The organism is Sphingobacterium psychroaquaticum, from assembly GCF_900177625.1.
GTDB lineage: Bacteria > Bacteroidota > Bacteroidia > Sphingobacteriales > Sphingobacteriaceae > Sphingobacterium > Sphingobacterium psychroaquaticum.
Window position 1 is genome coordinate 57,672 of sequence record NZ_FXAU01000009.1, and the last position, 57,671, is coordinate 115,342.

Genomic DNA, 57,671 nt, shown 5'->3' on the forward strand with positions numbered 1-57,671 from the left:
TTAATCATAACATGCATTTTATTCAAGTTCATTATAGATCCAATTTCAATCCCAGGGTGAACGTTTTAGTAAATGGCAAACCATAGCCATCATAAATACCATTGAAATTCACGAGCTCCGGATCATTTCCAGTAAACTTGGTTACGGTAAATAGGTTATTCGCTGTTACGTATAAGTAGGCTCTACGTAGTGTCTTAATAGAATTTTTAATGGAGGTTATACGGCTTAAATCATACCCCATAGATGCCGATCTCAATTTAAGATAAGAGGCATTTTCCAAGAAGAGATCTTGATCTACCCGATATGGGTTCGTACCGCTCCATACATTGTAAATAGGATATTTCTCCAAATCGACATCTTGCTGCCACTGAAAGATCTCCCGAATAGCACCAATAGCATTCTTATCTTCATTGTTCACAAAATCATAGCGATAAGATGCGCGTTGATTCAATGCATCAATTCCCAAAGCGTAGGTGAAAGCCAGGTTTAGATCAAATCCTTTATACGTTAATGTATGGTTAAAACCGCCATAAAACTGAGGCGTATAACGGCCCTTTAAAACCTTATCATCATCATTTATAATATTGTCGTTATTCTGATCTTTCCATCGGGCATCCCCCACTTCAAAAGGAACCCCATTATTGTTTAACCGAACACCGTTAGTATTGGTCGGTATCTCACTTATATTTTCGTAGATTCCAGTATTTTCAAATAACCAAAACTTATCGATAGACTCCCCTACACGAAGTAAACGGTTACCTTCTACCAACTCCGTTAAACCATCTGGGAGGGTTAACAATTCGTTTTTATTCCAATTGAAGTTCAATGATGTAGACCACCCCACTTTATTTTCGTGTACCGGCAGAATCTGTGCATTGATTGTCGCATCGATCCCTCTATTACGTACCGATAAACCATTTCTATATTGGCCTGTATATCCAAATTCCTCCGCTACTGGTGTTAACGTAATCTGATCTTTATCGTCTCTTTGGTAGAGACTGATCAGCGTCGAAATTCTCTTATTAAAAAAGGAATTGTTCAGTGCCAATTCGAACTTATCACTATAAGCCCAACCTAAGTCATAACCAGTCCAGCCATAAGAATATGCTCTAGAAATACCTGAAAAACCAAAATAGGACGACACAGTTGGATCTTCTGACCACCCCATTCTCGAATCATACTGTGGCCCTACTGCGTGACGGCTAGTATAGACTGGTTTACCCACTCTCGAATAAGCAGCCGTAACATCAAAAATATCCTTCCAATCCAGTTGCTTGTTAACATTCCACTTTGCACCAACAGAAGGCGTAAACAACCAACGACTATCCCGCTGAACCGATGAAGAACCATCCCAGCGTAAAACAGAAGTAAGCTCCAATATATCATCGTAATTATAACCTAACTTACCGTATATCGAATGTAAATTAAAAAGCTCCTTGTTTACATATCGTAGTACACGTAAACCACCTCTAGGCTGCAAGTATTCGATTTTTTTACGGTCACCAGAAACCACATTTAATTTGATATAATCATTAGGTCCATCATATGCGCGTGCGAAATTGTAGCGAAATAAATCTTCCGAATAATCAGTCCCAACAACAGCAGAAAAATTGCTTTTATTCAACTGATAATTGTAAGCTAACTTGTTAGAAAAAATAAACCGTTGCGTATAACCATAATATGTAGACATATAATTAATTGTTTCCATCAACTTACCCGGATAGAACAAATCCCGAATACCTTCATTATAATCCAATGAAAATGTACTCGATAACGTAAGGTTAGAAAGAATATCCATGGATAGATTCAAGCTACCATTTACATGGTTTGAAACATTATCATCCACCACATCTCGGTCATACAAAGACCTATACATGCCATATACATTTTTATTCGGTGATAAAGGAGTGGAAAGATCTGGTAAATAAGCCATCTCAGCATAACGATCACGAAGGTTACTGTTTCTGTCTCGCTCCATACGACGTGCATTGATATACGATGAAACCGTTAACCAAGAAAACGGTAACATATTAACATTAAACACGACATTATAACGTTTCAAATTCGCATCATCACTTGATACGGCATTCTTGGTATGGCTACCAAAAAAGCTAAAATTTGCTCGATCCGAACCACCACGAAGACTCACATCCATAGTGTATAAAGAGGCCGTAGCGTAGTAGGCATCCTTCCAGTTAGATGGACCGTAAAAGTTCATGTTTGTAGAGTCCGACAGATAACCTGGATATTTTAGTTTATCATCTGCTGTCGCATATTTATTATAAAAATTACTTCTGAATAAGTTTTCGAACTGTCCATTAACAGGTGTTACGGCAGGTTTGGTGTTCATCCCAAAATAACCATTAACTGAAATTTCCCGAGGACCACTTTTACCCCCTTTTGTTGTAATCCAAACCACTCCATTTACCGCCAAAGGCCCTAATTCAGCCAGTCGAATTGGGTCTTTGATAATTTCAATTGATTCAATAGAAGATAGATCCAAGGAAGCTAAATAATCTGTAGCGGGACCGATCCTGTTGTAGTCATAACGCTGAATATCATACGCGAAACTATTCTCCATCCCGATAGGTACGCCATTGACATAGACCGTCGCTTGATTATTAACCGCATCCCGATTACTAAACTGAACGCCCGACAAACCACGAACTAAAATATTTTGATAGGATCCAGGTTCAGCGGATGGTGTTTGTACATAAACACCCGAGGCCTGACCTGTTACAAAACTTCCTACAGAAATAAAAGGGTTGTTTTTTACCGGTTTTAGATTAATACTATCTCCCGTCAAAGTCAGCTTATTTAATGTGCTGATCTTCGCACGGGTCTGCGCGCTAAGCACCTCCACGGTGTCCTGCTGCATAAACATGCTTGAATTCTTAAGGACATTCCATTCTGAACAATATCCCTCATTTAGGGAAACAAAATAGAATAATAAGAAAACATAATAGTAGACATTTCTTATCATAAAAATATAAGGTATTAGTTAGTAATTCAATAATTCAGTTGGTGTACTTCATAATATTAGTAGAAGCAATGATAAATATAAAATGGAGACTTACAAGGGTGAAGGAGCTCGATGAAGAGGGTAAAAACGAACGAAATCGATTGCATAAAAACACGCATTCGATTGCGTATTTCAATAAAAATGGTTTTAAAATATCCTTGTAACAAATAATGTAACAAGACTATAATATAAATGCATAAAAATTAAAAAAGTATCAATTAATTACATGATACTTTTTCATAACCGAAGCCCATACTGACGCTTTTAAACGAAAAAAACAAGAAGGAACTTTTGCACGGAATACATACTATAAATTAATTTTAAATCAAGCGTGATAAAAATGAGGAGATAAAAACACCGATCTATACAAAAGTTAACTAGACAACAATAACAATTAATACTAATTAGTATTTTTTCTCAAAAACAACAAAAACGGGAAATAAAACATGTTTTAAGAAAAAATAATAGACTATAATCCTGATAAACACAAAAACACAGAACGACAACAAAGCATATAGTTGTAGCAACACCTTTACTTCAAGCACCTGTTTAAAAACAATGAAGCATAAAAAAGGTCGCTATTACTAGCGACCTTTTTTATGCTTGAGGAATATCTTATCCCAAAATTTCTTTTAATCTATTAACCTGATGGTCGACCAATTTCTGCAACGGTCCCGAAGCCATCATTTTCATCATCATATTCAATTCCGCTTCGATTACAAACGTAGCATTCGTAACCTCGGCACCTTGCTCCTCCAACTTCCAACGTAGTGTAATCGCAAAAGGAGCTTCTTCGGAAGGGATACATACAATCTCCTTATTCTCCACGCGATCACTAATCTTTAGCGCCAGCTTCGCCATATTCTTAATGGTAAACCGAGCCTCATCAACGGTCGATGTCCAATTATAAATGTTATCAGGCATCAACTGTTCGTGGTTGTTCAAGTCAGACAAGAACGCATAAACCGCAGCAATGGGTTTATGGATAGCGGTGTTATTTTGGATGATTGTCATATATCAAAGATAATGAAGATTATTCACCTGTCCAATTACTTGGATCACGTCTCCATTGCTCTAACAAATCAACTTCAGACTCCAAGATATAACTATTAGCTACAGCGACTTTAATCAATGAATCGTAATTACAAAGACTCAAGAACGGACATTTAGCGTCAGCAAAATTCTTCACCGCTTCATCAAAACCGTATGTAAAGATCGAGACTAAGCCTACCACATTACATCCAGCCTCACGCAAAGCATCAACCGCCTGTAAGCTACTTTTTCCTGTGGAGACAAGGTCTTCTACCACGACCACCCGTTGGCCACTTACGATCTCCCCTTCAATCAGGTTTTGACGTCCGTGTCCTTTAGCGCTGCTGCGAACATACGTAAAAGGAACGCCTAGATCTTGAGCAACAAGCACCCCTTGCGGAATGCCAGCTGTAGCTACCCCGGAAATCATTTCTACCGAACCAAATTCTTCTTGAATCAACTGAGACAGCTTCTGACGGATATACGTACGGATAGCTGGGTGCGATAAAGTAATACGATTATCACAGTAAATCGGAGACTTCCAACCCGAAGCCCAAGTAAAAGGGTTTTTAGGTTGTAATTTTATTGCTTTAATTTGCAATAAGGATTCAGCAATTTTCTGTTCAACCTCATTTAAATTATTCATGGCGCAAATTTATAAAATTTATATGAACGAATCTCAGCTTATTTTAGCTGATTTCATTCCACGCAAAATACAAAACCCGCAAACAATTGGGTTACAAGATATTGATATTGAAAAACTTTTCAAGTTAGCCAGTACAAAAGGGCAGCCAGCGGTTTCATATTTGTATATCGCAACAAACATTGAAAGTGTATTTAAAACCATTATCCAAAAAGTTAATATTATTAAGGCCGCGGGTGGCCTCGTAAAAAATGGTGAAGGGAATTATCTGTTTATTCATCGTCTTGGTAAATGGGACCTTCCAAAGGGAAAAGTGGAAGAAAGTGAAAAAATGCGAGAAGCAGCTGTGCGAGAAGTCGAAGAAGAATGTGGGATCACGGTCAATTACCTAGGTCGCAAAATCGAAACCACATACCACACCTATATTATGCATGGCAAGTTTATGCTCAAACAAACCAACTGGTACGAGATGGGCGTTAATAAAGTACCCAAACTTGTACCACAGCTGGAGGAAGATATCACAGAAGCACGCTGGATCGGTAAAGACGAATTAAACCTAGTCAAGGAAAACACCTATCCGATGATTGCCGAAATTATAAAAAAAATCAAGTAAGCAGCAAAGTTGTGTAAAAGGACGGAACCCCGTCCTTTTACACATTTATCCCATCTTCTCTTCGAGTAATTCTACATCCAAGGCATTCTCATATTTTGCAACAACCAAGGTCGCCGCGGCATTGCCTATAATATTGGTCAAGGCCCGTGCCTCACTCATAAACCGGTCTATACCGAGAATCAACGCCACAGATTCCACGGGCACATGCCCTACCACAGGCAACGTTGCAGCCAATGTAATAAAACCACTTCCCGTTACCCCAGCTGCTCCTTTGGAAGTCAACAATAACACCAGCAGCAATGAAATCTCCTGTTCCAAAGAAAGATGCATATTCAGTGCCTGCGAAATAAAAACAGCGGCCATGGTCAAATAGATACATGTACCGTCAAGGTTAAAGGAATAACCGGTCGGAATCACCAATCCCACCACAGGCTTAGCACATCCTGCATCTTCTAATTTTTGCATAATCCCCGGCAGCGCAGACTCCGAGGAAGAGGTTCCCAAAACAATTAACAGTTCCTCTTTAATATACCGTAGCAACTTAAATACACTTATACCCACATAAAAATGCAACACCCCTCCGATGACAAAAAGGATAAACACGACACAGGTCAAATAGAAACTCAACATCAGTAATCCCAACGAAGAAAGCGCCTCTACCCCATATTTTCCAATCGTAAAACCCATGGCGCCCATTGCGCCCAATGGCGCCAAATACATAATCATCTTGATAACCGCAAACAAGCCATTTAAAAAGCTTTGTAAGACATCAATCACTGGTTGAGAAGCCCGTGTACCGATCTTCGTCATTCCAATCCCAAAAAGGACCGCAAAGACCAATACCTGCAATAAATTATCCGATGCAACAGCCGCCACTACATTCTCTGGAATGATCCCTAAAATGAAATCAATCGTACTGGTATGTTCGGCCTCTTGTATGTAATGCTGCACAGCCGATCCATCGAGCGTCTTTGGATCAATATTCATCCCCGTTCCGGGTTGAATCCAATTAATAAACACCAACCCTAGGATCAGTGCTACCGTTGTCATAATCTCAAAATAAATAATGGATGTTGCACCGATCTTCCCAACCTTCTTCACATCTTGCATGCCTGCAATACCGATAACAATAGAACTGAAGATTAAAGGTGCTATAAGCATCTTGATCAGCTTGATAAAACCATCCCCCAAGGGCTTCAATTTAACAGCAAACTCCGGGTAATAGACCCCACAGAGGATCCCCAGCAGGATCCCCACTATAACCTGAAAATACAGGCTTTTAACTATTTTATTCATTCTTAATTTAGGTTAGTTGAAATTGGTTATGCTTTTATCTTTCCACGAGTTCTTTGACCGATTCCCCGTAATAATCGCGGTGGTCGGCATCCATCTTCAAGAGTTCATACCAGCGCTTAAATGCACCGATGAAAACGATTAACATCAAGAGCATAGCTAAAACGGCCAGCGATGCTAACAAATATTGTTCTTGCGGCAAATAAACATCCATTACCTGCATATAGCCTGCCCAAAAGGTAATGACAGCCATAAAAACACCTGGAATAGCCGCACACAGCGCATACTTACCACGATTCATGCGGATCAACATGGTGGTACAAACAATCAGTCCACAGGCTGCTAGCAGCTGGTTGCTAATACCGAATAACGGCCAGATACTGCTTACATTTCCGGTATAAACCAAATAGCCCCACGAGAAAGTAAATAGAAAACTGCTTATAATAACCCCTGGCAACCAGTTTTTATTCCGAAAAGCAGGAATAACCGTACCTGCCATTTCCTGTAAGAAAAAGCGCCCTACACGTGTACCTGCATCAATAGCCGTCAAGATAAATACAGCTTCGAACATAATGGCAAAATTATACCAGTATGCCATCACATCATCCATAAACGGTATTTTATCGAAAATATGCGCCATCCCTACAGCCAACGACACCGCACCACCGGTACGTCCGTGTAAATCCACCCCAATTCGATCGATAAAGTGTTGTAAGTCTACCGCATGTAAATGCGGATTTGCGGCAATAAAGCTTTCATAGGCTGCCGCGGGTGTATTAATAGCAAAGTAATCTCCAGGCATCAACGTACATGCTGCAATAAGCGCCATTAATGCGACAAAACCTTCGACCAACATCGCGCCGTAACCGACAAATAAAATCTCATTTTCATTGGCCAACATTTTAGGTGTCGTCCCGGTTGCAATAACGGCATGAAAACCAGAAATAGCACCACATGCAATAACAATAAAAATAAAGGGTAATACAGGTCCGCCAATAATAGGCCCACCACCGTGAATAAATGGCGTCAAGGCCGGCATTTCCAAGGTTGGATGTACAAATACAATACCCACCGCCAACATCAATATCGTTCCTATCTTCAAATAGGTTGAAAGATAATCCCGCGGAACCAGCAGCAACCAAATAGGCAGCACCGACGCAAAGAAACCGTACACTGCTATGGCGATCGAAATGGTTTTCACATCCCAGTGAAAAAGATTATTGATATACTCGTACTGCATCAGGTTGTGCCCACCGATAATACCGGCTACCAAAAGCACACCGCCCAAAATACTGGCGAGTGTTACTGAGTTTTGGCGATAGCGCATAATCAAGCCCATTATGATAGCAATCGGCATGGTGATGATAACCGTAAAAAGAGACCAAGAGGCTTCATGCATCGCACTGATGCAGGCTAACGATAAACCGGCTAAAGTCAATATCAAGATAAACAAGACCGCAACTCCGGCAATAGCCCCTGTTGTTGGACCAATTTCTTTGCGCGCGATACTGGCCAGGCTTTCTCCTTTATGCCGTACCGAAGCAAAGAGCACCACCATATCATGCACCCCACCGGCTAGCACGCAGCCAATAAGAATCCATAACGTGCCGGGCAAATAACCGAATTGCGCAGCCAATACAGGACCAACCAAAGGTCCCGCCGCCGCTATCGCGGCAAAATGGTGCCCAAAGAGTACTCCTTTATTGGTCGAGACATAATCTTGTCCGTCTGCAAACTCGACTGCCGGAGTCTGATTGGCGGCATTTAGGCGCAACACTTTAAGTGCCATAAAGACACCATAGATCCGATAAGCAATAGCGAAAATCAACAAGGCTGCAAACACCAAGGTTAATGCATTAATTCCGTTCAAATATTCCATATAAAAAACTGATTTAAACTGGTTAGACATACACTACGCACAGAAAATCATAGGTAAAGCATATCTAGGTTATAACAGCAACAATATTAATAAATAATTTTAATAATTGAATTTGTTTTATAAAATAATTTTATAATTCTTAGGTTTTGTGTATTAATTATACAAATTTCAGGAGATAAAATCATATTTTATTGATACTTTAGTTGCGTCTGAACCGGACACCATTTCTAAGCAAAGATTATCAACCAAGCCACATGCAATCACTATGTCTATAAAATCTTTTTTTACACTATTATTTTTTAGTTCGTTAATTACTGTTGTGACGGCACAGAACAAACGCCCCAACATTATCTTAATTATGGCTGATGACCTCGGCATCGGTGATCTAGGCGCCTATGGTCAAACCAAGATCGCGACCCCTAATATTGATGCACTTGCAAAAAAAGGGATTCGATTCGAGAACTTTTATTCGGGCACATCAGTTTGTGCGCCTTCTCGGTCTTCGCTCATGACGGGGCAACATACGGGGCATACACACATTCGAGGCAATAAAGAAATTGAACCGGAGGGACAGGAACCGTTAGCGGACTCGGTGACGACCTTTGCGATGTATCTCCAGCAGGCGGGTTATGCGACGGGCGCCTTTGGAAAATGGGGACTGGGCATGATCGGGACGTCGGGCGACCCCACCCGTAAAGGTTTTGACGAATTCTATGGCTACATTTGCCAGCGACAGTCGCACCGCTATTACCCGACACACCTGTGGCACAATAGCACCAAGGTAATCCTCCCGGGCAATGATCTCACAACAAAAGCAGTCTACGCACCAGAAAGCATACAAGAGAAAGCTTTAGATTTTATGGATCAGCATCGAGACAAGCCTTTTTTCTTATTTGTACCAACAGTTTTGCCACACGCTGAACTCGCGGTTCCAGTCGATGCTTTTTACGAAAAGTATGCGAATGCATTCCCTGAGACGATGCATAAAGGCAATGACTATGGACCGAAAGCTACCGTCCCAGGCTATGCTTCTGTGGAGAAACCACGCGCAACCTACGCCGCCATGGTGAGCCGGATGGATGCCTACGTGGGTGAGATCCTGAAGAAAGTAGAAGCCTTGGGCATCGCGGATAACACCATTATTATGTTCACCAGTGATAACGGTGCGCACCGTGAAGGTGGGGCGGATCCTGCATTTTTCAACAGCACGGCCGGCCTGCGCGGCTTTAAGCGTGATCTATACGAAGGTGGAATCCGAACGCCTTTTATTGTTTCGTGGCCACAACAAATTAAACCGAATCAGAACAGCAAGCATGTGGCTGCTTTTTGGGACATTATGCCTACCCTACTGGATGTTGCACAGATTAAACTGACGACTTATAGCGATGGTATTTCTTTTGCGCCGACTTTAGTCCAAAAGGGCAAACAGCAGAAGCATGATTATCTGTATTGGGAATTTCATGAGGATGGTGGGCGACAAGCTGTCTTGTATAAAAACTGGAAGTTGATAAAACAGAAAGCAAAATCTGCGGAGTCGGCGTACATGGAGCTTTTTGACCTTAAGAAGGATCCCCGTGAAACAACGAATCTTGCGGCGCAACATCCTAAAGTCGTGCAGCAATTATTGGCTTTGATCGATGAAGCGCATACAGAGAATGCGATTTTTCCTTTTGTAAAAAAGTAAGGGGAAGTTAAGGAGGGGAGTCAATGACTTTATGCTATGGCCTCTATGACGGTCGGGCATCTTTAGTAGTTCATAGTTGGTCGTGAGTAGTTGATAGTTTGTAGTTTGTAGCTGATAGTTTGTAGTGGGTGATAAGTATCTAAAAGCGGATAAGCTCAACGCAACGATGAACATACTACGTCATCTCGACCTCAGGAGAGATCTACAGACGCGGCACGGCTACGCACCTTATGGACTTAAATCAATGATTTTATGCTATGGCCTCTATGACGGCCGGGCATGTTACTTTTTGCCGAAAAAGTAACCAAAACTCGTCGCTAGGAATATTTGCAAGGAGTAGCCTGTGCAGGGGCAAGTTGCTACAAGCTGCAAATATTCCTCAGGCGACATAGGGTGGTTAAGGAAGCTAGAAGCTATATAGGTAGTGGGTGGTTTGTAGTGAGTCGTTCATAGTTGGTAGCGAGTAGTTGATAGTTTGTAGTGGGTGATAAGTATCTAAAAGCGGATAAGCTCAACGTTACGATGAACATACTACGTCATCTCGACCTCAGGAGAGATCTACAGGCACGGCTACGCACCTTATGGACTTAAATCAATGACTTTATGCTATGGCCTCTATGACGGCCGGGCATGTTACTTTTTGCCGAAAAAGTAACCAAAACTCGTCGCTAGGAATGTTTGCAAGGAGTAGCCTGTGCAGGGGCAAGTTGCTACAAGCTGCAAATATTCCTCAGGCGACATAGGGTGGTTAAGGAAGCTAGAAGCTATATAGGTAGTGGGTGGTTTGTAGTGAGTCGTTCATAGTTGGTAGCGAGTAGTTGATAGTTTGTAGTGGGTGATAAGTATCTAAAAGCGGATAAGCTCAACGTAACGATGAACATACTACGTCATCTCGACCTCAGGAGAGATCTACAGACGCGGCACGGCTACGTACCTCATGGACTTAAGTCAATGACTTTATGCTATGGCCTCTATGCCGGCCGGGCATGTTACTTTTTGCCGAAAAAGTAACCAAAACTCGTCGCTAGGAATATTTGCAAGGAGTAGCCTATGCAGGAGCAAGTTGCTACAAGCTGCAAATATTCCTCAGGCAACCTTGGGTGATTAAGGAAGCTAGAAGCGATATAGGTAGTGAGTGGTTCATAGTGGGTAGTTCATAGTTGGTAGATGGTCGTGCGTAGTTGGTCTTAGGGTAATTAAGGAGTTAAGAGGTCAAGTCCGTAGCGACTACCCCTCTCCATCATTGCGAGGAGCGCAACGACGTAGCAATCTCACCGTTAAACAAAAACCACCGTTGTATATTCCGGAAATAAAACCGTAAATTAGAACAACTTAACACCCCATGTTATGAAAAAGTTGTTTATTTCCATCCTTTCGTTATTTTTTGTCGTAAGCAGTTTTGCCCAAGAAGAAGTAGAAGCCACTTCGAGCGGCAGCTCCTGGATCTGGGGACCTTCGGTCGGATACCAATATCAACGTGGCAGTTTTGTTAAAATATCCGGCTGGGGTTTATTTGCACCCAACCTGAGTCAATATATGAAGATTGATGCTGGTGCGAACTTCACCTGGATGGGTAGCGGTACCACCGTCATTCCGGAGCTGGGATTTACCTACTACCTCAGTAACCGAGGAATTTGGCCTTTCATCAAAGCAGAAGCAACACCTTACACAATCACACCAAAAGTAGGTATTAGTCTATTGTCCTTCGTGGACATTGGTCTTGGCTATGGCATTGATATCAATCAGAAGAGTGGATTCAAAAAGCTAGACGGTTTTACCGGATCCATTAATCTTAACCTCCCACTAAACTTTTTCATTCGATAGGAAAAATCACCGCTATCCCCCTTATCGTTGCACCTATAAAAGCGTAAAATGATTTTACACACAGCTTTTCAGTAAAAAAGGTTGCAGTCTAAGACCACAACCTTCTGTTGAATATGACAACCTAAAATCCCCTAAAGGACAAATAAAAGCGACTTAAACTATTCTGTAATCGGTTCCGCTTTGAATCCCTTTTTCGTAATGATATCGACTACTGCCTCTTCCGTAAGTCCTGTCGCTGTAATCGTCAACACTTTATCTGCATTGGTTGTATCGACATCCCATTCGCAAATTCCGTCTATATTATCCAAGTCTCCCTGTACCTTAGACACACACCCACCACAATTAAGGTTTGTTTTAAACTGAAGTTTTTTATTTTCCATGATTTTATCCTTTTACTATTTATTTTATGTTACAAATATCCGTTGATTTTCAGTCAGGCTCTTTACAACTTTTATGGTTTAATTTATAATATTTACTGATTTCAACCTTCGTACTTGCTTCGGCACACCTTTATCTTAAACCGGATTCTTACACCCTATTTTTTCCATTTCAACCGCAGGCTATTACTCACCACGCTCACACTACTCAATGCCATTGCTGCTCCTGCAATCATAGGGTTTAAAAGAAAACCACTGATCGGATACAACACACCGGCCGCCACTGGAATACCGATTAAGTTATAGATAAAGGCCCAAAATAGATTTTGCTTAATAGTCGCTACCGTACGTTTCGATAGCCGGATAGCTTGTGGTATTTTAGTCAGGTCTGATGAAATAATAGTCATCTTAGCCACATCCATTGCGATATCACTGCCCCTCCCCATGGCAATACTCACATCAGCTGTCGCCAGCGCCGTACTATCGTTAATACCATCACCCACCATCGCCACTATTTTTCCTTGTCGCTGCAATTCCGTCACAAAATCAGCCTTATGTTGCGGCAATACCTCCGCTTTATAGTGTCTGATACCGGTCTGCTGTGCAATTGACTTTGCGGTCGACTCATTATCTCCCGTAAGCATATAAAGATCGATCCCCATGCCCTGCATTTCCTGGATTGCTTGAACAGAAGTAGCCTTGATCTTATCCGAAATAGCGATCACCGAAAGTGCTTGCTGCTGATCGGCGAACCATATAACTGTTTTAGACTGACTGCCCCACACCTGCGCGAAGCGCTCTAATTCGTCCGATATCGTAATATTATTCTCCTGCAAAAGCTTCCTATTGCCGACATAGTAAGTCGTCCCGTCAGAAGCCGCCTTTACCCCTTTACCCGTTATACTATCAAACATAGACAAGGTGGTCGGCGGCACACCATCCATATGTTTGACCACGGCCTCCGCCAAGGGATGTTCAGAAAGTTTTTCCATGCTGAACAAAATACTAGCCGACGTATTATCCTCGTTCAACCACTTCATATCCGACACTTGTGGCCTTCCTTCGGTAATTGTTCCCGTTTTATCCAGAACAACCACATTGACTTTCTTCGCTAATTCAAGACTTTCAGCATCTTTAATCAAAATCCCCTGTTCGGCCCCCTTCCCCACACCGACCATAATAGCCGTTGGAGTGGCCAAGCCAAGGGCACAAGGACAAGCGATCACCAAAACTGTCACCGCTGCGAGCAACCCTTGCACCAAGCCATTATTGCCACCAAAAATAGCCCACAACGCAAAGGTAATGATCGCAATACCGATCACCACGGGAACAAAAATACCGGCAATCTTATCCACCAATTTCTGTACCGGTGCTTTACTGCCTTGTGCATCTTGAACCATCTTAATAATCTGTGCCAGCATCGTTTCTTTCCCGACCTTGATGGCCTTAAATTGGAAGCTTCCCTTTTGATTGATTGTACCCGCAAATACTTTCTCGTTTTCCTGTTTTAGTACAGGCACAGGTTCACCACTTAGCATACTCTCATCCACATATGATGTTCCCGAAACGACCATACCGTCGACCGCAATTTTCTCCCCTGGTTTCACCAGGATGATATCCCCTGGGCTAACTTCTTCGATCGCTTTTTCATGCTCCAATCCATCCGACCCTACCACGATAACCGTTTTTGGCTGTAACCCCATCAGCTTTTTTATAGCTGTAGAGGTATTGCCTTTCGCTTTTTCTTCCAATAATTTACCCAGCAAGATAAATGCAATAATAACTGCAGCAGCTTCAAAATACACATGGGTATCTAAGCCACGATGACGCAAAAAATCAGTAAAAAGCATACTGAATACACTGAAAATATAAGCTATACCGGTACTCAGGGCGACCAGTGTATCCATGTTCGCCGATCGAAATTTAGCTTGCTTCCAGGCGTTGATAAAAAAATCTTTGCCCAACCAGAACACAACCGGCGTAGAGAAGGCCCACATTATCTCATTTCCGTAAGGCATATCCATAAAGAACATCCCAATAATAACCACCGGTAAGGATAGTATAATCGCCCAGATAGTCTTGCTTTTTAACGCCTGATATTTCTTTTCATGAATGGCTTCGAGGGTTTCTTGTTGCGTGCTTTCCTCTTCGATCAGGAGATCAAAACCAACAGATTGCACTGTTTTTTGTAGAATATATGGGTCTGTCACCGCAGGCGAAAACTCTACGGTGAGATTTCCTGTGGCAAAGTTTACTGCCGCCTGGAGAACACCAGGGGCTTGCGCGACAATACTTTCAGCACTCCCTGCGCAAGAGGCACAGGTCATCCCTAGTACAGGAAATGTCTTTTTGACCGACGTTGTGTCATGGTTGAAGTTACGAGGCTCACTTGCTGCATCTTCCAAGGAGATCTCAGCTATTTCTTTATTGTTATGGGTTGCCATTTTTCGATTGTTTTAAATTAACAATACAAAATTGGCTACAATATTTTGGTTGGTTGTTACGTAATTATGGAATTGATTTATAAGATTTACTGATCCATCCTATTTGAAACAACCAATAAATCGGTTTTCAACTATTAGATCGCCTAAAGGTAAAATACTTCTGCATCAAAAAACTATATATAGTTATTATTGCCGTACAAATAATTTGAGATGGAGTAGGATAGAAATGTAAAATCTCAACCAAAACCTTCAGCAACAAATAATTCATCACTAGCGAACCCATGTTCGACACAAAGTACCGCCATAATCGCTTACCTAAGTCATGGTTTCCGTTGGCATGGAACACCATGAAATAGTTGAAAAAAAATCCAGTAAAAAACGTAATGGCGAATGAAAATAGTAAGGAAAAAATGTGTGGACTGATGGTCACCAATCCAAGCACATTGATATTTTGTTTTTGTGTAATAAAATGAAAAGAAACAAAATATAACGCCCAACTTAACAGCACATTGAAACTACCCCAAAACAAATATTTGGATCGCTGGTCTCGTAGAATAACATATAATTTTTCCGGTAAAGGAACGAACTTACTGAACACAAAAAACTTTATTAGACTTAATTTCACAACGCCTTTCTTCGACATCGATAAAGATGCGAAAGTAGAGAAATATTATTAAAAGATTGCCCTCTGTCTCCTACAACGCCTTTCGCATAAATCGTAACCAGTTACCATGCGCAATTTGAGCAATATCGTTCTCACTATAGCCACGCGATCGTAGGATTGGAAACACCTTCTGTATATCCGCGATAGTTTCAAGATCATACGGACATTGCTCCCTACCGAAAGCACCATCCAGGTCACTTCCTACAGCTACGTGTGCGGTATTACCCGCAAGCTGGCATATATGATCGATATTATTTGCCATAATCTCCATATTACACTGCGTACCGAGTGGTGTAGATGTCCCACGGACCCAATTAGGCACCATCATCCAGGCATCCAGTGCCACCCCGATCACCGCATCTCGCTCAAGCAGTGCGCGGATCATGTCATCACTAAATTGACGGTTGTGATCCACAAAAGTCCGACAATTATTATGACTCGCCCACACCGGACCTTTGTATCGGCCGAGGGCATCCCAAAAAGCATCATCATTCAAATGCGTGGCATCAAGAATCATCTGAAGCCGATCCATCTCCGCCAAAAGCGCCACGCCATCGGCGTTCAACTTGCCACGCGCATCCGTACCATTGGCATAACGCCCCGGACCATAATGCGCCGGACCAATTGCCCGAAGGCCATCGTTATATGCTTTCTCGACATAGCTGATATTCACCATCGAATCGGCTCCTTCCAGGCTAAGGATAAAGCCAATTGGTTTATCATTATTATCAGTACCATCCGTCCACTGCGCCACATGCTGATCCAAATCCACCCGATTACGAATCATCCGCAATTGGCCATCCGCCTCCATGGCCTGGTACCAAGCAAGCTGCCCTTGCGTTTGCGCCCATGCCTGCTCTGGCGAAAGCCAACCCGGGAGCGTACTTCCCGGTTTTACATAACGGGCAATCTGCGTCGCCACCACCAAACCAATATTTCCACGTCGTAGCTCCCCAAAGGTCACCGTAGCAAGGCCACGATCCGGCTTATCACGCATCCCCTCTTCGCGCGCATTCAACTCCGAAATAGAAACCCGTAGATCCCTATTCCATTCCATGGCATTCATACTCAGATCAAGATGACCATCTATCAAAAAAGGTTGTTCATTCATGCGCTTAAAAATTTAGCATTCTATTTCTAGCCATCACCGGCCAGGTCGTTACTTGTTGTTCATCCTCGATCACCTGTACCCGATCATAAAGAGCAACCGTCGGGCAGATATGTGTAGGTACCGCATACAATGTCGTGCCAAGCGGGTATACCTGACTATCGTTGACCGTGAGCACCAGGTGTTCCTCACTCTGGAAAGCAGGAACTGCATCCGGTGCATTCAGCATTAGCACTCGTGGTAACGGGGGATCCGAAGCCACAGCTTTATAGCCTAGATCCACACACACATGCGTTTCATCGATTACCGAGATAACCCGTGTTAAAAGTACTGCAGCATAATCAAACTTCTGTTCTGCAATGCGTTGGCGATACCCCCAGTCCCAAAAAACAAAAGTCCCCGGGCTACAGATTACATGGTCTCGTTGCGCGTGGCTCGTAAAGGAAGGAGATCCGCCAATGACCAGTTTTAAAGGATATTCACATACGGGTTGAAGCAGGTTATAAGCTTCCAACAGCATCGCGTAGCTCGCATCCGATTCCATTTTACGAACAGCAGGATCCGCATCATGGATGTGCCCATCATACGCATGTAAACCTTCCAACCTGAGGTCGTCCTGCAACTGAAGCTCCTCCCACAGGCTCAAAACACGCTTAAGCGGTGCGCCCGTACGCCCCATCCCAACATCAAGATCCAAGTAGACCGACAATTTTTTATGTTTTATTTGAGCCGTTGCGCCCAATGCTTTAATCACATTCACATGATCCACCAGGCATGAAAAATGAGTCTCCGGATACGCGGCTATTAAGTCTACCCACCGTGCTACTTTAGGACCAACCGGTTGATAGGCCATCAACACATCGGGTGCACCACTTAACGCAAGCATTTCCGCTTCGGCAATGGTCGAACACTTAAATTGCTGAATACCTTCTGCCAGCATCATCTGTGATACCTCCAGCATCTTATGGGTCTTTACATGCGGACGAAGGCGAGCCGTATTCCCCGATACCATTTCCTTCAACAAGCGGATGTTCGCTCGCATACGTTCGGGATATACCAAAAGAGCCGGAGAATCTACGCGGGACACATCCGCTACCTTATACCAATCTGTCATCCGCTAGCCCTCGTGCAGTTCAAATAGTGCTTCTATTTCTACTGGAATATTGTCCGGTAAAGAGCCAAATCCGACAGCACTGCGTGTACCAATCCCATTTTCCTCTCCCCACACTGCTGCAAAAAGCTCACTACAGCCATTGATAATATAGGGATGCCGTTCAAAATCAGGACTACAGTTCACCATGCCCAATACTTTGATAACGCGTTTAATTTTATTCAAGGAACCCAGGTTGGTTTGGATGGTCGATAACATGGTCAACCCCACTTGTCTAGCCGATAGTTTGCCTGCCTCAGCATCCATATCCACACCAATTCGGCCAATAATTAAAGTCGCATCATCTTGAACAGGCCCATGTCCCGACAAGTACAAGTACTTCCCATCGATTACATAAGGCTTGTACACCCCTTTTGGAGCTGGAGCTGGCGGTAACGTTAATCCCAATTTCTCAAACTGTTCGTCTGCATTATACATCATCTTTATATTTTTTAAGTTAAATTCATTTACACTATCATGGACAAGAGCAGCACCGCCAATAGGCCTACAATAGAAACAAGTGCCTCCATCACGGACCATGACCGCAGCGTATCTTTCACGGTTAAGCCAAAATATTCTTTAAACATCCAGAAACCCGCATCGTTAACATGCGAAAACATCAGGCTCCCCGCACCAATTGCCAATACCATTAAATTCGGGTTTACCCCCGAAGATTGCATTAAAGGCAGCAACACGCTCGCTGCGGTCAGAGCGGCCACTGTTGCCGACCCCACACAACCTCGAATGATCGCTGTAATAGTCCACGCTAAAATCAGCGGGTGGATGGGTAAAGTCTGAAGGCTCTGTGCCAGTAAAACGCTTACCCCACTCTCTTCCATTACCTGCTTAAAGACACCCGACCCGGCAATGATCAACAAGATCATGGCAATATCTTTGACGGCCTCTGTATAGATTCCCATAATATTTTTCATGGAACGTCCGCGATAAATACCTAAGGAAAAGGTAGCATAGATAATGGCAATCAGCATCACGATAGCGGGTGAACCAAAGAAAGTAATAAGCTCGTGTGCGAATGCGTTGGATGTTGGAATAAGATAAGGAAGTATCGTCAGCAATACCAATAAAAATACAGGTAATAAAGCGGTAATAAAACTATTCCAGGCAGTCGGCCGACTATAGCTCTCGTATTGTGCATTATTTTCCTGTGGTTGAAACACCTCCGATTCACCGGTTTTTATCCGACCCAGCGTTTTTCCAAAAATAGGCCCTCCAATAATTATCGCAGGAATAGCCACGATAAGGCCGTAAATTAATGTCATCCCCATATCGGCACCAAAGAGCACCACTAGTGCAACAGGTGAAGGATGCGGTGGTATGAAACCGTGGGTAACAGACAACGCGGCCAGCATCGGTAAACCGATATAAACCGCGGATAGTTTATACTTGTAAACAATCGAAAAAATCAAAGGAACTAAGAGTACAAAACCAACGCCATAAAACAAAGGTATTCCCACCACAAATCCCGTAAAAGCCATCCCCCACTGGAGGTGCTTGACACCGAACAGCCGCACCATTACGGTTGCAATATTTTCCGCAGCGCCGCTCTCCGCGATAATCTTACCGAGCATTGCCCCCAGCACAATAATAAGCGTAAGCCCACCCATAATGGCCGCAATTCCTTTCTCGACGGTACCCGGTATTTTTATCAATGGAATGCCCAAAGCAACAGCTGTAAGCATAGACACGATGAGAAAAGAAAGAAAGGCATTGACCTTGAAATAGGTGATGCTCACAATGAGCAACAACAGGCTTAGGAGTACAATGATAAATACCATCAACGTTTATAATATAGGTTTAGCGATACAGCACTCTCCTCGTGAAAAACGCTGGTTACTTCCTCTAATATAGCAATATATAAGCGAACACAATATAATTATTAAAATAAATTCAAAATATGTCAGGGCCTCTCTCCTTGACCTGGCCCTCCCCAAAAAAACAGACCGGACGCACTCTTTTTTCACTTTTTATTCCGTACAAACAAGCATACTTTAGGTATCTTTGTTCCAAATTCGAAACACATTGTTTCGGGTTCTTTTACCTACACCTATTCTGCAAATGAAAAAAATAGTACCGCTCTTGTTCCTGGCTTTTTTTGGTCATACAAGACTTACGGCAACACCAGCCGAATCCCCCGTTAAGAAACACGTTATCATGGGAACCGTTTTTTTAGATGCCAACAAAAATGGTATACGCGAAAAATCAGAACGTACCTTAAAAAATATTTCTGTATCGAACGGCACCACGATTGTAACCTCCAACAAAAAGGGTGTATTTACCCTACACAGTTATACCGGACAAACCATATTCCCCATTCTCCCGACCGGTTATATATCGAGCCATTCCAGCAGTAAAATCGAGAACACAAAATTTCGATACATAGACCCGGCTCAAATGAATCCGGATACAATTATAGTGGACATTCCGCTTGTCAAGGAAGTACAGCCTTCCATCTTCCGAATTGGCGCCATCGGAGATGTCCAGGTTGATACAGAAGAAGAGCTGTCCTACGCCTCTAAAAGCATCTTTACAGAGTTAACGCAGCGTGAAGATCTACAATTCAACTTGATACTAGGTGATTTGGTCAACGACAAGATGCCGCTTATGCCTGCAGTACGTGCAGTAATGGATAAAACAAACGCTCGGTACTGGACGGTACTAGGTAACCATGACAGAAATAGCGAAAGCACTCACCTCAATGATGTTTTCACCCGTAACATGGGTGCCGACACCTACGCGTTTAACTACGGAGGGGTACATTTTATTGTCCTGAACAATGTCTTTGCGACAGGCAATAGGTCTTACGAAGGCCGAGTCACTGCTGATCAACTTACCTTTTTAGCCGCAGACCTCAAGCGTGTATCTAAGCATACCACGATCGTTCTGAGTCAACATATCCCTATGGCATTTACACACAACCAAAAGGAAGTCCTTGCCCTGTTGGAGGGGTATCAGAAGGTATTGATCCTAACCGGCCATACACATAACGTGAACCGCTACTTTTTTGACAACGAGCATATCCACGAACTGGGAGCTGGAGCAACCTGCGGCAACTGGTGGCGTGGCGAAAAAGACCGCGACGGTGTTCCCGATGCTTTAATGCAATGCGGTACACCTAGAGGCTATTTCACTATTGATTTCGACAAAAACGATTATCATATACGATTTAAAGGGGTTGGTCTTGATGCACAACATCAAATGCGATTGATGATGGATAGTACCCACTTAATTTTAAATGTTTTTGGTGGCAGCAAGTATACCGATGTACAAGTACAGATCGATTCCTCGGCATGGATGCCTATGCAGAAAACAAGCCGCGTAGATCCTTTAGTTGGGGACACCCGGAACAAAAACCAATCAAAAGTATATCCGACAGCAGGAAATACAAGAAATCCACTAGGGACTAAAGAGTCTAGCCATATCTGGCAAATGGAAACCCCGACAGCCTACAAATCAAAAATTTGTCGCATCCGAGTTCATGCTAAAGACCGTTTTGGCTTTGCTGCGGAACAGGAGTTTATGATGCATATGCCTTAGAACTTTAGGGCTATAGCATAAAACAAAAAGGAGGTGTACTAGACTTTAGTACACCTCCTTTTTTTTCACCATACTGTTTTGTTATGGAATATCGTAACGATATATCTTAACTTTACCATCAACTACTGTCGCTAAGAATGGAATGCCATCCTCTGCAATGCGCAGTGTCAGCTTATCACCATTTACGGTACTGATGGTTTTCGCTGGGGTCCAGTTTTGTGTCAGGGGATCAAATGTCGTTACCTTGATACCATTCGCATCACTATGTGCAAAATAGAGTATGCCGTTCGGGTGAATAGCCAAAGCGATATTATCACGCGTGGAATTACCCGACGCATTATGACTAATTTCTGAACCAATCTGTCTCCAGGTAGCACCGTCATATTTCATGACATAAGATTTTTTATCTGCGTTGGCCTGTGACTGGAATACCACGTATACCTCACCTGCTTCGGACGCCTCAACATCCATCAGGTTCGCGCCATATACCGTCGGACTTGGTGTTATCATCGCCGTTCCTACACGCTCCCACATCAAACTATTGTCGTTAAGACGATAGATCGTTGGTCTACGGGTTGTACTGATACCATCCATCACGGCATAATAAACCTTGTTGTCTCTTCCTTTACGTACGCGTGTGTAAAGCGTTGCTGGTGCGGCATCGATCATGCGCGTTGACCAAGCCCCGTTTGTAAAGAATGCAGATACCGTTGAACGGTTGGCAGCTCCAGCCTCTGCACGTGCAGCAGAATACCCCAAAACAGGTATATTGGATGCATTGGTTGCGATATGCAGATAATTCACCCGATGGACCGTTCCTTGTGGCTTATTCAGATACTTCCAACTATTATTTTCATATTTCTGGATCGAAGCATACTGTACCGAATCATTTTGCGTTTCATAATCCTTGTACGAAGCATAAATAATCCCATTATCATCGATAGCGATACCAGGAGCATCGGTACGTCCCGCCGAAATACCATCTTGTGTGCCCAATAATTTCCATGTTGCACCATCAAATTGTGCGGCTACGGCTTTACGTGTTTTATCGCCATCAGAGGCACTCCGCGTGAAAAGGATTGCAGGTTGATTCGTCAACGGATTCAGCGCCATACTAACTTCACCCACCGTAAAATCACCTACAGGGCCCAATGGCATTTCGAGCCATTCTGGTGCTGTTAACCGCCCCATTTTGACTACAAATTTTTCAGGTGTGATTGTTTCGGCATCCGTTACTTCATAAATCACTTCTTGGTTGAAATCGTTTGCTGATTTCTGGCTCGTCTGTACGGTACCATTCACCTTGACGACAGCATTCTCTGTCGTTTTGTATCGTGCGACCAGTTTTGTTACATCGGCATCAATGGGTAAATCCACCGCAATATGCAATCCATCAAATTTAGCAACGTAATCTCGGAACAAAACATTTTCATTGTCCGCTGCATAAAAACCGAAGGATACAATGGCCGCATTGCGCAATGCAATAACCTGTACAAAGCCCATATCATTAGGGCTGGCGATTCGATAATTGAGCGTATCGCTCATATTCACCACACTAACACCGCTTTCCTGTACTTTATTATCGAGATACACAATCGCTTGTTCACTACTGCTTTGGAAACTCGGTTTGGCTTGGTTAATGTTCACCGAGTTTGGTACACGTATATAGACGGTATTGCCATCCATCGTTCCATTAACGGGGGCGGCCAACCCTGGATGTGCAGTTGGCTCTAAACTATAACTGGTAAAGCGCACCTCACCATCATAGCCAATTTCATACTTTTTACACCCCAGGACACTGAGTGCAAGTACGGATAAGAGAAATAGATAGTTCCTTAATTTCATAATTTATTTCTTTGCTTCTGTTTGAATAGAATGAGGAACAAGAACCGCACGAACGGTTTTGCCCTCTAAAATTAACTGTTTCACGGCTTGACTAATGTCTTGTTCCTGAATCCCTTCCACCATTTCGGCGTAACGGGTAAAGTAAGACCAATCTTCATAACCGTTATAAAGATGATTGCGAAGTTCTGCGCTCCAAAAGGTTTCTTTATCCTTCTGTTTATCATAAGTCAGTATAAGTTGCTTTTTGATATTGTCCAACTCCGCTTTAAAATAACTTGGCTGGTTAGCGATCTGCTGAATTTCCTGCTCTACCTGCTGTACGAGAAAATCACTTCGTTGTGGGGAACAGGTAAAGCTGATCCGTGCACGAAACAAAGGTGAGGGAATCGCTGTCGAGCTAATATTCACCGAGACACCATATACACCAGAATGTTTCTCCCGCAGATTTTCACGGAGTTTAATTTTAAGTACTTCCTGCAACATCTCGTAAACGAGAATAGCGGGATACTGTTGTTGCATTTTGGTCTGCTGAAAAATAATATTTACCATCGCTTTGTCGGTATCGCCTCCTACCATCTGTATCGATGCATTCTCACCATCGGATAGTTTTTTTGGAGCAATATCCTGTGCCAATGGAGCCTGATCCGGGAGTCCCCCCAAGTAGTTTAAGACATACGGTGCAATACTATCAGGCTGAAAATCTCCGACGATGACAAAATCGAAACCAGCTGCGGATGCAAAACGTTTCTTAAACACGGGCAGCAAGTCATCGTATTGCAGCTCCTGCATCAGGCGGTTCTCATCAAAACTTTCTTCCTCACTATCGGCAGCAATCTTTTGAGCAATCCACTTATTGTATTCACCACTCGTGCTGTTATTTTGTTTCTTCAGATTAGCAAGTGCCTTTCTCTTTTGCATAGCAAAGACGTCACGATCCACACGTGGTTGTGTCCATTTCAGATACAAAAGCTCAAACATGGTCTTTAGATCCTTGGTATTCGCATTAGCGGCTACACCCTCGCGATATTTAGACCAAACTAACATAGCCGTTGCACTGTTTCCCGCCAGATATTTGGATAAAGCACGTCGTGAAAAGTCACCTGCTCCACTCGCCGCAATAATATCTTTACTGAATAACGCATTGATGTAATCGGCACTATCAAGCACACTAAATCCACCACGCCTAAACCCGGTTAACTGGACATGGTTTTTTCTATTGTTACTGGATTTGAGGTACACATTCGTTTGATTGGAAAGTGTCCACTGGTGCACGTCAATTTCCGGGATATATTTTTGCGCTACAATGTGCGCTGCTGTAGGCACATGAGACAACAAGTGTTCGGGCACATTAACCTCGTCTACCCATGGAGCAATATCCAACCGTGCTATACTATCAGACCAAGTCCTGAGCTGTTTTTCCGTAGGCAGGAGATTCTTTACACGATCCGGACCGGTCAACATCACCACCGTATTGCCCTTAACCGCCTGCGACTCTATATAATTACGGACAGCCGCCGAATCAATATTCTGCTGTAGTCGATACAACATATCGCTGCGTAGGTTGCGGTCCATTAAGATATTACCTTCATAAAAATCTTCTTTCATACCGTTTAGCACAGTAATCGGAGCCGAGCCATTGGAGTTGAGCTGATTTCGTCGATATTGCGCCACATACTCCTGCCGGTAATCCGAAATTTCTATCGCTGTAAACCCATGTTGGCGGATACGCGCTTGTTCATACAGGTATTCCTGGATTCCGGTATGTATTGCATCTTCGTATAAAGCAGCACCGCCAAGAGACACACCGATCTCAGGCATAAGGTTTGTACTGGTCATAGATCCAGATCGATATGTACTGTTTTGCTGTTGCAGTCGTTCAAATCTTTTCTTGGCCAGGCCATTCACAAAACTTTGCAGCAGTTGCTCATACAGCGCTGCTTCGCGATTAATACGCATGAGGGCAGGCGTCTTTGTAATGTAAGCAAAGTCAATATCATTTTCTTCTTTGTCCGTCGCAATGCTATATAGGGTATCCACGTGCGCCGGCAAGGTATAAACCTCCCGATTCGGTACATTCTTTCGTTGTTTTGCACGTCCAAACTGCTGCTTGATATATTTCTCAACCTGTCGAACGTCTTGATTAGATACCACAGCAATAGCCAACAAGTCAGGTCGATACCAATCTTGATAAAAACGTTTGATTACAGGATGTGCAAAGTTTTGGAGCACCTCCATTGTTCCGATCGGCTGACGCTGTGCATAGCGAGAATTATAAAAGACCAGCGGTAAATATTGTTCCGATAGCCGGGCCGCAGCGCCTTGCTTTGTCCGCCATTCTTCAATAATCACCCCGCGCTCCTTTTCGATCTCCAGACTATCAAAGCTCAGCTCAAAGGCCCAGTCTGCCACAATATCAATCGCTTTCTGCAATTGTTCGGGTTGCTCCGTATTGACATCAATCTTATATACGGTTTGATCATAGCTGGTATAGGCATTGAGGTCAGCACCGAACTTCACCCCCAAAGATTCTAAATAGGTGATCACCTCATTTTTAGGGTAATTTTTACTCCCATTGAATGCCATGTGCTCCACAAAGTGAGCCAATCCCCGCTGCGACTCTTCTTCTTGCAAGGACCCTGCCTTCACAAAAAGCTGAATAGCGCTTTGCTTTGTCCCGGACTCATTCGGGTATATATAATAGGTAAACCCATTTTTTAAACGTCCTTTCACCAGTTTCGGATCTTGTTTAAGCTGCTGCCCAAAAAGAACAGTGCTTTGAAACAAGCCTAATAGCAGTAAAAGGACGGTACGTGTATAACGCATAGATTAGAATTTTATAAAACGTAGGGATGCCTGTACTTTGTTGGGTCCCGGCAATCCTAGAATATAACCTTTGTTATTACTACTCAATTTGATCGTCACCGAATTATCTTTTTCGGGATCAATCGCATGTGGTATCCAACGGATCTTAATCGGCATCTCAACAATGCCAGGTGCAAACGTTAAACTATATTCCGCGGTAACAACTTCAAAATCTCTTCCTTCTTGCAATCCATTGCCTACAATTACCTCATACGTTAAGGTCATCGGGTCGAATTGTCGTTTACCACTAAAGTATACCAAGTAGTTTAATGTTTCATTGCGATTGGATGCAATACGTATTTCACTACTGTTATTCTCGTGAATATAAAAGAAGGGATTGTCGTATGGTACAGCTTCATCTTTGTTGCAGCCTGTTAAAAACAGACCGACCAACAACATAGCGCATATATAAAGTGCTTTCATTTTTATTTTCATTTTAGTAGCCAGGATTTTGTTGCATATCAGGATTTGGATCAGTTTCCATCTGCGGAATAGGCAAAACAAATTTGTCGTTCGGATAATTTAGCTGACAGGTTGCTGCGTTACAATCGGTACGATTTAAATTCTCCTTATAGCGCATAATATCATAGATACGTTGGTTTTCAAAGCACAACTCTTTGCGGCGTTCCAATTTAATTTGTGCCAGTAATTGTTGCGGATCTGTAAAGGCAACTTCTATGTCTTTCACTGGGGTATTATAAGCACGCGCACGAACAATTTTAATCTGCTCCGCTGCTGCCTGATACTGCTGCTTATGGAAATATGCCTCCGCTAAGTTGAGATAAAGCTCGGCCGAACGAAACATTTTATAATTAACCGGCCATTCATTTTCTAAGCTCCCCGGTGGTAAAGCATACTTCAGGTTATAGTAAACCCCGGCTTGTTCGGTGGATTGAAACTGTATTCCTCGCCAATCGGAAGATTCAAACAGCGCCATAAAATCTTTATTGGGGTAAGCCATAAAATTGGCTCTATCAGAAAACAATAAGGTTAAGAAACTCGAAGAATTAGTACTGAGATTAAGCTGCCAAATCACTTCAGGATGAATGGTATTAAAAGAAAGGCGCTGCCCCGGCTCGATAAACATATTCAGGTAATCTTTCGCGGCGGTCAACGGATATTTGTTACTCGTAACCAAAGGGGTTGCCTGATCGATGACACCTTGCCAATCTTCCATATATAGGTACACCCGCGATAGCAACGCTTTAGCCGCTTCACTAGAGGCGTAAATTTTACTCCGAGTGCTTGTACCAGCCAATAGCTTATCAGCCTCCGTCAAGTCCGCGACAATCTGCTGATATGTTTCTTTTATAGTTGCACGTTTCACAGCGGTACCAGGATATGGCGTTGTCAGTAGAATGGGTGTTCCCAAATGACTACCATCAGCTGTATAGGTATAATGTTGACTAAAGACATTGCTTAAATCAAAATGACACATGGCACGAAGAACCAATGCTTGCCCATAGGTGGCATTAATCAGGTCTTTTTGGTTCGGAAAATCCTTTAGAAGTTGATCCTTCGCTTCAATGATATTATTTACATTGTTTAGCGTTTCAAAAATGGACCGCCATATACCCGCTCCCATGCCCAATGCATTTTCTGCGGCACTCGCATAGTTATACTCTTCGAGGACGGAGGCAGCAAGATTTTCACGGATTAAGATATTATCACTTCGGATCTCACCATAGAGGCCATACTGTCCCAAATGGTATTTTGCGAAAAGACTGTATGCACCGGCCAAGCTGGACTGGTACCCTTCTACATCGCTGAATAGCTTATCCCCCGTTAAACTCCCAACAGGGTCGATTTCCAGGAACGATTTACCGCAGCCCACCACCAGCAAGGAGCAAGCAAGTATTATATAGAGTATTCGTTTCATTTTATTTAAATTAAAAAGTAAGATTTACGCCTACCGCAAAGGAAATCTGATTCGGTACCCCCGCGTTTGTTGTCGCATAATTGTTTATCCGTATCGTTTGGTAGTTGCCCTGACCTGTATTAAGCTCTTTTTTATTGCGATATGGTGTCCAAACCGCAATATTATCGGCTTGCGCATAGATAGAAGCCCCCTTTAAGAAAAACTTTTTAAGGTTTTCTTGTGGAATACTGTACTCCAAACTGATATTCTTAAACTGAATATTCGTTTGGTCTTGCAGATAGCGTGTCGAGATACGGTTTGAATTGTTCGCCTCGGTCGTTAGTTTCGGGTTTACGGAAAGGTCTCCCGGATAGCGCCAGTGGTCCAAAAGATTAGTTGACGGATTATCACTTAGGATATTACGACCATCGTGCTCTGTTTGTAAGCGTACACGGTTTAAAGCTTGCCCTCCTTTGCTGTAGATCATCAAAAAGGAGAGATTAAAGTTTTTATAGGAGAACGTATTCGTAAAGCCACCAAAGAAATCAGCGTTGGGGCTTCCGATAATCACACGGTTATCTGCACTAAACACTTTTGTGATATCGCCATTGATATCGTACCACATCGGCATGCCCGTGCTTGGATCCACCCCAGCCCAACGCACCAAATACAACGCTCGACTATCGTATCCCTCCTTCATAATGGTTGTTTCCGACGAACGTTCAAAACCCTCTCTTAATTCCAGTACTTTATTTCGGTTCATCGCGATGTTGAAGTTTGTCGACCACTGAAAATCTCGGGTGTTGATATTCGTAGATTTGATGATAGCCTCTACCCCCCGATTTCGCAGCTTTCCAACATTCTGGTAGATATTGCGCTGTCCTGATGTTAAAGATACCGGCGTGTTATTCACCAAATCTTTGGTAATATCGTTATAGTATTCTAACCCAACATCAATACGGTTGAAAAGTCTAAAATCTATACCTGTATTGAATTTATATGTCGTCTCCCACTTGATCTTTTCGTTCCGACCTCTCGACATTGTCGCTCCAATCACTCCACCGTAGCTGTCCGTTTCGCTAAAGCTATAGATACCTTTAGCATAGTTGCTGTTGAAGCGACCATTTCCCGTGGAACCATAAGACATTTTGATTTTCAAAAAGTCAATCGCTTCAGATTGCCAAAACTCCTCTTTGGACACCGTCCATGCGGCCCCGGCAGAGTAAAAAGCACTCCATTTTACATCTTTACCAAAATTGGAGTTTCCATCGCGACGAAGACTAAAGCTGGCATTATACTTTTCTTTCCATAGATAACCCAAACGTCCGAGATAAGATAGTACGGCATTACTTCCTCGGGATCCCGAGCTTCTCCGATTATCTGCAGGGCTCATACTGATCTCCCGTACATAGTCATTTGGAAAACCATAGGCTGAAGCCCCCACGTAGGATGAATTTGTTTTATTGGCCTCCATACCGACCATCGCCGTAAGATTGCCATCGTAAATGTTTTTCGAGTAACTCAACATATTGGTCGTTATCCAATTGTGCATCTGCACCTGATTTTTATAGAGGTATCCATTAGAAGCCGCTCCTGTCAGGTTATATTTTGAGTTATAGCGCAGCTCCTCCACCGAAGAGAAGTCAATACCATTCCGTGAAGAAAACTCAAGACCATCCATAATTCGGAATGTCGCTTGCATTTGTCCAAAGGACTGAAAAGTATTTTGGCGATTTTCGTTTTGGATAGTTTCCGCCAAAGAATTCGAAATCCGGACACCATTGTAATCACGTATTGCATAATTACCTGTGCGATCATACAGCGATATAACAGGGAGATTGGTAAAATAAGAGTTTCCGACACGATACATATCGTTCTTACTATAAGACCCCCCAAATACAAAATTCAGCGATAGTCGTTTACCAATATCGGTGTTAATCTGAGAACGCAACGTGTAACGCTTGATGTCATTGGCGACCGTCGTCATTTTTTGATCATAGATACCAGCGGAAATATAATAATTGGTATTCTCATTCGATCCAGAAGCCGATAAATTGTGTTGCATGGTATTTCCGGTTTCATAATAGGCATCCAACCAATTGGTGGATCCATTCTCGTACACATCGATCTTAGAGGTCAATCCCATTTCATCGACCATAGCACGATACTGTTCTGTCGTCAGGACATTAAACACATTGTGTTTGGCAATACGGTCAGTAGTTGCCCGAAAGCCATACCGAACACGCGGTACACCTTGTCCTTTTTTTGTCTTGATGATCACGACACCATTCGACGCATTAGCCCCATAGATTGCCGCCGCACTCGCATCTTTCAGAACGGTGATCGATTCGATATCTTCTGGGTTGAAATAGGTCAGCGGACTAATACTTGTTTCTACTCCAGCAATCATATTGGTTGTCCCTCCTGTATTTAGGGGCACACCATCGACGATCCATAGCGGTTCGTTAGACATCGTCCCTCCTGGAGAGGAGGCATCTCCTCGAATACGAGTACTAAAACGTGGACGTGCCGATGAGTTTGTTTCATCTTGCGAACTAAACTGTACGCCCGGAACAATACCCTGCAACAAAGCGTCCAAGCGCAAGGCAGGTCGTTTTTCTAAATCCTTCGCTGTAATAGTATAAGCCGATCCGATTTGGTTTTCACGGGACTCCTTACTACCGTAGGCTGTGACTATAACCTCCTTCAGCGCTCCCTCAGATTGCTGAAGTTCTACTTGTACATACGCCGATTTACTATCTATAGCCACTTCCTGTTTATCATATCCCATATAGGAAATAATCAACGTGCTTGGCACAGGAACCGAAAGAGAAAATTCCCCTCTAAAGTCTGTTGTGGTCCCTTTATTTGAACCTTTCACGGTAATGGTAACGCCATTTGTAGACACCGGGATTTCATTATTAGCTTCCCTCAATTTAACCAATCCGGTTATTATTTTTTCTTGTTGTGCCTTAACTTTCTTCGGGTAAAGCGTAACGGTCTTATCGACAATCTTATAATCCACATTGATCTTTGCCGAAAGCAAATCGAGCGCATCTTTGAACGATAGGTTCTGGATGTTAAGATCTAAATTTTGATTCTTCTCCAATAACGCATTATCGTAAAGGAAATAATAATTGGATTGCTGCTCCAATAGATTCAGAATCGTTTTTAATGATTTGTTCTGTACCTTGACATCGATTTTCTGCTGATAGCTGGCATGCGCCGTAAGGGGCTGCCAACAACCAAGCGATAGAAAAAGCGAAGCGAATTTAACGGTTCGGTTGATTCTAGACTTCATTATATTTATTTAATAAACGGTATTTTACTTTACTAGGATTTGATTGTTTTCGAGGACCACCTTCTGTTGGGAGACGAGGCTCAGCATGTTTAACACCTCATCGAGCATAGCCTTCGGATGTATCTTACCACTATAACGATGGGTTGATGCAGGAGGCGGAGCTACCGATACATTGTACCAACGTGATACTTTATCTAAGATTTCTGGAAGACTTTCGTTTTCAAAAGCAAAGATCTGTTCTCTCCACAGGAGGTTATTTTCGTGAAGATTGCTTTTAATCAGTTTTCCTTTTTCTACTTCAGCCGCTTCTCCGGGAGTCAGCACAATGCTTTGGTGTTGTTTATCGGTAATACGGACACTTCCTTCTACCAGTGACAACACTTCTTTTTGATTTGCATAAGACTTAAGATTAAATTTAGTTCCCAAAACGGTCACCGTTTGCTGTGCGGTATGAATCACAAAAGGTCGATTTGGATCTTTACTAACTTCAAAATAAGCTTCACCATTTAAGTGCACATAACGTTGCTTTCCATCGAAGGTTATCTTTTCCAAAACCGACCCGGCATTAAGCCATACCTGCGTACCGTCCTCGAGTACGAGCTGATACAACTTGGCTTTTGGGGTTTTGACCGATTTAATCTGTGCATTCACAATCTGAACGTCGGCAGGGTTGACAGCTTGATGTAACGGCATATCCTTATCGATTGCCGTCCATTCCGGAGCAACAGTTACAATATCTGTTGTGGGCTTCTCTTGTAAATAAAGGTATCCCGTAACAAAGCTGACGATCAGGATCGCTGCGGCCACACTATACTTAAAATAAGATATCCGTGGCTGCGCCTGTGGTTGATACACTTTTTCAAAAATACGTTGTTTGACCTTTTGTCGATCTTCATCAACAGTTGTCGTGTCGGAATCAAGGTTCGTATACCATTGATCGATCGTGTTTTTGTCTTCGGGGAGTGCTTGCCCCTCAAAGACGCGCTTAATCGCTCTGATTACTCTTTCGGTTAACTTCATGTACTGGTTGTATATAGATATAGTACAACAAGTCGTCGTTAACGCACGGGACTAGAAGAAAAAAAATAAAATAGTTCTAAAAAGATACTTGCGCAGCGTTTTCATGGCGAGCGAAAGCTGATTTTCAACGGTGCGCTTAGAAATATTCATCTTCTCGGCAATCTCTTCGTTAGAAAGGTGTTCCTGACGAGAGGATTTAAAAATGAGACGGCAGCGGTCCGGAAGTTGCTCCACCTGATCGAAAATATATTCTTGTAACATTTTCTCTTCCAGCGCATCCTCCACGGATAACTTATCAAAGTAATTGCCCTCGGGGTATTCCTCCACATATTGGATACGCTGATGTTTGTAAATCGCTCGGATAATGGCGAATTTTACCGCTTTAGCAAGATAAGCTTCAAGGTTTTCAATCTTAGTCGGGTCTTTATGGTGAAGCAGGCTCATAAAAACATCTTGAACACAGTCTTCCGCCATCGATAAATCATTACACTTGCGTAACGCTATACCCAATAACTTTTCCCAATAGCGATCGTAAATTTTTTGGAACGCATAATCTTGGACTTTTAGATGGGTTAAAAGTTCTCTTTCATTATATAACTGTCTTTCATTCACCTTAAAACTGACTCGAACACAAATATATTGGTTTTTTATATGAACGGTATTATATTATCATTTTCTTAATATTTAACTTATTTATTTAGGATATATTTAATAAAAAATCTATAAACAAGAAAATCTAATCAAATTGCATTCTCAAATTTTTATGGAAACTTAGTTTTTCAGTAAGAACAATCCACAAAAAAAAACTCCCCAAACAATTTCGCTTGGGGAGTTTTATATGCATAAAATGAAAATAAACTATAATATCTTTTTCAGTAAATTGCTCAACGCATCACCATGGAGGTTTTTGGCGACAATCTTCCCTTGCGGATCGATTAGGATATTCTGTGGAATAGCCTGAATACCATAGATCCCTGCCACTTCATTTTTCCAACCCGTTAAATCGCTGACATGGTGCCAAGGCAAACCATCCTTTTCAATCGCTTTAAGCCAGTCTTCTTTCTTTCCGGGACGATCCAACGACAAACCCAATATCGTAAACTTCTTGTCCTTAAAAGCATCATAAGCTTTAACCAAATTAGGATTATCAGCGCGACACGGGCCACACCAAGAGGCCCAAAAATCCAACAACACATACTGCCCTCTGAAATCCGATAGTTTGACTGGCTTACCATCGATATCCGGCTGCGTAAAATCCGGTGCTTCCTGACCAATCGCCAAACGCTTGGCAATATCCAATGCCTTGGCCAGCTCCTTACCTTCTTTCAACGACTTTAAACGAGGATCCAGCCCATCAAAAAGAGGCTCCACACGTGCAACATCGATACTATAACCCGCCAAGTCTTTCAAGGCCAATAAACTAAAATAGGACTTCGGATTTGCGCGTAGATATTCCGCTTTCGCTTTATCCTTTTTTTCCTCCAACGCGCGAATTTGCTGCATCACCCCTTTTAACTCCTCTTGTCCGGCTTCTTTCTGTTGATACAACGCCGAACGCTGCTTATTCAAGGCATCCAACGGCTGGTCATAGGCCTTCATAAAAGTCGCATAATGCGCAAAAGCCGCCTGCATGGCACTCCCTTTTATAGAAGCTTCTGCCATACGATCTGTAAACTTAACGGTTGTTTCCCCTTTATCAACATATAAATCCACCTTGTCCCATTGGCGAACACGATTCCGATTAAAGAAAGAATACCCATCCGGAGAATAGTATAGATTCACCATCGTTGGTACCGAGACCGTCCCCTTATACAGACCTTTCTTACCGTTTAAAAGGATCGAATCTAACACCAACTGGTTATCCTTGAAATAACGAACAAACACTTTTGCGTCTTTATTAATTGCTTTTTGCGATACAACCTGAATCTGAAACGGTTGCTCTTCTTGTGCCTGCAGCGCACCGAAGGTTAAGCTTGCTAGAGCAAGCACTATAGTTTGCTTGATGGTCATACTAAATATTCTTTGCCCTTTCGAGTAATGCATCGGCTAGTTTAATAATTTTGGACGTCTCATTTTCTGCTAATGCACGCGCTGCCTGTGCCGCTTTTACGGCCTCTTTCTTTTTCTTGAGTAAGATACAGACATCGGCAAATGTGCCTTGGTTGGAATACGAGTTTTCATCCAGTTGCACCGCCTGTTTGGCGAGTTCATAACATTGATTCAAGAGCTCCTTAGAAGGTTCTTTATCTTTTCCATACTTACCCGAGTTTCGGCGCGCAATAAAGCTTAACTTTTCCGCCTGATCTTTCAGAATCCCTTTGCGTAGCTTATTGGTCAGCTGCACAAATTCCTTATCCGTACCATGTTCTGATACCCATTCCACGCGATACATAGCACCATCCACCTTGTTGTCTATATCATCACTTCCTTCAAAATACGCCAAACCTTTTTCAAACTCCGCGACATCTTTGTTCCGGATATAGCCGTACATCGCATAACGCAACAAATGTTGCTCTTTCGCTAAGAACTCATCTTGCGGCACAGTGGATTTAAAATAAGCCTTATTCGCCAAAAAGAACTTGCCGTACTTATCATTTCCATTCTGTCCCAGTTGCTTTATCGCCTGCCATCCAGTTGGCGTTTTCAGGAAATTATCGTCAGCCAACTTATCTAATGCCTGACGCGCCGCCTGCTCTTGCTTTGGATCCACACTATTCATCACCGCAATATAACGCAGTAAAAAAGCGGGGTCATGCTCTCCTGCAGCAAAACGTGCTTGCAACACAGGAATATGAAATTCCTTATTTGTCGCTTGCTGACCTTCCTTCAAAAAAGCCTGTACCTCCATCCGAGATTGCGTACGATAAACTAAGGTTCCTTCTGCATCTAAAAACAAATACGTGGGAAAGCTGCGAATACCATATTTTTTGGCCAAATCAATACCTTCTCCGACCTCACAATCATACTTCGTATTGATAAAATTAGTGTTGTAAAAATCGGCTACTTCCTTTTGATTAAACACGTTTCCTTCCATCCATTTGCAGGGAGCGCACCAAGAGGTGTATCCATCCAAAAAGATAAGTTTTCCCGTTTCCTTAGCCTGCTTTTTAGCTTCCTCAAAACTGATTTTTTGAAAAGAGATATGAGCAGGAGCTTGTGCTCGCAGGGACACAATCCCTGCAAGCATAAACATTGTTATTATAATTTTCTTCATGTTGTTTTACGTAAAAAAACGTGTTAAATATTTTGTACTACTTTTTGCTCACCTTCTTCACCGGCCGCGTTGCAATAGCTGCTGCGGTATTGTCGGTCGCATTCGCATTCACCGCATAATAGCCATGTAAACTAGCGCTGGTATTAAAATCAAAGGTGTAAAACTGTTTCGCCTTGGCGCCTTGCACCGTGGTAGACGACAGGTAATACGAACCTGTTGAAGAGGTAACCTCTAAGGCTGTACCATTGATCTTTAACGCGTTATTTACAACGGCTAGATTCGCATCCAAAGCCTTAAGCTCGTCCACTGCTGGTAAATACCAACCTAATGTATTTCCCGGTGTTGTCAGGTATTCGTACGCATAAACAAAAGCACTCTTAGCCGAGGTTAGCTTCACCGACTGCGTATTGTTACGCTCGATTAAGGCAAGCGTATTGTTATACCCATCCGTGTAACTTGGCGTAAGGAAAGCAGCACCTACCGAACCAAACGGCCGCGTTACATGTGTCAACGCGATAATCTTTGCTTCCTTAATATTGGATGGGTTTACCCAGAACACGACGCCCGTCGGTTGATACTGCGCGTCATATACCAAATCTCCGACTTCGTAAAAACTCTTAGGTGCTGCCAACGAATACGGCAGTGAAATTTCCGCTGTAGAGCCATTGCCACTAACCCGTAATTTAATCTCCCCTTTTCTATTTAGCGTCGTCGCGGCAAAGAAATCCGTTGGCGCCTTAACTTTCAAGGTATTATTTGCATACGTTACCGTCCAATCCGACGGTGCTGATACAACACTCACCGTAGCTCCCGCTGCATACCGAATCTCTGAAGTAAAGGATTGTCCCTCCACTGCGTCGAACCGCTTGAGCTCGGAGGAAATATAAATCCCCGAAGAGCCCACATTTTTAGGGTGACTATTCATAAACTCCCACATCAGTGGCATAATATAGTACCAACTCACGCCATGCCCTTCATCTTCCACCATAAACAACTCGATATCAGCCTTCCCTCCACTCCATCTCTTCGTCATATAGGGTTTATAATTATCAATCTGTAACGTATCACTATCCACCGCATCAGCCGGGAAATAACCCGCTACTTTATTCGCCCAAGCATTGATATTACTAACCACGGCCGAAGCAATAACGATATCGTCTTTCTTACCATTAAAGGCACGAATAGGCACAACTCGATTAGGCATTACGGCATTATCTGAAAGCTTCATCTGCCCAGAGACAGGCACGGCGGCGGCAAAAACATCCGAACGGTAGAATGCCAATACGTAAGAGAAAATGGCACCGCTGGAGTGGCCGGAAGTATAAATACGATTTACATCGATTAGTGGCGTTTGCTTTTTGAAGAAATCAATCATCGCATCGACAAACGGAAAATGATATTCCGAATTCTGCCAGTTTACAGCCGCTCCTGTATCTTCCCCCGCGGGAATAGCAATAATACAATTCTGCTTAATAGCGAGCTGCAACAAAGGTTGCGACATGGATACCCCTGCAATAGGATCTACCCCGGGACCATAGCTTCCGTGAAAGTCGAAAATCAACGAAATAGGCTTGCTCTTATCGATAGAAACAGGCATAAAATACTTAAACCTACGCTTAGAAACTTTGCCCTCGTGCTCTACATCTAAGGTGACCAAGTTTATCCCCGGCAGCAATGTTCCTTCTGTTCCACCTGGCCCCGTACCGTCTGTATTATAATTATCTATATCGACCTGCTTTTTGTCCTGCGCCATGTATACACTTGCATCTTTGACACAGGCGGTAAAAGTTAACAGGGATAGTAGTAAGAGTGAAATATATATTTTCATGGTCTTCATCTTTTTAAATATTATCCAATTCTGTTACGCCACCGTTCGACTTGCCATCGCGCCAGTGTGTTTGGTACTTGATTTTCACATCTACAGGAATCCCCGAGACCCCTTCATACTTCTTCTTTAACACCAAGTTCAGACTGGTTTTATCTAAGTTAAACAGTAAGATATCGCCTTTATTCTCTTCGCCGCTTCCCTCTTTATCACTGCCGTAGCGGGATACGCCCAGGATCAATGTCTTCTCCGAGCGAGATACCGTCATGCTCGTGATAACCGCATCTTCCGAATACCCCAAGGAAGTAAGCGAAAGGCTGGCATGTGCCTCGCTTGGCACCACGTTGGATGTCACGTCCAGGATATTGTACTTGTACAGTTTGTTCCCCGCAGTGAAAAACACATAAGGTGAGGTTTTCATGGTGTAGAACTTACTTTGACCATTGGTCACACCTCCACTAACCTCACCCACCAGACTGTATTTATTAACATTTTTACCCAATAGCAAAAACCGCAACACATTTGTTGACGCTTTCAGCACCGCGAAAGATGATCCCGACTGGCTGGTATGCGAACCGTAATACAGCTCGTGTCCCGGAAACGCCTTTACATCTGTGACAGGAATATTGTAACTGGTTCCGGAGGATGAATAAGCAAAGCGTCCCACTGTGCGGTCGAACACCATAAAATTCCCTAAATTATAACCATGCTGAAAGAGCGTTCCGTCGGGTGTTGGCGTCATCATATCGTAATAGCCGAAAGGGGAGAAATAATTGTTCTCACCATACACGCTCTTGCGGTTGTATACAAACGTAGGTGTCCAAATAGCTGGTGCCAACGATGCATGATACAATGCTCCACCCGAAATAAGATTGAACTGTATTGTTTGGTGGAAGTTACTACCGTAAGGATTGTTCCGCCACATGGATACCGCTTGCGCCATAAACTCCGGTTTATAACCGGTAATATCCGCTGCCGGGTACGAGGCGTTACGCGTAAAGGCTTCTCCATCCAGATAAGGTACCGCGTTGGGTTCCAAGCTTCCTTTATCAAGCAAAGCGACCTGATTATCGACCAAAACAAGGACTCTACCAAACCGGTTGGCAAAAGGAGCGTTGCTGGCAAGCGCTGCATCAGAAGTAGGTTCCACCAACAGGAAATCGAGTTGTTGCGGGTTCACGCCCAGTGGCGCCCCAAAACGAGATTCGTAGTAGTTGACAGCCCAGTTAGCCGGTTTATCCAACCGCAGGTAAGAAAGCTCTGCTTTTCCACGGGATTTACTCAACACCATAATTAAATTACCGGCCGTCGAGGAAGACACGTTCAGGTCAAAGCGGAAATACTTTTTAACGCCGGTCTCCTTATCTTGCACGACAAAACGCGATATCTTATTCCCCGGTAATAAACCTACCTTGATTTTCAGGTTCAAACTTGTCGATACAATGGTACTCGCGATATCCCACGCATAGCTGAACTTCGTGGTGTCACTATACATAGTACCGACCAACTTAGGCGTTATCTTTAAACTGTCGTCCATATCGACAGCATATTGTCTATCGATACCTTCAATGGTTAATTCATTGATTTCACGATAATCCTCAGGCCCTGTTCCGAGGTCTTTATAGCATCCGCTTAAGGTCCCGATACTGGCTAAGATTAGCGCGATTTTATTATAAAATTTCATAATACGTATACGCTTTAATAATTAGTTTTGAACCTCAATTCGGTCCATATAAATCCGTCCTCCCGTCTCCTCATCAAAAGTAGGCACGCCATTTAGGTACCTGGATAGTCCGTCAAAATACGCACGTCCTTCATTGTTAAAATCGAAAATGCAACGGAGTGGGTCTGCAAACTTAGGGTTGAAAGAAATTAAGATCTTCCATTTTTTGGGGTGGTAAAACCGCAGGTTACTGCGCAACGGATCTTTCCACCAGACCGGTTCAGATAAGTAATTGTTAATGTATAGGTATGTTCTCGTTCCGTTTTTCATTCCCAGATTAAAATCCGAGCTGGTCTCCATATCGAGCGCTATCCTGCGGTTTTCAGGGTTGGTAAAGCTGGTGCTTAGATTCGAGCGTAAAACCACAATCTTAAGCGTATCCTTATGCCTACCCGCCCGGAAAGTCTGTGTCGCAGAAAATGGTTCAAAATGTACACCCTCCACGGCAGTCGTCGAATCGGCACCGATACGTACTGTATAGGTACGATCTTTATCCGAAGCGGACCCTAAGTACTCGACCACCACGCGAGCCGTATCTTTTACCACCGCATCGGCGGCCATCCCAAAAGAGAAAGTGGTCCGGTCAAAATACGTCCGTGTAATCACCCGGTTACTCCCTGTATCTTCCTTGAAGTATTTAAATTGGATTCGTGCTTTTTCTGTATACAGATTGTCTATCGATTGGTCGCAAGAGGAGAAGTACACCAATGCAACAAAAAAAGATAGCACGATTAATATATATCTACGTTTCATTTCTGTTCTTTTTTAGTTACGATTACCTGTTTCCATTTCTTTCAATGGAATTGGGAACACAAAAACTTGCTCACTCGGTGGAACAGTTCCTATAATTCCGTTGCTGGTTGGAATCCCTAGATTCAACCTTTTGTAAGCATACCACAATTGCCCTTCGCCCACAAACTCACGTCTCATTTCCTGCATAATGTAGTCCATCGTCAGGTAAGACCAATGTGAATTATTGCGGATGCGGTGGTCACGTAATGTATTGATATAGTGGTATGCCTTTTGGTCATCACTTCCCAAGTGACATTCCGCCAGGATAAGATACATCTCGGACAGTTTTATCATAGGCATCTTCGGGAAGAACTTATCTTTGTTATCTATATTAAACTTCACGAAAGAACGATTCGTTGTCGAAAACCATTTGATGTAACGGATGTCGTCGTTGTTGTTTTCATAGATCTGCGATAAATTGGCAAAGGGAAGTTTCGCTGGCGTAGTTCCTCCCCGTTCATCGACCAACTGATAGTGCAAACTGATGCTGTAGTCGGAGAGGGGCTTTTTCCGAAGGGAAAAGATATGCTCATCAGAAAATAGCATGTCCACCTCCTTATCTGATTTATCTATACTCGCAAAATCCAACAACTTAAAAGCACCGGATTCCACCACTTCCGTAGCATATTTCACCGCGCTCACTTTATCCCCACGCATCAAGCTGACGCGAGCCAACAAAGCTTTAACGCCATAGTAGTTCAACCGTGCAACGTACTTATCGGCTTCATTTTTATTCGCCATTAAATAAGGTTTAACGGTTGTAATGGGGTCTTTAGCTAAAAATTTCTCCGCATCTCTGAGATCGTTCACCACCAGCTGGACCGCCTCTTCAACGGTATACATCGGTGGTAGGGCTACGCCAAAATGTAAATTGTATGGAATACCAGTAGCTTTTGGTAATCGCTTTACATCAGGACAAAACAGACGAATCAGATCTAAATGTAGATAACCACGCATGGCATAAGCTTCACCCAACACCTGATCTTTGAGATCGGGAGACAACACTTTTGTGTCTTTGGTCGCCCAGGCAATAATATTATTTGCACCAGCGATCGCGGCATAAAGGTTTTTCCACGATTCCAAAATACGCGTCTGCGAGCGTGCTTCGGGATAATTGTAGTTTTTAAAATTCTCGTAATTAGTGGACACACCGTCGTAGCTATAGTATTGCGCTAAAAGATCTGTTTCTTCCATCGTCAATTTGGCCCCGTACATCGCAGAGTCAGCCATCGCACTATACACACCCGCCAATGCTTCCTGATAGCCCTGTGCCGTGCTAAATAGTTTTTCATCCGTTACCTTATCGGCAAGATCCACATCAAGCCATTTATTACAGCCGCTCAGGAAAAAGGTACAACTAATGAGTATTAATAATATTTTTTTCATATCCATAGATTTAGAAAGTCAAGTTAAGGGCCAATGAAAAGGTCTGAGCATATGGATACATAGTCCCTCTTTCCATCTTCACAGTAGAGAAGCGAAACAGGTCGTTGCTGGTCAACATAATCCGGGCACGCTCAAGCCTTAAACTTTCCAGACTTTTAGCTGGAAGATCGTAGGTCAACGTTAAGGTCTGTAGCCTCAAGAAATCATTGTCCTGTACCAATCTCGTTGTTTGATATGGTGGGGTTTTATCATCAATCCGCTTGTACAAAGCAATATCCCCTGGCTTTCTCCATCGCTCATAAAGCACCCTCCTATCGGCATTGTAGCGTGGGTCAGACCCTTCCACTTTCTGCGCCAAGGTGGAGTTGTATATCTTAGCCCCATGTTCGAATGCTAGAATAAAGTACAGGTTGAAATTTTTGTATAAGATGTTCGACTGGAAAGTACCCATCCATTTCGGATTCATATCGCCTACAATAATCTTATCCTTCGGATCATAGGTAAAGGTAAGATCGCCATTCAGTTTGCGATAGATTTCATTACCGGTCATTGGATCGATACCCAACGATTCTACGACCATCAAAGCGCTCTGTGAGCGTCCTGCCTGGTAAGCACGCAACGGCTTTGGTCCTTTAACATTATCCTCTTTACTCGCTTCCAGATTCATGGCTTCCAGGGCGTTGGATAATTTTTTAATTTTATTCTGGTTGGTTGCTAGCCCGAGCGAGAAGTTCCAATGAACCGGGTTTTTACCGCGCAATACATTAAACCGTAAACGCATGTCCATCCCTTTGTTCTCCATCGACCCTAGGTTTTCGATATAACGCGAAAAACCTGTTGAGGGCGCCACATCGATCGGCAGCAATAGATTTTGGGTTTCCTTAATGTAGGCATCGATGTTCAAGACCACAAGGTTTTGCCACATGGTCAAGTCGGCACCGATGTTATTCTGAATGGTATTCTGCCACTTTAACGAGGAGTTACCATATCCCATCAACTGCGCACCATAGAAACCATTGTACTCGTAATCGGATCTATATTCGTATTTCGTCAATGCTTGGTCGGCCGAGAAATTAACAGACCCTGTACTACCAACGGACGCTCTTACTTTTAGGGTTGCATCACTTTTCCACCATTTTTCGCGGTTCACATTCCATGCACCACCCACAGACCAAAACGGAGCAAATCGCGAGTTTTTCCCAAAGCGACTAGAGCCATCTGTACGGAACGAAAGATCGATAAAGTATCTATTTTCGTAGCCCACGTTGGCATTCGCAAAAAAGCCAATCATCTTAGATTTATCCAGATAACCTCTTGGCTTAGAGTTTTCTTTAAACTGCTGGGCATACTGGATAAAATTCATATTATCACTCAAAAAGCCCGTAGCGGTATATCCTTCACCAACGCCAGAGGTTGTAACGGCATTCGCCCCCACCCCGATGTTGGTCGATATTTTATCCATGAACATCTGGTTGTACGAGGCCGTGAATGTACCATCAAAGTTGAGGTCATCCTGATCATAGATCTCGTAACTACCTTTCTTCTCGGCTTTCGTTTCCTTATCAAAGGAAGAAGAGAATGGGGATAGATATTTCTCTTGCTTGGACAACTTCTTACTTAAAGAAGCACGCCCCGTCACACGGAAATTTGGATTAATACGCCAATCGATATTAAAGTTATCTTGGATCTCGGTATAACGGTTATAGTCCAAATTTGGCAAAGAGGCATCCACCATAGGGTTCATCGTCGTATTAAATTCGTAATGACGAATTAATTCACCTGTTTCGGGGTCATAGATACGCTCGATAGGATTCTGTTGTGCATACTTAGAAAAAGAACCGTAAGGCGAATTATAGCCTTTCACGTTATTGACAGTAACATCATTTCGGATCAGAAAATCTTTGTTCGGATAATAGTTAAAGCTCACATTGATGCCATAACGATCTCTCCCTGATTCTTTCATGACGCCCTTATCTTTATCGTAATTCAGGTTCATGCCGTAACGGAAACTACGATCTCCACCTTCGACGAAGGCATTGTAACGCTGATTCACGCTTGTTCTTAGCGGTTTAGACAGCCAATAGGTATCCACCCCCCGAGCAACTTCTGACAAGCGTTGATTATACTGTTCATCCAGCCTTACCTGCTCTTCCAAACCAAAACCAGAATATAAACCGCCAAGACGTTCATACTCCAACTTTTCACGTGAATTCATCAGATTATAGTCCCGCAGATCCGGTACGGATACATTTGCTGTACTATTAAAGGTAACCCGAACATCTCCTGCTTTCGGTGGAATGGTCGTAATGAGTATTACCCCATTGGCACCGCGTGACCCATAGAGTGAGGTCGCAGAAGCATCACGTAGAATAACAAACGATTCAATCCGGTTCATATCCAAATCATAGATACGCGTTGCGGTCACTTCGATACCATCCAGTAAGTATAAAGGGGAATTGGGGTTACTCCGGGAGTCGTCTGCACTTGACCGTAGATCAAACCCATTTTCTCCACGCACCGTAATTTCAGGCACACGGTTCGGATCGGAACCAAAGTCTAAATTAGGCGCTACGCGAACAGAAGGGTCAAAAGCATTCAAGGCTTGCATCATGTTCAGGGATCCTACTTTACGTAGATCTTCGCCTGAAACAATCACTTGTGAACCCGTCACACTCTGCTTGGTCCGGTTAAAGTAGCCCGTAGAGACGGTCACCTCTTCGATATTTCCGGAAGAGACCAAAATAACGGACATATTTGCCTTGGCTTTTACTTCTTTCTTTTCATAACCGACAAAAGAAAACACCAAATCAACGCCCTCTTTCGGGACTTTCAATTCAAACTCACCATTGGCATCCGACTTGGTACCGGCTTGCTGTCCCTTCAAAAACACGGAAGCTCCAGCCAACGGATTTCCCTTATCATCTGTTATTTTACCTTTAATGACAATACTCTTTTGCAATACAGCTGCCGGTGTCATTACCTTCCGGTCGCTACGTGGCAACAATACGATAGTCTTCTCTTCGATCTTATAGCTTAATCCTTTGAAAGCTAATATTTCTTCCATCGCTTTGGATAAAGGTGCCTTGTTCAAATCGATAGCAATGTGACTTTCGACATCTAGCATATTGGAATTGTAAAGAAAGCCATAGCCCGTTTGTCGCGTAATAGTCCGCAAAGCGTCCTTAATTTTTACATGCTGGCCCTTAAGTGTCACCTGTTGTGAAAACACCGAGGCGCTGAGGTGCAAAAGGGGCACAAGAGTCAAAACTCCAGTTAGTTTCATAATTCTCCAGACTTTTTGTGTCCTCGATTGGTTCGTATCCGATATATCAATCGGAGAGGACAAATAATTACGGCAAAGCCACCTTGCGAAAGGTGCTTTTTTATCCGAATAGATTTGCATACTTTTGGTTAAGAGTTAGTTAATAAACAGTCTAAAAATGGATAGAGACCAGCTCTAAATTTAGTCCCGATGGCCGTCGGGACTTTTTTTTGAAAATACTTTTTGAAGCGCATGAAACACGCTCAAAAAGCTTCACACTCCATAAGTGTAAACCTTACAAGAGCACTTTAATTTTAGTAAACATATCTTCACATAGGCAGTTTTTCATTTTAGGTTAATTATATTTTTTGTTGCTAGTTTTCTATTACGATTGGGGCTGTGAAACCACTATTTTATTTCCCATTATTTCAAAGCTCAATTGCTGGGAGGCGCCTAAGATTTTTAAGACTTGGTTTATGCTTTCTTTTTTTGAAATCATACCGTCGAAAACACAATTGCTATAGTCCCCCTCTTCAAACACAAACTCCACATTATACCACCGTGCAAGCACGAGCATAATTTCTTTGATATTACTGTTATCGAAATAGAACATCCCGTCTTTCCAAGCCAGTAGATTTTCCATATCTGGAATTGTTTCTACATTTAATCCACCACCATCTTGATTCCACAAAGACATCTGTCCCGGATACAAGCGTACTTTCTTTCCTCCCGCAAGAACGGCAACGCTACCTTCCAACAAACTCGTTTGCACCACCTTACGTTCCCGGTACGCATTGACGTTAAAGTGCGTTCCCAACACCTGGATCGTCTGCTGTCGTGTATGCACCAAAAAAGGTTTGGACTGATCTTTAGCCACCTCAAAATAAACCTCACCCGTGATTTCTACGGATCGCTTACTTTGGTCAAATTGTGTCGGAAAGGTAATAGAAGACTCCGCGTTCAGCCATACCTTGCTACCATCCGCCAGCAAGATGGCAAACTGTCCGCCCTTCGGGGTTTGTACGGTTCGACTTTGTCCTTTTTCCGGAGCGGGCAAACACGCACTACTAAAGGTCATCATCCCGCCGGAATCTGCAAAAACGAATTTTTCCTTTCCTTCTATGTTGGTGTTACTGTCGAGCACAATAACACGACCATCTTCTAAAACCAAGGTGGCTTTGTCCGCTCCTGGAACAATGGCTACTTCTTCGGTCGAGTTCAAGATCGATGGACCGCTACTCATCCACTTATAGCCTATCCAAAGTCCTGTCATGAGCAAGACCGCAGCAGCACTCCAACCGATATACAGTTTCCTCATCAACGCTTTGCGGCGGTGGATATTTTGGTGTAACACAACCGATACCCGATCTAAAATCGCATGCTGGTGTGTTGTTAATGATAGCTGTTCTTCATTTTCCAATTCTTCCAAAATCAGCGCGCGCAATAAAACAGAGTCTTCTTCTTGTTGGAATAAATCCAACAAATAGGAAAGCTCATCAGCGGAGGCTTTGCCCGCTACGTACCTGGAGAATAACTCTTTAAGATTTACTTCTGATTTCAAGTGATTAGGTCCTTTAATAGTTACTACGAATCCTAGACAAAAAGTACCTAACAAAAAATTAAAAAAAATTTAATGTTTTAGTAATCGCGCCATAATAGGGCCAATGAAATGGCAACCCAATGGCATAGGAAAGGAAATTCTTTTTTCAATATACTATTGGCTTTCGTCAGATGATTGTTAATGGTAGATTTGCTAATCCCCATCAAAGCACTGATTTCCAAATAGCTTTTACCTTCAATTTTAAAAAGGATATATACTTGTTGGCATTGTGGGGGTAGTTGATAGATAGACTGCATCAAACGTTCTTGGGTCTGCTTGAAAACGACATCTTCTTCGACATGTTCATAGAGCTCTGAGTAACTCTTGATAAACTCCTGCCGGTGATGTTCACTAACACTTTGCTTTCTAAAATAATCGTACGCTAAATTCCTAGCGATAGTAAACAAATATCCTTTAAAAGACTGATTCGCATCAATCTGTGACCTTTTCTCCCAGACTCGAAAAAAAAGCTCCTGTAAAAGTTCTTCTGCAACCTCCTCGCTTCCAAGCAAACGAATCAACCGCCCAAGGACACGAGCGCTATAGGTTCTATACAGTGTATCAAATGCGGCATAGTTTCCTTTCCGCAGCAATAGTAATTGCTCCTTATCCTCCATTTCGCTACTAAAACTATCCCGTTTGAACATCTGTATTACATGCTTTTCTCCGTAGCTAAAATATTACATTATCTACTATCGCGCTTCAAATATAGATTATATTCAAAAACAAGACAAATACAATATTACCCATTGTATACGCTTTATAGTGGTATTAAACAACAATAGCATCAAAAATTAGGTTTCTAATAATCAAAGCGTTCAAGATCAAATCTTATTTCGATTGATACTCGATAAATAAATATAGCGGTTATGCCCCCGCATTCTTTATCCCATACCAAAACTTGTCAAATGACAAGTTCTCCTTTCCCCGTATCCATTATATTTGAGCATAGAAAAAAAGACATGGCAAATATTGAACTGGTTAATTACATAAAAGCTCCTGTCGGCATGGTATATAGTACCCTTACCGAGGAAGCTGGATTGGGCGCCGTATGGACCGATAAATTGACTGTAAAACCTGAAGTTGGCTTCATGAATGAATTTGATTTCGATGAAGGTTATATCACGAAAATGAAAATCATTGCTTTGGAACAAGACAAGAAAATTATTTGGTCGTGTATAGAATCCGATAAGGAATGGGTGGGAACCACCATATCTTTTGAGCTTTCCGAAAAAAATAATCGCACCACTGTTATTCTGAAACATGCCGGGTGGCGGGAAGTCACAGAGTTTTATCAGTGGTGCAATTACAATTGGGCGATGTTTCTCCTCCGACTCAAAAGATATTGTGAGGGTACCGCTAAGCCGTAGCTTGACTGCTTGGCTTTTTACTTGAGATTTTGCTTAAAAAAACTTTCTAATTTATTTACAGCCTTTGATACATATTCCATCTTCCAATATGTTTCTATATGCGTGGCGCCGGGGATCACGAAGAGCTCCTTGTTCTTTGCATTAACAGCTTTTGGAAAAGCTTCATCGGTCATATACTTTGTATCCGCCTTCTCCCCCGCTATCATAAGCAAGGGTTGATCAATTAATTCAATCTGGTCTGTCGCGTCCCAGGTCATCAAATCCAATAAGCTCTTTGTGGTATACAGGAAGGTCGAATTGGGGTGTGCATGCGTTCTGTAATAATAGATAAATCCTTCACGATACAAATCAGTCGGCGTGTTGGCGATCTCTTCATCCGTTACACGAGCCACTCCTGAATATATAATTTCCCCGTCCACAAGTTCTTTTGCTCGAGCATCCGAAGCGAGTTTTAGACGTTCTTGAATCGTGCCTATTTGTGAATTTTGAAAACCATTACGACGAACTTCTCCGGAGTTAAACATGCTCAACGTTGCTACGGCTTTAATCCTTTTATCAGACTGCGCAGCTTTCAGCGTATAGCCACCACCACCACAGATGCCCAAAGCACCGATACGGTGAACATCGACACCGGTATATCTACTGATATAATCGACCATACCTCGAATATCTTCGGTACGAAAGGCTGGATTGTCCGTATGCCGCGGCTCACCACCACTTGCGCCTTGATACGCCGCATCGGCAGCAATTGTAACGTAACCCGACGCGGCTAAACGTTGTGCATATAGCCCCGCAGTCTGCTCTTTAATTCCCCCATTCGGATGAGCCACAACGACTGCCGGGTAACTCTTTGTTTCATCATAATTAGCGGGTGTATACACATTGGCAGCGATGTCGATACCATTCAGCCTATAAGTGACCGGATGGATATGCACTTTTCCTGGTTCATTCCCCGTAATGGCGCCATCATAAACCAAAGTATACGGATTTTTCTCCTGCGTTGTTGTCCTCGACTGGGCACTGACGACAGCCGTTTCTGCCATAGACATAGCAAACGCGACTACTAACGATATTTTCTTCATTTCTAAAATACTTTATTTATTATTTCTGCTTGCTAACACTTCTTCCAATACAACGTGAGCAATCTTTGCTTCGTTCTTACCTATTGCGGTTTTAATAACTTCAACAAACTGTTGTAACTGCGCGGGAGTTAGCCCGACGTTTAAGCTCAAATTTAAATGAGACCGCAGCATGGGCTCTACACCACCAATCCCAGTAAGGATTGATATGGTCACTAATTCTCTTTCCTGATATGTCAGTACATCCCGTTCAAATATATCCGCAAAAAGATGCTCCTTCAAAAACACTTCAATGGTAGGTGCAAACGCAGCATACCCGGTTTTAGGTTCTTTTTCCGGGACCCCGCTCAATGTTTCTAACACGGCTTTTCCGCGTGTATACTTTGTTCTTTCATCTTTAATTTCAGATGCTTCGGCTCCTATCACATCCGTTATACCCTTTTCCTTCCGATCATCCAAAACCGTGATAAACGTCTGTAACCCGCGAAGGCTACGCGAAAAGCCGGCATACGCATAAACATGAATGAGTACTTCTTTGATCTCGTTCACCGTGAGTCCGGCTTCAAGCCCTTTCTCCAGCTCGCGCGTTAAGACGGTCAGGTTGCCTTGGGCGGTTAGGCCGGCAATTCTTATAATCGATTCCTGTCGGAGATCCAGACTTTTTTGTTGCTCTGTTTGCGCTTCAGCCGTCGTTGCAAGAACGACAGTGAGCACAAGCAATACGGACTTTATTTTTTGTATCATGCACTTACCTTTGATTTAATATATACAAAGGTCTCTACCAATCTTTAGGTTTTTGGTATACGTATTACGGTTTTCACAACCAATATTACTTATTAGGCTGCTGTCCATATGATTTACCAAGGTTAAACATATTTTTTAGTGGAATGAGTGTTCATAAAAAAACCGCCCTTTAAGGCGGTTCTCTCTCATAGAGACGAGGAATTGTCTCTATTTTCTATTGCTTAGTTTATAGTAATTTATCGAACAAAATTCTTATGCATACCTGATATAATAGCGCTGCATATAGCTTGGTTATGTAGTTTTATCAGCCCAATTATTCTTTTCATTAAAAAGCATTAAAAGGTTAAGCCAACGAAAATAGTTACAAAAGCACCGCAAAAAAAACGGGAAACCGTAAGGCGAGTAGAATAGCACAAATTGTTGCACTAATAAAGCGAAAACTATAACCACAAGAAACCCCGACTACTATTATAGAATCGGGGTTGGGGGTTGAGGAAAATGTTACTACCCATTCGTAACGCTTTCTTCAATACAAAAATACAATGGAAGATTTAATATAATTTACGGGAACCCGTAAGAGAGAACAATATTATCAAAAAGACTACGAGAAAAATATATGGAAAGCCTGATGAGTAAAAACTCGAATCTAAAATTATTGTTACGCGATACAGGCTTTCTCTTAAAGACTTAACTTTGGCAGCAAAACAAACCAAAATAAATCACAAATATTTACCCAACAAAATAATGAAAAAGAACAAGTTAGCTTCAATCCTTCTGGTGGCTTTGTGTTTAGCGAGTACCGTTAAGTCATACGCGCAGACGACAAAAAAATGGGAAGGTTTTAGTGACCAGCAGGAAATCACGCAAAGCTTCGAACTAAAAACAGAAGAACTACTAAAGAATAGTAAGTTTATAACCATTGAACAAGCTGCGGTAGACTTAGTAGCAGTGGAGGGCAAGAAAGTTGATATGTCCGCCGTAAAGCTTCGTAAAAAGGCACTTGACGCGGCCGAAATTGCAGCCTTGATCCAACCTTCATTTGTCGCGTTTGCTACGGCTTACGACTGTGGTAACTGCCACCGGACGCACCTGAATACGGCCTCTGGCTATATCATCAGTGAAGACGGCCTTATAGCGACGAATCACCATGTTATCGAAGGGTTTATTGAAAGCAAAAACGGTAAAAACCTAGCAATGTCTATCCGTACCCATGATGGCGATGTGTTCTTGGTCAGCGAAATTATTTCCGCATTTAAAGATGCAGATTTAGCCATCGTTAAAATAGATACAAAAGGAAAAAAATTAATTCCCCTTCCGTTAGGGAACACGGCGCAGGTGGGCGATAATGTATTTGTAATGAGCAACCCGGCTCCAATGATCAACTATTTCAGCACCGGAAAAGTAGCACGCAATTACCTATCACCTGTATCGAAGACAGAGAAACTGCCTCAAACAGATATTACGGCAGATTATGCGGCTGGATCTAGCGGTGCTCCCATTGTAGATCAATATGGTAATCTTATTAGCACTGTATCTTCGACACGCTCTATCTATTATGATATGAAAGAGCAGAAGAACCTTCAAATGGTTGTTAAAAACACAAAACCTGTGGTATTGCTTAAAGAGCTTATCAAAAGTATTTAAGGTATAAATTGCAAAGGCTATAAGTAGAAGGGGAATTCTTGAATAAGGAACTCCCCTTCTACTTATAAAACCGATAACAGCAAATTAGAATGGTGTGCTGAACATCCCCGTCCTTTCATTCATAAAACAAGTAGGCCTAAAGCCGAGGGTAACAGTATTGTCGAGGTTCTAAGAACACAGAATTTAAAAGGTCAAGGCACAAAAAAAGCCTCACTTTTCAGTGAAGCTTTATCCAGTAGCGGGGAGCAGGATCGAACTGCCGACCTCAGGGTTATGAATCCTGCGCTCTAACCATCTGAGCTACCCCGCCGTTTTTCGTGATGCAAATATAGCAAATACATGGAACATCCAAAGGAAAAATTATTTTTTCGTTGCAACAAAATATCTCCAAAACCCCAATCAACTCATTTTTAAGGCGATAATTTTCATAAAAAATATTTATTCCTATTCTATTTTGATTAACAAAATAAAATTGTATTATTACAAATATCAAGGACTGTGTGTTTTATGTGTTAACCAAAACAAACTATATGGAAGAAAAAGTACAAATACACTTAGAATACATTATAAACTCATCTCCACGGATTTTGTATCCCTTTATCCAGGAGCCTAATGCCCTATCGCAATGGTTCGCCGATGACGTCAATTTTAAGGAAGGTATCTACGAGTTTATCTGGGAAGATGAAGTCAATAAAGCCAAATTGGTTACAAATAAGGAAAACAAGTTAGTTCGTTTTAAATGGATAGACGATGACCCTTACTATTTCGAAATTGAAATTATACAAGACGAGCTGACCAATGATGTTGCTTTGGTTATCACAGATCATGTAAAACAAGATAATCTGGAAGACAGAAAAAAAATCTGGGATAATTCTATTGGCTATTTACAAAGTGTTATTGGCGCCTAAGCGCTAATTTCAGCATAGCAAAAACACTATTGCAAAGAGGCACGACGGTGCTAATCTAAAGACATAAAGATCCTTACCTAAAGATCGCTATGCCGCTAAGATTACCACACCATCGTGCCTCTCGTCTACTAATAACCTACCACCGCCGCCCTAGCAAACCACAAGGACTATCCTCGAATAATGATTCCCACTTTCCTGTAAAATATCCCCCCTTCTTTCTATTGCAGACCATAAACACTTAGGGAAAAATAAGTATCTTTGCACCACAATCTTAGTTAAGATGCATTGCTAGTTCAGGCATTTATATGAAAAAGATACACGTATTAATTTTACAGGCTTTCATAAAACCATTCATGATATGTTTCTTTATCGTGATGTTTGTCCTGTTAATGCTTTTTTTATTTAAATACATTGATGACCTGATCGGTAAAGGCTTCGAGTGGTACGTACTCCTCGAACTGATCGCCTACCAGTGTGCCGTACAGTTGACCATGGCACTACCACTATCCATGCTTCTTTCCTCCATTATGACCTTTGGAAACTTGGGCGAGAGCTACGAATTGGTTGCGATTAAGGCCGCAGGATATTCCTTGCGTAAAGCGATGATGCCATTGGTTGTCTTAGTGACTTTGTTTGCTGGAGGGTCTTTTTTATTCTCCGATTACATCCTGCCTGTGGTCAACCTTAAAATGGGGTCGCTCCTCTGGGATGTGCGCAACAAAAAAGCAGATTTCCTGATTAAAGCCGGTATCTTTAATAACACCATCCCCGGATATTCCATCCGCGCAAAAGGGAAAAGTAAAGACGGAACCATTCTCTATGATTTAATGATTTACGATCACCGATCTGGGAATGCGGCAAATAATGTATTATTAGCCAAAGAAGGCTTTATGCACAACTCGGCCGACAATAATTACATGATCCTCAAACTAAAAGATGGGGTGCGGTACGAAGAGTCTCGTGTAAAAAATGCCAAACGGTACGATCCGCGACAACAATTTACCCGTTTCCGTTTTAAAGAAACGGAGCAAAAATTTGATATGGAAGCCTTTCAGATGAAAAGAACGGATGAAAATCTTTTCAAGGCACACCATTCCATGCTCAACCTGAAACAGCTGAAACTATATACCGATTCCAATCGCGTGCAGATGGATAGCATTTCTCGTGGCGTGTTTACCGAAACGAAAAACTACATCTCTTATATGGCGCCATACTATCACGATAGTACAACAAGGCCCGTAAAGACAAAACCATTTAAAGATTTTCTACACGATTATGTACCCAAAGATCAACAGCGCAATGCGATCAGCAATGCCTTGGGACAGGTACAACAGCTTAATAGCATCTTCCAGATGAAAGAACCGGAGTATAAAGCCTATACAGACAAAGAAATCCGATACAATATTGAGTTTCATCGTAAGTTCACATTAGCTGTATCTTGTCTTTTACTTTTTGCGATTGGAGCCCCATTAGGAGCAATTATCCGTAAAGGAGGACTGGGACTGCCTGTTGTGGTGGCGATCATTTTCTTTTTGATTTATCACATCATTTCTACCATGGCCGAGAAGGCAGCTAAAGATGGAAGTCTAGATCCCATATTGGGGATGTGGATGGCCGTTATTGTGCTCTCCCCGCTTGCTGCATTCTTAACGTATAAATCCACAACGGACTCGTCCCTATTTGATATTGAGCAGTACAAGCTCAAGTTAGAAGCGTTTTGGAAAACAATCAATGGAAAATTCAACAAAAAGCTCCCTAGTTAAGTCGTTAGCACATTTTTGACAAGCTTATTATATAAAAACAACGTAGATAGCCTACCTTTGTACACAGAAAGATTTTTTTAGAAGATGGAAATAAAACTAAACACGATCGAAGAAGCGATTGAAGATATAAAAGCAGGAAAAGTCATCATCGTTGTCGATGATGAAGATCGTGAAAATGAGGGTGATTTTGTTACCGCAGCACGTAATGCGACACCCGAGATTATCAACTTTATGGCAACCCACGGTCGTGGACTAGTATGTGCACCACTCACACAAGAGCGTTGTACAGAATTAAACCTCGAGTTGATGGTCGGTCAAAATACGGCTGTTTATGAAACCAATTTCACCGTATCTGTAGACCTACAAGGCTATGGATGTACAACAGGTATTTCAGCTTCCGATAGATCCAAAACGATCAAAGCACTTATTGATCCCAATATCAAACCAGAAGAGTTAGGTCGTCCAGGCCACATCTTCCCTTTGATTGCCAAAGATGGTGGTGTTTTGCGTCGTACCGGACATACGGAAGCAACGGTAGATTTAGCTCGACTTGCTGGCTTTGAACCTGCCGGAGTGTTAGTGGAAATCTTGAAAGAAGATGGAGAAATGGCGCGCCTACCCGATCTAATGGAAGTTGCGAAACGTTTTGACCTAAAAATAATCAGTATCGAAGATCTTATCGAATACCGCTTAAAGCATGATTCACTGATCGACGAAGAGGAAAGCGTAAAAATGCCAACGCAATGGGGCGATTTTAACCTGAAGGCATTCACACAGAAAAACACAGGTGAACAACACCTTGCACTGTACAAAGGAGAATGGCAAGAAGATGAACCGGTCCTCGTACGTGTACACAGCTCTTGTATCACAGGTGATATCTTTGGATCATGCCGTTGCGACTGTGGACCACAATTACACAAAGCAATGGAGAAAATCCAAGAAGAAGGAAAAGGGGTAATTGTTTACATGAACCAAGAAGGTCGTGGCATTGGTCTATTGAACAAACTACATGCTTATAAACTGCAAGAACAAGGTTTGGATACAGTGGATGCAAACTTACAGCTCGGATTTAAAGCAGACCTAAGAGACTATGGTGTTGGTGCACAGATCCTCAGACACATGGGCGTTACAAAAATGCGCTTAATGTCTAACAACCCAACGAAGAGAGCGGGTCTTGTGGGATATGGTCTTGAAGTGGTAGAAAATGTGCCTATTGAGATTACACCGAATCCATACAATGAAGATTACTTAAAAACAAAACGTGATCGTATGGGACACAGTATTTTGAAAGATCAATAAAAGAAGCTATAAAAAAAGGAGATTATTAAAATCTCCTTTTTTTATAGCTTCTGATGTACTACCATAAATGGTAACGCACGCCAAACATGAGAAAGTTTGGATCAGTCTCTTCAAATTTGAAATTATATTTCACCTTGTACCCTGTATACACGGACAATTGTATTGCAGGAAAATAATAACTTACTCCGACCTGTCCATTTGCAACGGTATAGTTTTGCTTTTCTTCTGGAAAAACAGTTGGTTTTTCTCCTGAATATGGCAACTCCGGATCGACCAGCAATTCATTATAACGATAAAAATCTTGGCTAATCCCAGCCCCAAGGAACACATTAAAATTACTCTTCTTTTTATCTAATAACGAAAGGAGATAATCCGCTCCAACCGCAACATAACCATTCCGGCCATTCACCGTAGCTTGTAACGCGGACCGATTAGTCACATCATACTTCCCTTGTACACCAAAAGAACCGGCATAGCCTGGAGATTCCAATTGTACATCCCCATAGAAGCCAAAAGCCCATTTGTGATCTTGTGCCCGACTTATCATCGCTACACTGCTCAATAAAATAAATAGTATTACTCTTTGCATAAAAATTAGTCTACATGTTCGCCCTTGGACTTTCGATATTTCTTGTACAGCTTGATAAGTAACATCAGTACCACGCCAAGCCCAACTAAACCTACAACCCCATACACCCAGTCGATAGCCGACCTAAAGATAACTAAAAACACGATAGCAAAAAGAATTAAGGTCGAGACCTCATTCCATAGACGCAATTGATTTGAAGTCCATGTAGATTGCCCGCTGCGCAGACGAAACATGATTTGCTGCGTTTTGAAATGATACACGACCAACCCCAAAACAAAAGCCAATTTAATATGCATCCATCCTTGTTGCAGCAGCCCCGGAACCAGATACAGCATCAACAATGCTGACCCAATGGTTATGTACATCGCCGGCGTGGTAATCACCCACCACAATTTACGCTCCATGACTTCAAACTGAGCGTGCAAAACCTTGTACTCCGCCGCACTTTTGTTCTTTGCTTCCGTATGGTAAATAAACAATCGAGGCATATAGAACAAACCCGCCATCCAACAGACAACGAAAATGATATGTATCGATTTTGCGTATAAATAAAGCATCTTATATGGATAAGCAATAAGGGCAAATTACATTGCCCTTATCTATTACTCTTTTAGTATCTAAACTCTTTAATCACCTCTACTGCATACTTCACGTTATCGAACGGAATATCTGGCATAATACCATGCCCAAGGTTGAAGATAAAACCTTCCTCACCACGCATTCTTTCGAACAGCTGATGAATTTTCGTTTTAATGACTTTCTTATCGGCATACAAAACGAAAGGATCTAAGTTTCCTTGCACCGCAATACCTTGTGGTAACGACTGTTTAATGTTTTTCAGATCCGCATTCCAATCCACCGAAATCACATCCGGGTTAGCTTCTACCATCATCGGTGCAAAAACCGAAGATCCCTTACAGAAAGAAATAACAGGAACTGTACGTTTTATATTTGCTAGAATATACTTGTTGTAATGATGCGAAAAATCACGGTAGTCATTCCATGATAGCGCAAGTGCCCAGCTATCAAATAACTGTATTGCATTTACGCCTGCATCAATCTGCATATTTAAATATGCGATGGTAACATCTGCAATTTTCTGCAATATCAAGTGAGCCAATTCAGGCTCATTGTTTAGAAGCAACTTCGTCAATTTAAAATCCTTCGAAGAGGCTCCTTCAACCAAATAGCTTAAAATAGTAAACGGTGCACCAGCGAAACCAATCAAGGGTATACGTCCTGCCAAGCGCTCCTGAATAACTTTAATCGCGTCCGCTACGTACTGTAATTTATCCAAACAGTCGACCGTCAATTGCTCTGCATCAGCCAATGTTCTGACCGGATTACTAAAGCGTGGACCAACCCCCTGCTCAAAAGAAAGATCTCCACCCATCGCTTCCGCCGTAACCAAGATATCAGAGAAAAGGATAGCCGCATCGATACCTAAAAGATCTACTGGAAGCATCGTTACATCTGCAGCAATCTCAGGGGTTTTGCACATCTCCAAGAAACTGTACTTGTTTTTAATCTCCCAGTACTCCGGCATAAAACGGCCTGCTTGACGCATCATCCATACGGGAGGTCTTTCTGTCTGCTGCGCTAAAGCAGCTCTGATAAATAAATCGTTTTGTAAAATTGTACTCACTTAGCTTTGTTTATTTAATTCTATTTCTATTTTCTCGACAATACTATGCTGCCTTTCGGTCAGCTTCAACTTCTTCACTAAATCCAGGTAAACCGGAACACGCTCATAATTTTTCTTTCGCAAGGCGATATTAGCGAGATTGATCAGCACAAAAGCCTTCTCCGTGTCTCGCTTCCACGGTAAGCGGGAAGCCAACTGAAAATGATACTCCGCTTTATCAACATCTTCTTCTTTTAAAGCGATATTTCCCATCATGAACTCGTAGTAACCACGTCTGCCTTTACGGAGTTGATCGGGGTTCTTAATCTCAGCCAACAAGTTTTTTGTCTTCTCATAATCTTGTTTATGAAAAGCTTGTGTAGCCAAAAAAACAGTCCCTTCACGAAAATGGCTCCACACCAAATAACCTACCCCACCAGCGATATAAACAGCGATATTATAGTGCTGTGCGTAAATCGCATAAAGAAGAAATGCCACCGCAATACCGATGACAATCATTCTAACTCTTGTATTCATCCGCGCGCTATACTGTTGGTGTATCGGTAAACTTATAGCCCACCCCTCTTATCGAGTGAAAGTAAACAGGATGCTTTTGGTCGGGTTCAAAGTACTTACGGAAAGTTAAAATAAAGTTATCGATCGTACGGGTAGAAG

At 42.5% G+C, this 57,671-nt stretch carries 45 protein-coding genes and 1 tRNA gene (2 of these 46 cut by a window edge); 9 read left to right on the plus strand and 37 right to left on the minus strand.

Going from position 1 to position 57,671, the window contains the following annotated elements:
- The 4 genes from B9Y69_RS18495 to pyrE form a co-directional block, all read right to left on the minus strand.
- A protein-coding gene (locus B9Y69_RS18495; protein ID WP_159451884.1) for a RagB/SusD family nutrient uptake outer membrane protein crosses the window boundary here: on the minus strand, positions 1 to 8 show its beginning. Its footprint begins 1,540 nt before the window's first position; the window shows 8 of its 1,548 coding nt (coding positions 1-8); the start codon lies at positions 6 to 8; its stop codon lies beyond the left edge, outside the window.
- A gap of 23 nt (positions 9 to 31) precedes the next feature.
- Complete coding sequence (locus B9Y69_RS18500; protein WP_085474484.1) at positions 32 to 2,983, minus strand: SusC/RagA family TonB-linked outer membrane protein; 2,952 nt, start codon at positions 2,981 to 2,983, stop codon at positions 32 to 34.
- 654 nt (positions 2,984 to 3,637) lie between these two features.
- A complete protein-coding gene (locus B9Y69_RS18505) occupies positions 3,638 to 4,036 on the minus strand; it encodes an SRPBCC family protein (RefSeq protein ID WP_085474485.1) in 399 nt (132 codons plus the stop codon).
- 19 nt (positions 4,037 to 4,055) lie between these two features.
- Positions 4,056 to 4,700 carry an orotate phosphoribosyltransferase gene (gene pyrE, locus B9Y69_RS18510; protein ID WP_085474486.1) on the minus strand — a complete coding sequence of 215 codons (645 nt, stop codon included), beginning with the start codon at positions 4,698 to 4,700 and terminating at the stop codon, positions 4,056 to 4,058.
- Between the two features lie 22 nt (positions 4,701 to 4,722).
- Here pyrE and B9Y69_RS18515 point away from each other — a divergent pair, with 22 nt between their 5' ends.
- Positions 4,723 to 5,310 carry an NUDIX domain-containing protein gene (locus tag B9Y69_RS18515; protein ID WP_234991307.1) on the plus strand — a complete coding sequence of 196 codons (588 nt, stop codon included), beginning with the start codon at positions 4,723 to 4,725 and terminating at the stop codon, positions 5,308 to 5,310.
- Positions 5,311 to 5,355: 45 nt separating this feature from the next.
- Here B9Y69_RS18515 and dctA read toward each other — a convergent pair whose 3' ends face one another.
- Together dctA and B9Y69_RS18525 are read right to left on the minus strand one after the other, a co-directional pair.
- Positions 5,356 to 6,606 carry a C4-dicarboxylate transporter DctA gene (gene dctA / locus B9Y69_RS18520; protein ID WP_085474488.1) on the minus strand — a complete coding sequence of 417 codons (1,251 nt, stop codon included), beginning with the start codon at positions 6,604 to 6,606 and terminating at the stop codon, positions 5,356 to 5,358.
- 34 nt (positions 6,607 to 6,640) lie between these two features.
- The gene (locus B9Y69_RS18525) at positions 6,641 to 8,482 is read right to left on the minus strand and encodes a carbon starvation CstA family protein (RefSeq protein ID WP_200811834.1); all 1,842 of its coding nucleotides are present in this window, start codon (positions 8,480 to 8,482) and stop codon (positions 6,641 to 6,643) included.
- A gap of 265 nt (positions 8,483 to 8,747) precedes the next feature.
- On the opposite strand from B9Y69_RS18525, the gene B9Y69_RS18530 reads away from it, so the two are divergent.
- Both B9Y69_RS18530 and B9Y69_RS18535 read left to right on the plus strand, forming a co-directional pair.
- On the plus strand, positions 8,748 to 10,166 hold the full coding sequence (locus B9Y69_RS18530; RefSeq protein WP_085474489.1) for an arylsulfatase: 1,419 nt from the start codon (positions 8,748 to 8,750) through the stop codon (positions 10,164 to 10,166).
- A gap of 1,347 nt (positions 10,167 to 11,513) precedes the next feature.
- Positions 11,514 to 11,990 (plus strand): hypothetical protein, encoded by a 477-nt coding sequence (locus tag B9Y69_RS18535; RefSeq protein WP_085474490.1) that lies wholly within the window; start codon positions 11,514 to 11,516, stop codon positions 11,988 to 11,990.
- A 158-nt stretch (positions 11,991 to 12,148) separates the two neighbouring features.
- On the opposite strand, the gene B9Y69_RS18540 is transcribed toward B9Y69_RS18535, so the two are convergent.
- The 7 genes from B9Y69_RS18540 to B9Y69_RS18570 all read right to left on the minus strand — a co-directional run bounded on the left by B9Y69_RS18540 (position 12,149) and on the right by B9Y69_RS18570 (position 19,529).
- Entirely contained in the window at positions 12,149 to 12,370 is a 222-nt protein-coding gene (locus B9Y69_RS18540; protein ID WP_085474491.1) for a heavy-metal-associated domain-containing protein, read from the minus strand.
- A gap of 155 nt (positions 12,371 to 12,525) precedes the next feature.
- Positions 12,526 to 14,811 carry a heavy metal translocating P-type ATPase gene (locus B9Y69_RS18545; RefSeq protein WP_085474492.1) on the minus strand — a complete coding sequence of 762 codons (2,286 nt, stop codon included), beginning with the start codon at positions 14,809 to 14,811 and terminating at the stop codon, positions 12,526 to 12,528.
- Between the two features lie 127 nt (positions 14,812 to 14,938).
- Positions 14,939 to 15,454, minus strand: coding sequence for a GtrA family protein (locus tag B9Y69_RS19445; protein ID WP_085474493.1), 516 nt, complete (start codon positions 15,452 to 15,454; stop codon positions 14,939 to 14,941).
- Between the two features lie 52 nt (positions 15,455 to 15,506).
- Positions 15,507 to 16,586 (minus strand): dipeptidase, encoded by a 1,080-nt coding sequence (locus B9Y69_RS18555; RefSeq protein ID WP_085474494.1) that lies wholly within the window; start codon positions 16,584 to 16,586, stop codon positions 15,507 to 15,509.
- A 4-nt stretch (positions 16,587 to 16,590) separates the two neighbouring features.
- Positions 16,591 to 17,697, minus strand: a complete 1,107-nt coding sequence (locus B9Y69_RS18560; protein WP_085474495.1) for a D-TA family PLP-dependent enzyme — start codon at positions 17,695 to 17,697, stop codon at positions 16,591 to 16,593.
- A 3-nt stretch (positions 17,698 to 17,700) separates the two neighbouring features.
- Positions 17,701 to 18,174: a RidA family protein gene (locus B9Y69_RS18565; protein ID WP_085474496.1), complete on the minus strand. Its 474-nt coding sequence runs from the start codon at positions 18,172 to 18,174 to the stop codon at positions 17,701 to 17,703.
- Between the two features lie 26 nt (positions 18,175 to 18,200).
- Positions 18,201 to 19,529 (minus strand): gluconate:H+ symporter, encoded by a 1,329-nt coding sequence (locus B9Y69_RS18570; protein WP_085474497.1) that lies wholly within the window; start codon positions 19,527 to 19,529, stop codon positions 18,201 to 18,203.
- A 280-nt stretch (positions 19,530 to 19,809) separates the two neighbouring features.
- Between B9Y69_RS18570 and B9Y69_RS18575 the strand changes: the two genes are divergently transcribed.
- Positions 19,810 to 21,288: a calcineurin-like phosphoesterase C-terminal domain-containing protein gene (locus tag B9Y69_RS18575; protein WP_085474498.1), complete on the plus strand. Its 1,479-nt coding sequence runs from the start codon at positions 19,810 to 19,812 to the stop codon at positions 21,286 to 21,288.
- A gap of 81 nt (positions 21,289 to 21,369) precedes the next feature.
- Here B9Y69_RS18575 and B9Y69_RS18580 read toward each other — a convergent pair whose 3' ends face one another.
- From B9Y69_RS18580 to B9Y69_RS18655, 16 genes are all read right to left on the minus strand, one after another.
- Positions 21,370 to 23,133 (minus strand): hypothetical protein, encoded by a 1,764-nt coding sequence (locus tag B9Y69_RS18580; protein ID WP_085474499.1) that lies wholly within the window; start codon positions 23,131 to 23,133, stop codon positions 21,370 to 21,372.
- Between the two features lie 3 nt (positions 23,134 to 23,136).
- Positions 23,137 to 25,956 carry a M16 family metallopeptidase gene (locus B9Y69_RS18585; RefSeq protein ID WP_085474500.1) on the minus strand — a complete coding sequence of 940 codons (2,820 nt, stop codon included), beginning with the start codon at positions 25,954 to 25,956 and terminating at the stop codon, positions 23,137 to 23,139.
- A 3-nt stretch (positions 25,957 to 25,959) separates the two neighbouring features.
- Positions 25,960 to 26,418: a hypothetical protein gene (locus B9Y69_RS18590; protein ID WP_144036621.1), complete on the minus strand. Its 459-nt coding sequence runs from the start codon at positions 26,416 to 26,418 to the stop codon at positions 25,960 to 25,962.
- Between the two features lie 13 nt (positions 26,419 to 26,431).
- Positions 26,432 to 27,874 carry a RagB/SusD family nutrient uptake outer membrane protein gene (locus B9Y69_RS18595; RefSeq protein ID WP_085474502.1) on the minus strand — a complete coding sequence of 481 codons (1,443 nt, stop codon included), beginning with the start codon at positions 27,872 to 27,874 and terminating at the stop codon, positions 26,432 to 26,434.
- A 10-nt stretch (positions 27,875 to 27,884) separates the two neighbouring features.
- Positions 27,885 to 31,154: a SusC/RagA family TonB-linked outer membrane protein gene (locus B9Y69_RS18600; protein WP_085474503.1), complete on the minus strand. Its 3,270-nt coding sequence runs from the start codon at positions 31,152 to 31,154 to the stop codon at positions 27,885 to 27,887.
- A 24-nt stretch (positions 31,155 to 31,178) separates the two neighbouring features.
- Positions 31,179 to 32,174, minus strand: coding sequence for a FecR family protein (locus tag B9Y69_RS18605; protein ID WP_085474504.1), 996 nt, complete (start codon positions 32,172 to 32,174; stop codon positions 31,179 to 31,181).
- Positions 32,175 to 32,225: 51 nt separating this feature from the next.
- Positions 32,226 to 32,786 carry an RNA polymerase sigma factor gene (locus B9Y69_RS18610; RefSeq protein ID WP_159451885.1) on the minus strand — a complete coding sequence of 187 codons (561 nt, stop codon included), beginning with the start codon at positions 32,784 to 32,786 and terminating at the stop codon, positions 32,226 to 32,228.
- Positions 32,787 to 33,032: 246 nt separating this feature from the next.
- Positions 33,033 to 34,184: a TlpA disulfide reductase family protein gene (locus tag B9Y69_RS18615; RefSeq protein WP_159451886.1), complete on the minus strand. Its 1,152-nt coding sequence runs from the start codon at positions 34,182 to 34,184 to the stop codon at positions 33,033 to 33,035.
- Position 34,185: 1 nt separating this feature from the next.
- Positions 34,186 to 35,388 (minus strand): thioredoxin family protein, encoded by a 1,203-nt coding sequence (locus B9Y69_RS18620; protein WP_085474507.1) that lies wholly within the window; start codon positions 35,386 to 35,388, stop codon positions 34,186 to 34,188.
- Between the two features lie 37 nt (positions 35,389 to 35,425).
- Positions 35,426 to 37,216, minus strand: coding sequence for a CE1 family esterase (locus tag B9Y69_RS18625; protein ID WP_134430989.1), 1,791 nt, complete (start codon positions 37,214 to 37,216; stop codon positions 35,426 to 35,428).
- A 13-nt stretch (positions 37,217 to 37,229) separates the two neighbouring features.
- Positions 37,230 to 38,897 carry a PKD-like family lipoprotein gene (locus B9Y69_RS18630; protein ID WP_085474509.1) on the minus strand — a complete coding sequence of 556 codons (1,668 nt, stop codon included), beginning with the start codon at positions 38,895 to 38,897 and terminating at the stop codon, positions 37,230 to 37,232.
- 21 nt (positions 38,898 to 38,918) lie between these two features.
- On the minus strand, positions 38,919 to 39,689 hold the full coding sequence (locus B9Y69_RS18635; RefSeq protein WP_085474510.1) for a DUF4843 domain-containing protein: 771 nt from the start codon (positions 39,687 to 39,689) through the stop codon (positions 38,919 to 38,921).
- Positions 39,690 to 39,701: 12 nt separating this feature from the next.
- Positions 39,702 to 41,114: a RagB/SusD family nutrient uptake outer membrane protein gene (locus tag B9Y69_RS18640; protein WP_159451887.1), complete on the minus strand. Its 1,413-nt coding sequence runs from the start codon at positions 41,112 to 41,114 to the stop codon at positions 39,702 to 39,704.
- Positions 41,115 to 41,124: 10 nt separating this feature from the next.
- Positions 41,125 to 44,397, minus strand: a complete 3,273-nt coding sequence (locus B9Y69_RS18645) for a SusC/RagA family TonB-linked outer membrane protein (protein ID WP_159451888.1) — start codon at positions 44,395 to 44,397, stop codon at positions 41,125 to 41,127.
- Positions 44,398 to 44,761: 364 nt separating this feature from the next.
- On the minus strand, positions 44,762 to 45,937 hold the full coding sequence (locus B9Y69_RS18650; RefSeq protein ID WP_144036622.1) for a FecR family protein: 1,176 nt from the start codon (positions 45,935 to 45,937) through the stop codon (positions 44,762 to 44,764).
- A gap of 77 nt (positions 45,938 to 46,014) precedes the next feature.
- Positions 46,015 to 46,623, minus strand: coding sequence for an RNA polymerase sigma factor (locus B9Y69_RS18655; RefSeq protein ID WP_085474514.1), 609 nt, complete (start codon positions 46,621 to 46,623; stop codon positions 46,015 to 46,017).
- Positions 46,624 to 46,938: 315 nt separating this feature from the next.
- On the opposite strand from B9Y69_RS18655, the gene B9Y69_RS18660 reads away from it, so the two are divergent.
- Positions 46,939 to 47,346 (plus strand): SRPBCC family protein, encoded by a 408-nt coding sequence (locus B9Y69_RS18660; RefSeq protein ID WP_085474541.1) that lies wholly within the window; start codon positions 46,939 to 46,941, stop codon positions 47,344 to 47,346.
- Between the two features lie 17 nt (positions 47,347 to 47,363).
- Here the strand turns inward: B9Y69_RS18660 and B9Y69_RS18665 are convergent, their stop codons facing one another.
- Positions 47,364 to 48,428, minus strand: a complete 1,065-nt coding sequence (locus tag B9Y69_RS18665) for an alpha/beta hydrolase (RefSeq protein ID WP_085474515.1) — start codon at positions 48,426 to 48,428, stop codon at positions 47,364 to 47,366.
- Between the two features lie 12 nt (positions 48,429 to 48,440).
- A complete protein-coding gene (locus B9Y69_RS18670; protein ID WP_144036623.1) occupies positions 48,441 to 49,169 on the minus strand; it encodes a carboxymuconolactone decarboxylase family protein in 729 nt (242 codons plus the stop codon).
- Between the two features lie 744 nt (positions 49,170 to 49,913).
- Here B9Y69_RS18670 and B9Y69_RS18675 point away from each other — a divergent pair.
- Positions 49,914 to 50,813, plus strand: a complete 900-nt coding sequence (locus B9Y69_RS18675; protein ID WP_085474516.1) for a S1 family peptidase — start codon at positions 49,914 to 49,916, stop codon at positions 50,811 to 50,813.
- A 236-nt stretch (positions 50,814 to 51,049) separates the two neighbouring features.
- Here B9Y69_RS18675 and B9Y69_RS18680 read toward each other — a convergent pair.
- Positions 51,050 to 51,123 (minus strand) — tRNA-Met (locus B9Y69_RS18680).
- 220 nt (positions 51,124 to 51,343) lie between these two features.
- Here B9Y69_RS18680 and B9Y69_RS18685 point away from each other — a divergent pair.
- The 3 genes from B9Y69_RS18685 (at position 51,344) to B9Y69_RS18695 (ending at position 54,783) form a co-directional block, all read left to right on the plus strand.
- Positions 51,344 to 51,721 (plus strand): START-like domain-containing protein, encoded by a 378-nt coding sequence (locus tag B9Y69_RS18685; RefSeq protein ID WP_085474517.1) that lies wholly within the window; start codon positions 51,344 to 51,346, stop codon positions 51,719 to 51,721.
- A gap of 305 nt (positions 51,722 to 52,026) precedes the next feature.
- A complete protein-coding gene (locus B9Y69_RS18690) occupies positions 52,027 to 53,484 on the plus strand; it encodes an LptF/LptG family permease (protein ID WP_085474518.1) in 1,458 nt (485 codons plus the stop codon).
- An 84-nt stretch (positions 53,485 to 53,568) separates the two neighbouring features.
- A complete protein-coding gene (locus B9Y69_RS18695) occupies positions 53,569 to 54,783 on the plus strand; it encodes a bifunctional 3,4-dihydroxy-2-butanone-4-phosphate synthase/GTP cyclohydrolase II (RefSeq protein ID WP_085474519.1) in 1,215 nt (404 codons plus the stop codon).
- A 58-nt stretch (positions 54,784 to 54,841) separates the two neighbouring features.
- Here B9Y69_RS18695 and B9Y69_RS18700 read toward each other — a convergent pair whose 3' ends face one another.
- The 5 genes in view from B9Y69_RS18700 to B9Y69_RS18720 are tightly spaced (at most 53 nt apart) and all read right to left on the minus strand, a layout consistent with a single transcriptional unit that may run on beyond the window.
- Positions 54,842 to 55,372 carry a hypothetical protein gene (locus tag B9Y69_RS18700; protein ID WP_134430960.1) on the minus strand — a complete coding sequence of 177 codons (531 nt, stop codon included), beginning with the start codon at positions 55,370 to 55,372 and terminating at the stop codon, positions 54,842 to 54,844.
- A 5-nt stretch (positions 55,373 to 55,377) separates the two neighbouring features.
- Complete coding sequence (gene hemJ, locus B9Y69_RS18705; RefSeq protein ID WP_085474521.1) at positions 55,378 to 55,929, minus strand: protoporphyrinogen oxidase HemJ; 552 nt, start codon at positions 55,927 to 55,929, stop codon at positions 55,378 to 55,380.
- A 53-nt stretch (positions 55,930 to 55,982) separates the two neighbouring features.
- The gene (gene hemE / locus B9Y69_RS18710; protein WP_085474522.1) at positions 55,983 to 57,017 is read right to left on the minus strand and encodes a uroporphyrinogen decarboxylase; all 1,035 of its coding nucleotides are present in this window, start codon (positions 57,015 to 57,017) and stop codon (positions 55,983 to 55,985) included.
- On the minus strand, positions 57,018 to 57,533 hold the full coding sequence (locus B9Y69_RS18715; RefSeq protein WP_085474523.1) for a hypothetical protein: 516 nt from the start codon (positions 57,531 to 57,533) through the stop codon (positions 57,018 to 57,020).
- Between the two features lie 7 nt (positions 57,534 to 57,540).
- Positions 57,541 to 57,671, minus strand: partial view of a response regulator transcription factor gene (locus B9Y69_RS18720; protein ID WP_085474524.1) — the 3' end only. It continues 580 nt past the right edge of the window; only the last 131 of its 711 coding nucleotides appear in the window; its start codon lies beyond the right edge, outside the window — the gene reads right to left on this strand; its stop codon occupies positions 57,541 to 57,543.

What these genes read in the sequence shown, in the direction of transcription:
- B9Y69_RS18500 (WP_085474484.1), bottom strand. Translation starts at nt 2,983, where the DNA reads ATGATAAGAAATGTCTACTATTATGTTTTCTTATTATTCTATTTTGTT.
- B9Y69_RS18505 (WP_085474485.1), bottom strand. Translation starts at nt 4,036, where the DNA reads ATGACAATCATCCAAAATAACACCGCTATCCATAAACCCATTGCTGCG.
- pyrE (WP_085474486.1), bottom strand. Translation starts at nt 4,700, where the DNA reads ATGAATAATTTAAATGAGGTTGAACAGAAAATTGCTGAATCCTTATTG.
- B9Y69_RS18515 (WP_234991307.1), top strand. Translation starts at nt 4,723, where the DNA reads ATGAACGAATCTCAGCTTATTTTAGCTGATTTCATTCCACGCAAAATA.
- dctA (WP_085474488.1), bottom strand. Translation starts at nt 6,606, where the DNA reads ATGAATAAAATAGTTAAAAGCCTGTATTTTCAGGTTATAGTGGGGATC.
- B9Y69_RS18525 (WP_200811834.1), bottom strand. Translation starts at nt 8,482, where the DNA reads ATGGAATATTTGAACGGAATTAATGCATTAACCTTGGTGTTTGCAGCC.
- B9Y69_RS18530 (WP_085474489.1), top strand. Translation starts at nt 8,748, where the DNA reads ATGTCTATAAAATCTTTTTTTACACTATTATTTTTTAGTTCGTTAATT.
- B9Y69_RS18535 (WP_085474490.1), top strand. Translation starts at nt 11,514, where the DNA reads ATGAAAAAGTTGTTTATTTCCATCCTTTCGTTATTTTTTGTCGTAAGC.
- B9Y69_RS18540 (WP_085474491.1), bottom strand. Translation starts at nt 12,370, where the DNA reads ATGGAAAATAAAAAACTTCAGTTTAAAACAAACCTTAATTGTGGTGGG.
- B9Y69_RS18545 (WP_085474492.1), bottom strand. Translation starts at nt 14,811, where the DNA reads ATGGCAACCCATAACAATAAAGAAATAGCTGAGATCTCCTTGGAAGAT.
- B9Y69_RS19445 (WP_085474493.1), bottom strand. Translation starts at nt 15,454, where the DNA reads ATGTCGAAGAAAGGCGTTGTGAAATTAAGTCTAATAAAGTTTTTTGTG.
- B9Y69_RS18555 (WP_085474494.1), bottom strand. Translation starts at nt 16,586, where the DNA reads ATGAATGAACAACCTTTTTTGATAGATGGTCATCTTGATCTGAGTATG.
- B9Y69_RS18560 (WP_085474495.1), bottom strand. Translation starts at nt 17,697, where the DNA reads ATGACAGATTGGTATAAGGTAGCGGATGTGTCCCGCGTAGATTCTCCG.
- B9Y69_RS18565 (WP_085474496.1), bottom strand. Translation starts at nt 18,174, where the DNA reads ATGATGTATAATGCAGACGAACAGTTTGAGAAATTGGGATTAACGTTA.
- B9Y69_RS18570 (WP_085474497.1), bottom strand. Translation starts at nt 19,529, where the DNA reads ATGGTATTTATCATTGTACTCCTAAGCCTGTTGTTGCTCATTGTGAGC.
- B9Y69_RS18575 (WP_085474498.1), top strand. Translation starts at nt 19,810, where the DNA reads ATGAAAAAAATAGTACCGCTCTTGTTCCTGGCTTTTTTTGGTCATACA.
- B9Y69_RS18580 (WP_085474499.1), bottom strand. Translation starts at nt 23,133, where the DNA reads ATGAAATTAAGGAACTATCTATTTCTCTTATCCGTACTTGCACTCAGT.
- B9Y69_RS18585 (WP_085474500.1), bottom strand. Translation starts at nt 25,956, where the DNA reads ATGCGTTATACACGTACCGTCCTTTTACTGCTATTAGGCTTGTTTCAA.
- B9Y69_RS18590 (WP_144036621.1), bottom strand. Translation starts at nt 26,418, where the DNA reads ATGAAAGCACTTTATATATGCGCTATGTTGTTGGTCGGTCTGTTTTTA.
- B9Y69_RS18595 (WP_085474502.1), bottom strand. Translation starts at nt 27,874, where the DNA reads ATGAAACGAATACTCTATATAATACTTGCTTGCTCCTTGCTGGTGGTG.
- B9Y69_RS18600 (WP_085474503.1), bottom strand. Translation starts at nt 31,154, where the DNA reads ATGAAGTCTAGAATCAACCGAACCGTTAAATTCGCTTCGCTTTTTCTA.
- B9Y69_RS18605 (WP_085474504.1), bottom strand. Translation starts at nt 32,174, where the DNA reads ATGAAGTTAACCGAAAGAGTAATCAGAGCGATTAAGCGCGTCTTTGAG.
- B9Y69_RS18615 (WP_159451886.1), bottom strand. Translation starts at nt 34,184, where the DNA reads ATGACCATCAAGCAAACTATAGTGCTTGCTCTAGCAAGCTTAACCTTC.
- B9Y69_RS18620 (WP_085474507.1), bottom strand. Translation starts at nt 35,388, where the DNA reads ATGAAGAAAATTATAATAACAATGTTTATGCTTGCAGGGATTGTGTCC.
- B9Y69_RS18625 (WP_134430989.1), bottom strand. Translation starts at nt 37,216, where the DNA reads ATGAAAATATATATTTCACTCTTACTACTATCCCTGTTAACTTTTACC.
- B9Y69_RS18630 (WP_085474509.1), bottom strand. Translation starts at nt 38,897, where the DNA reads ATGAAATTTTATAATAAAATCGCGCTAATCTTAGCCAGTATCGGGACC.
- B9Y69_RS18635 (WP_085474510.1), bottom strand. Translation starts at nt 39,689, where the DNA reads ATGAAACGTAGATATATATTAATCGTGCTATCTTTTTTTGTTGCATTG.
- B9Y69_RS18640 (WP_159451887.1), bottom strand. Translation starts at nt 41,114, where the DNA reads ATGAAAAAAATATTATTAATACTCATTAGTTGTACCTTTTTCCTGAGC.
- B9Y69_RS18645 (WP_159451888.1), bottom strand. Translation starts at nt 44,397, where the DNA reads ATGAAACTAACTGGAGTTTTGACTCTTGTGCCCCTTTTGCACCTCAGC.
- B9Y69_RS18655 (WP_085474514.1), bottom strand. Translation starts at nt 46,623, where the DNA reads ATGTTCAAACGGGATAGTTTTAGTAGCGAAATGGAGGATAAGGAGCAA.
- B9Y69_RS18660 (WP_085474541.1), top strand. Translation starts at nt 46,939, where the DNA reads ATGGCAAATATTGAACTGGTTAATTACATAAAAGCTCCTGTCGGCATG.
- B9Y69_RS18665 (WP_085474515.1), bottom strand. Translation starts at nt 48,428, where the DNA reads ATGAAGAAAATATCGTTAGTAGTCGCGTTTGCTATGTCTATGGCAGAA.
- B9Y69_RS18670 (WP_144036623.1), bottom strand. Translation starts at nt 49,169, where the DNA reads ATGATACAAAAAATAAAGTCCGTATTGCTTGTGCTCACTGTCGTTCTT.
- B9Y69_RS18675 (WP_085474516.1), top strand. Translation starts at nt 49,914, where the DNA reads ATGAAAAAGAACAAGTTAGCTTCAATCCTTCTGGTGGCTTTGTGTTTA.
- B9Y69_RS18685 (WP_085474517.1), top strand. Translation starts at nt 51,344, where the DNA reads ATGGAAGAAAAAGTACAAATACACTTAGAATACATTATAAACTCATCT.
- B9Y69_RS18690 (WP_085474518.1), top strand. Translation starts at nt 52,027, where the DNA reads ATGAAAAAGATACACGTATTAATTTTACAGGCTTTCATAAAACCATTC.
- B9Y69_RS18695 (WP_085474519.1), top strand. Translation starts at nt 53,569, where the DNA reads ATGGAAATAAAACTAAACACGATCGAAGAAGCGATTGAAGATATAAAA.
- B9Y69_RS18700 (WP_134430960.1), bottom strand. Translation starts at nt 55,372, where the DNA reads ATGCAAAGAGTAATACTATTTATTTTATTGAGCAGTGTAGCGATGATA.
- hemJ (WP_085474521.1), bottom strand. Translation starts at nt 55,929, where the DNA reads ATGCTTTATTTATACGCAAAATCGATACATATCATTTTCGTTGTCTGT.
- B9Y69_RS18715 (WP_085474523.1), bottom strand. Translation starts at nt 57,533, where the DNA reads ATGAATACAAGAGTTAGAATGATTGTCATCGGTATTGCGGTGGCATTT.